A 57,671-nucleotide genomic window follows, 5' to 3' on the forward strand; every position below is an offset into this window, starting at 1 on the left:
TACAATGATGTTTTTGTTGAAACAATCAAAAATATGTACAAACATAAAAATATAAAAATACATTCCAAATTTCCGGTGTTAATTTTACTCAAAAGCCCATTTTTTGCTGCAAAACAGCACTATACCAACTAAATCAGATCTAATTTCTTTATAAAAGAACGGTATATACATATAAACATGTTATGTTCACTAAATAATCATTTAATTTGCAATACATATTGTTTATAAAACCTTTACAAATACCGGGATATGAAACTTTCCATTGATCATAAAAGCGCTGTGCCCCTTCACATACAGGCCGAAACCCTGCTGCGGGAAATGATAAAAGAACCCGAATACCAGGCGGGCAAATTACTCCCTAATGAGGTGGACCTAGCAAAAATACTCGCTATATCCCGTACTACTTTACGCCAGGCCATAAACAAACTGGTTTACGAGGAACTGCTGGTTAGAAAAAAGCGATTGGGCACCAAGGTGGCACAGTCAAAAATGAGCTCAAAATCAATGAATTGGCTCAGTTTTACACAGGAAATGCAGGCCCGGGGTATCCCTATTAAAAACTACGAACTACATGTAAGCTGGGTTTATCCGGATGATTATATAGCCAATTTTTTTGATATTAAAACCGAAAAAAAGATCATGAAACTGGAGCGCTTGCGCGGTAATGCTGATGAAGCTTTTGTTTATTTTGTATCGTACTTTCACCCCAGGATTGGCCTTACCGGCGATGAGGATTTCAAAAAACCATTGTACGAAATGCTTGAAAATGAACATTCCGTAGTTGCAAACCTATCAAAAGAAGAGATCAGCGCCAGAGCTGCCGATAAACTGATAGCCGGCAAGCTGGAGATAGACCCAGGCAGCCCTGTACTATTCAGAAAACGTTTTGTATTTGACCAGGGCGACCGACCCATGGAGTACAATTTGGGCTATTACAAGGCCGAAAGCTTTATTTATACTGTAGAGAGCAGGCGCAACAGTTAAATTTTTATTAAATGTGAAACTCATATTTGGAATTTAAGGAAAATACAATATGTTTGCACATTATGACATATACTGATTGTATGAGTAAGGATTCTGTTTTAAAAAGCGATTTCGAAGTTGATCCGCAGGAATTGAGGTCGACCAGGCAGTTTCTTATTCCCGCCCAAAAAGAAACACCCGCCATTGCCAAATACGATATCTACCCTACTTTTAAAACTGACGGGCCTATTTACGCGGGTTTTGAAAGCCTGGCAGCCTGGATAATGGCCCAGGAAAAAGACGTGGTGATTGACGGCTACTCTGCCGTTTATTGGGACATTTTTGTGAACGAGCTTAACGATGAGCTTCACAAAAAAGGAGTTGAGGCAAACTGGGTAAACAGCCATACAGCTTTCAAACCAGAAGACACTATCAATCAACTAATTGCCCCTTCTATGGGTGGCGATGATCCGTTGTTTGGCAAGATCTACGAGGGTGATCTTTCTGATCTTTTCGATTACCAAAAACTAAGTTCATTAAAACCAGTTGATGGGCGACTTAATATCATTTATGGCAGTGGTGCCGCATTGGCTAAATGGGATGCTGTTGTACTATATATTGATGTACCTAAAAACGAGATCCAGTTTCGCTCAAGGGCAAACAAGATCTGCAACCTGGGCGATCATCAGCCCGTAGACCCTAAAGTTCAATACAAACGTTTTTACTTTGTTGAATGGCCCCTGTTAAATAAACATAAAAAACAATTACTGCCGTTAGTTGATGTAATTATTGACGAGCAGCGGATTACCGATATCAGCTGGACAACCGGCGGAACGCTAAGGGATACGCTGAAAACCATGTCGCGCAATATGCTTAGACCAAGGCCATGGTTTGAGCCCGGCGTGTGGGGCGGTCAGTGGATAAAAGATCATATAAACGGCTTGAATAACGACGTGGTGAACTACGCATGGTCGTTTGAACTTATCGCTCCCGAAAACGGCATCATATTGCAATACCGGAATACTATGCTTGAGGTATCGTTGGATACCTTATTTTTATATAATAACATAGCTATTTTAGGAAAAGCGGCAGAAAGATTTGGCGATGCCTTCCCTATCCGTTTTGACTTTCTGGATACTTTTGATGGCGGTAACCTTTCCCTGCAATGCCACCCTACTGTACCCTACACCAAAAAGAATTTTGGCGAAAACTTTACCCAGGACGAGACCTACTACATCCTTGACGCCGAACCTGGCGCCGAAGTTTATTTAGGTTTCCAGGAAAATATTGATAAACAAGAATTTAGAACGGTTTTAGAGGATAGCTTTAAAAACAATGAGCCTGTGGAGATTGGCAATTATGTGCAGATTTTCCCAGCAAAAAAACATGATCTATTCCTGATTCCCAATGGTACGGTACACTGCTCGGGCAAAAACAATATGGTGCTGGAAATTAGCGCGACTCCCTATATTTTTACCTTTAAAATGTATGACTGGCTTCGCCCGGATTTGAACGGCAACCCGCGTACCTTAAACATTGACCGGGCATTTGAAAATTTAGATTTCAGTCGCAAAGGCAAAGTTGTTGCCGATACATTGATATCAAAACAAAGCATCGTAAAAAAAGGGAACGACTGGCAGGTAGTCAATCTAAGCACCCATCCCGATCACTTTTACGCCGTGGAGCGCTTTGAATTTGATACCCTTATTGAAGAATACACCAATAACCAATGCCATGTACTTAGCCTTGTTGAAGGCGAAAGTATTATGGTAACAACCAACGACCTGCAACAGGTAATTCATTACGCCGAAACGTTTATAATACCCGCCGACGCTGTTAAATATACTTTAACAAACACAGGCAAAAACAGTGCTAAGGTGATCAAAGCATTTGTTAAGGACGAATGCTGCTAACATCTATACCATACTAAACCAACCTATATACCTAATTTTATGAGCCAGGAGAATTTAAAGTCTGTAAATAGCAGGTCGACCTTGTTTTTGGTGGCCATTACTTTGGTGGCAACACTCGGGGGGCTCCTTTTTGGGTTTGATATGGCGGTGATCTCGGGCGTGTTGCCTTTTGTTAAAAGTCAGTTTACCCTGTCTGATGCCTCCGAGGGTTGGTTTGTATCATCGGCTTTAATAGGCTGTATCATCGGCGTAGCCTTTTCCGGTGACTTGAGCGACCGACTGGGCCGTAAAAAAATGCTGATGCTCTCGGCCATACTTTTCCTGTTGTCGGCTATCGGTTCGGCACTATCATCCGGCTTTACGCTGCTTATACTGGCCCGTATGCTTGGCGGTATGGGTGTTGGTGTTGCTTCAATTGTAGCACCACTATATATATCAGAAATTGCCCCTGCCAATATCAGGGGGCGTTTGGTTACCTTTTATCAGCTGGCCATTACAGCGGGCATATTGGTTGCTTATTTAACCAATTCGGGCTTACTGAGCTTTTCTCTTCATTATAAAGGTGATGGACTGGCCCATGTGTTAGATTTGATATTGGTTAAAGAGGTATGGCGTAGTATGCTTGGTTTAGGGGTTATCCCTGCCCTATTGTTTTTTGCCGGTCTTTGCTTTGTGCCCGAAAGCCCGCGCTGGCTCATCCAAAAAGGTAAAACCCAGGAAGGCATTGCCATTTTAGTTAAAATAAATGGCACCGAAGCGGCAGAAAAAGACACTTTGCAAATCAAAAATACCCAAAACCAGGAAAAGGGATCATATAAAGAAGTTTTTGCACCGGCTATGCGCAAGCCCCTGCTTATTGGTTTGCTATTGCCTTTATTCTCGCAATTCAGTGGCATCAACGCGGTAATCTACTACGGGCCACGCATTTTGAGCGATGCTGGCATCAACATTACCAACGCGCTATTAGGCCAAATCATTTTTGGATTAGCCAATTTCATCTTCACGCTCATCGCCATCTGGAAGGTTGATAAAATGGGGCGCAGGCCTTTGTATATCGTAGGTGCATTGGGAGCGACCGTTTGCTTGTTTTTTACAGGCGTTTGTTTTTATACCGGTGCAACCAACAATATCGCCTTGGTTGTGAGCATTATTTTGTTCCTGGCTTGTTTCGCATTTTCTATTGGACCGCTTAAGTTTGTGATAGCATCTGAAATTTTCCCCACCAAAATACGCGGCAGGGCTATGGCCTTAAGCATCATGACCATGTGGGTGGCCGATACCATTGTTGGTCAGCTTACGCCGATATTTTTAGGCTCGATAGGCCCGGCAGTTACTTTTTGGTTCTTCTCGGCTTGTTGCCTCCTCTCCTTTTTTGTGGTTTACAAATTGGTGCCGGAGACCAAAGGTAAATCGTTAGAGGAAGTGCAGGAGATTTGGGCCGGTCATTAATTTGCGACTTAATGTTGGCTTAACACATTCTCTTTATCTTCGGCGCTGTACAAAAACTACCGAATGAATAGCTATCTAAAAACACTAATTGTTGCCACACCCGCTTTCTTTTACAGCCTTTTTTCATATGCGCAGGTTGATAACATATTAAAGCAACTGCATAACCCCAACGATAAAAATATACTGGTAGCCGCCCATCGCGGTGATTGGCGTAACGAACCGGAGAATTCGCTTCGTGGCTATCAATTGGCAATTAACATGGGGGTTGATATCATCGAAGTAGATCTCAACAAAACCAGCGATGGCGTAATTGTAATTATGCACGATGGCACCATCGACAGAACAACCAACGGCAAAGGAAAACCATCCGACTATACCCTGGCCGAACTTAAAAAATTTCACCTCCGAAACGGACTGGGCATAGTAACCAATAACACCATCCCAACGCTTGAAGAAGTAATGCTGCTGGCCAAAGGCAAAGTATTGGTAAACCTTGATAAAAGCCTCCCTTATTATGAAGAGGCTTACCAGGTGTGTAAAAAAACCGGCACCCTTAGCCAGGCTCTTTTTAAAACTGAAGTAGCTTATCCCGAAGTAAGAAACCGTTACCCAAAACTATTAGATAGCCTAACGTTTATGCCGGTGGTTAGCCTGGATAAACCAGAAGCCGAACAAGTGATCAATCAATATCAAAAAGAGATCAAACCCGTAGCTTTCGAGCTGATCTTTAAAAGCGATACCTCGCACATCCTGGTGAAAAATGCATTCATCCCGGCGCATGGTTCCAAAATATGGATCAATTCATTATGGGCCAGTCTTAATGGCGGCCATTACGATGATATGGCTGTTGAAGATGGCAATATCAAAGATAGCTGGGATTGGATCATTAACCACGGTGCCCGCATCATGCAAACAGATCGCCCCAAAGAGCTTTTAGCTTACCTGCGTAAAAGAAAGCTACATAATTAAGTTTACTGTTTCAACAGTTTGTTTTCGCCCTCTATCTCCACATTAGCCTGCTCAGCAACAGCTTTGTATTCATAGTTGCCTTTTAATTGGATGCCCAGCTCAAAGCTACCGTCGGGTTTAATATTTACCCATTGGCTGGGCGTCCACTTACCGGCGTACAGGGTTTCAACCTGGCCCTGGTATGGGCGATAGTCGAACCGTGCTTTTTTAACGTCGGGGTTTTTATAATTAATGATCCGGCCTTTTAAAAGTACCTTTCCTTTAAGCGAAATAGCACTGCCCGTTTCAACTAATATGGCTTCTTTGAAAGCGGGGTCAACATGATCCAATTTGATAACTACCGGGTTGGGCCAGCGGTGATCGTCATAAATTCGCTGGGCTTTTACTACAGATACTTCCAGGCCCTTTTCTGTTTGTTTATGCCTGCAGCTTACATCGTCGCTTTTATATTCAATTACCTGGCTGTTTTGCCCTAAAACACTCACCTGCGTTTGGGCTGTACTTACTGCCGACCGGATGAGGAAAGTTTTTCGCGTACCCTCTTTCCAATCCTTTGCATCTGTAATAATAGCATAAAGTGTATGGCCTCCCTTTGAAGTAAACCAGGTATCTCCTTCTTTACTTACCACCCAGCTGCGCACATCATCAATACACTCCCGGTTGATAAAATACCATGCCGACATTTCGCGCAGGCGCTCTTCCTGCTCTATCGGTAGCTCGCCGTTTGGTTTAGGCCCAACGTTAAGCAATAACGATCCTCCTTTTGCCCTCGCTTCTATTAACAGGTTGATTAACTGACTGCCGGATTTATAACGTTCGTTAGTTGGCTGATACCCCCAGGCTGTACCCATGGTAATACAGGATAGCCACGGATCATTGATCATAGCGCCAGGCATGATCTGTTCCGGCGTTTTGATGGCCCCACGGGTAATGAGTAAATCAGGTTGTAGTTTCCAGCAGGTTTGTTTCACTATTTCTTTAGGGTCGCCATCAATAAAAAGCACGTCTATTTTGCCATAATTGGTCATCAGCTCTTCGCATTGGCGGCGGGTATAATTGTCATAGTCTTTGCGGGTATTGGCATCCATTTTAACATCCGTGCGGCTGATGGGAATATGGTGATCACGCAAAAAATTAAAATCCTCAGGCGAAAAATAAAAACCTACCTGTAGCCCTACCTCGCGGGTGGCATCCACAAATTCTTTTAGCAGGTCTTTTTTATAAGGCGTATGCATGATATTAAAATCGGTGGTTTTGGTATCCCACATACAAAAACCCGAATGGTGCTTGGTGGTAAATACAATATATTTCATGCCCGCCAGCCTGGCCAAAACCGCTATCTGGTGTGGGTCGAATTTAGATGGATCGAAAGTTTTGGGCAGCTCAGTAAAATACCTGTTTACATAATCGTCGCTCGCGCCAACCAGCGAATGGCTGATAACTACACCCAATTGGCCATCCATACTAAAATGGATAAACAAACCTAAGCCGGTATTTTTGAGCCATGCCTCGCGTTCGGGTTTATTGAGGTTGTAATTACTGGCATTATCGTCTTTAACCAAATCATTTTGTGCCGATACTTTGGCAGCACACACAAACAATAAAAGCACGCAGAGATATTTTTTGTACATATTAAAAGCCTGTTTAAAAATAGATAAAAGATAGTGTTTGCTTCGTCGTATCTCCTATCCATGACATATTTTTTGGATGGTTATTTTTTAAATCCCCTCTTGAGAGGGCACGTATTGGATGCGCCTAAATTTTTTAAAACACCAGTTTAATGTTAACCATGATAAAATACAAAACATTGATTATCAATACATTAATTGGTATTAAATTTGAAATATGTTAAGTTATGTTAACCCAATCAGATGTGTCTGCCCAGGTTAAAATGGTTATTAAATCACGGCAGGTCAATCCTTTCGCCACTTATATAATCAAGCAGATTTATATTTACTTTAGCATCAAAAGTTATGAAACAAGAAGCAAAACTGATTTTCAATAATATTAAAGAGCAATACGTTCATTTTGGGTTGCCTGTAGATGGTATTGATGAAAACACAGATTTTGCTATTCATAATCTTAAGGAGATCCATACTACGCTGCCTTATCAGTCGCTTATTTACAGACCCAATTTTTTCTCTTTTGTATTTGTAAAGGATGCAACAGGCAAATACACCACCGATGAGCTAACCTTTGATATTGTACCAGGTACCATTTACTTTACTAATCCGGGGCATTTTAAATCGCACAACTGGCTTCAAATGCAGGAAGTTTACCTGGTTACCCTTAGTGAGTCGTTTTTGAAAGAAAACGTTCATCCCGATATTTTTGAGGAATTTCAGTTTTTACTCGCCGAGACCGTGCAGCCACGGGTTTTAGCACCCACTGCGTTTGCTGAATTTGAACAGCTTTACCTGCAAATTGCAAAAGAATACCAAAACCACAGCCCTTATCGTAACCGCATCATTGGTAACCTGTTTGTGGTATTGTTATTAAAGATCAAGGAGTATTTTTGGAAGGATTATAATCCTATTTATGAAGGTAACCGCAGTTCGCAAATTGTAAAAGAATTTAAGCAGCTACTGGAAAAGCATTACCGCGATCTTAATAAAGGCTTGGTTGAAAAAGCTTACCGTGTACAGGATTATGCCGATGCCCAAAGCCTGCACCCCAATTACCTAAGCAACGTGATCAAAATAAAAACAGGCAAACCTATTGGCACCTGGATAGCCGAAAAAACAATATCAGAGGCTAAAGCCCTGTTACAAAACTCCAAAATATCTATCAAAGAAATCGCCTACCGCCTGGGCTTTGCCGAATCACCCCACTTTAGCAATTACTTTAAAAAACATACAGATGTTTCGCCGGTGTTATTCAGAAAACTGCATTCGATGGCCGCATCTTAGATATTTATATGTAATGCTTTAATATGTGTATCATTTGAGGTAGCCCCAAACCTCACCTTTGTTATGTCAAAACAAACGACATAAAAACAAAGAAATCATGAACACATTATCAGGAAAAGTAATTTTAGTAACCGGCGCTTCAAGAGGCATTGGTGCAGCAGTAGCTCATAAGTTAGCACAAGCCGGTGCAAAAGTAATTGTTAACTATGCAGGTGGCCACGAAGCAGCCGAGCAAACAGTTAACACGATTAAAGCAAATGGCGGCGAGGCAATAGCCTTACAAGCCGACGTAAGTAAAGCCACCGAAGTTGCAGCCATGTTTGATGCAGCCATTGCGCATTATGGCAAAATTGATGTACTGGTAAACAACGCCGGCATCATGATCACCAAACTGCTTAAAGATACTACAGACGACGATTTTACCCGCCAGTTTGATATAAACGTACGCGGCACTTTTAACACCATGCGTGAAGCCGCCACTAAGCTGGCTGATAATGGCAGTATCATCAACTTTTCATCAACTACTACCCGTGTAATGATGCCAACTTATGGCACTTACGTTGCCACCAAGGCAGCCGTTGAACAGCTTACCCGTGTATTTAGTAAAGAAGTTGGCGCAAGAGGCATCAATGTTAACTCCGTATCGCCAGGCCCAACCAATACCGAACTATTTACCAAAGGCAAACCACAGGAAGTGATTGATCGTTTAGCCTCCCTATCTGCCTTTAACCGCATCGGCGAACCGGAAGATATTGCTAAAGTGGTAGTATTTCTGGCCAGTGACGATGCCAAATGGATTAGCGCACAGAATATTGGGTTGAATGGCGCGATGGCTTAAGCCCCCTAACCCCCTGAAGGGGGAACAAAAAATCGGTGAAATCAAAACAAAAATCATTTTAATCATCATAAACAATCATGAACTCATTAAATAATAAAGTAGCAGTAATAACAGGATCGGCACGTGGATTGGGTAAAGCGATAGCAGAACGGTACGCGGCGTTGGGCGCCGATATAGTGATCAATTACTCAAGGGATAAAGCATCAGCCGATGAGGTAGTTAGTAATATAGAAGCTATGGGCGCGCGTGTCATAGCTGTACAAGCCGACGTAAGTAAGGTAACCGACATTGAAAGGCTATTTGCTGAAGCAAAAAAAGCATTTGGTAAAATAGATATTGTGGTAGCTAACGCCGGTATTGAACTGGTGGAAACCCCGGTGGTTGATTTTACCGAAGAACAATTTGATCGTGTGTTTGCGATCAACACCAAAGGCACCTATTTTACCATGCAGCAGGCCGCTAAAAACGTTGAGAACAACGGGCGCATTATTTATATAGCATCAAGCACAACCTCATTCCCGGTACCCGGAATGGCCATATATGGTGGCAGTAAAACCACTCCCCGTTACCTTGTGGATATTTTATCAAAAGAGATAGGTCATAAAGGCGTAACGGTTAACTCTATCATCCCCTTCGCAGTAGATCATTCTGGGATTTTTGCTGAGGCTGATAGTTACCCGGAGTTAAGGAAACAACTACTTGATAGCTGCCCGATGGGTAGGTTGGCAGAGGTTGAAGATGTGGCCAATGCTGCCGAATTTTTCGCAAGCGATCTTTCGTCCTTTGTGAATGGCCAACACTTATTAATCAACGGTGGCGCAACTAATTAACCACCAGCCAACACGCCATAAAAAAGCTCCGTTCGAGAATAACCGAACGGAGCTTTTTTATCACCGGTATATGGCTATTACTACGAAGCCTTTGCCAGTTTATAACCTGACTCAACAGTTAAGGTACGTTTTACAGTTGGCGCGACAGATTCTTCGTATTTGGCTTTTAGCTTTTTAAAGATCTCGAAGCTGAAAGCATCCTTCATAGGTAAATTATATTTGGCTATGGAAGCCGGATGTAACTGCAAACTTTCGGTAGGAACTCTCAGGTTCATATGATTGATGTGCGTTAAACCTGCCGCAATATCAGTATCAAATACAACAAAGGTATCAATCATCCTGCCATCGGCATCGGTATAGATCACTGATTCATGTTCGTTAAAAGTTTTCATAGTTAGTAAATATAAACCAATAACAGCTACAATCAGTAAAAGTTTTATATTAATAGTTAAACATTTAAATAAATTCAGCTAATATATTCATTGTAAATATGCTATCAAACTATGGCCAAAGTTATCGAGGAAGCAATAGCTAAGGCCCTTAAATAGCTTTTTTATAGTTATTTAATATTTAAAGAATATTTTCCGCCGGTTTTTTGTATATTGGGGAACCAGTGAATTACACTGCAATACAAAACGTTTACCTTAAAATTCACAATGATGCCTAACCACCTTTCCCCCCTTGGAATTTTTCACACTTCCATCAGTATTCTCGCGGTATTGGCCGCCCTTTTTGCGCTGGTCCGTTTTGGTAAAATAGATCCCAAAACCGGTGTAGGTAAAATCTACATCGCTTTAACAATACTATCTTGTCTTACAGCGTTCCCTATCATGAAAACCGGTCATTTTAGCGCGGGGCATGGTTTGGCGGTTATTGTTCTATTATTATTACCTATTGGGATCTTTGCCAAATCAATTGTTTTTTTTGGCAGAAAAGCAGAGTATATCCAAACGATTGTGATGTCGGCAACGCTGTTTTTCTCTATGATCCCAGCCACCATAGAAACCCTAACCAGGTTACCTATTTCCCATCCGTTGGCTACAGGTCCCAATGATCCTATTGCAAAAACGGGCCTGATGATTTTGGTACTTCTGTTTGTAGTTGGTGTGCTTTACCAGCTGATAAAACTCAAATCGAGGAAAAAGATAGTGACACAGTCAACGGTATCTTAATTATGTTGGGCTCATCGGGCGACTCATTCCTGGGTACACGGTAGCTTGGTACCCAGGGCGATATCTGGGACACACAATCAGATATGCTTTTTGCCATGATCGGTGCCACTTGCATGGTTATATTTTTCGCGGGATTGCAGGATAAGATGCTCAGGAAAGAGGGCTATTTAATCCCTGCACAACCATGAAGCACCAGCGTTCAATGCGTAAACATTTTTAGATTTATTTTTTATTGGGGGTAAGTTATTCCCGCGCTCAATTTTTTTATTGTTAAAACAACACTTATTAATTTATTTTTCTTTTCTTTACGGCATAAACCTGTTTCCTATATGAAAAGAAAATTGCTCTCCACACTTGGCGTTGCGGCGCTGTGTTTAATTTCGGCATCCGGCTATAGTCAAACCGGAACCTTAAGTATTAGCAACGATTCAAAAACTACCATCAGCAAGCACATTTACGGGCAATTTGCCGAGCATTTGGGCCATGGCATTTATGGTGGTTTTTGGGTTGATAAATCCCTGCCCGTGAAAAAGCAGGACCGCATACGTCTTGATGTGGTTGACGCGCTTAAAAAGATCAAAATTCCTAACCTGCGCTGGCCCGGCGGTTGCTTTGCCGATGAGTACCACTGGCGCGATGGTATTGGCGCCACGGCCTCCCGTCCGCGGATGGTGAACACCAATTGGGGTGGCGTAACCGAAGATAACAGCTTCGGCACCCACGAGTTCCTGGAGCTTTGCGACCTGCTGAAATGCGAACCTTATATTGCCGGTAACGTAGGCAGTGGCACAGTGGAAGAAATGTCGAAATGGATAGAGTACCTTAACTCAAACAGTACCAGCACGGTAGTGCAGGAACGTGCAAAAAATGGTCACCCCGCGCCTTACAAGGTAACTTTTTGGGGAGTAGGTAACGAAAGCTGGGGCTGCGGTGGCAACATGACACCCGAATATTATGCCGACCTGTTTAAACGTTATGCTTCCTTTGCCAAAGATTACCCTGGCGCGCACCTTAAAAAGATAGCCAGCGGACCAAATGCAGATGATTATCGCTGGACAGAAGTTTGCATGAAAAATATTCCTAACGGGATGATGTCGGGCCTGTCTCTGCATTATTATACCATCCCTACCGGTAACTGGGGTAAAAAAGGGTCTGCTACTGCTTTTGATGAAAAGGAGTACTTCAGCACCATGGTTAACTGCCTTAAAATGGAAGAACTGGTTACCAAACACTCGGCCATTATGGATAAATATGATCCCGAAAAAAAGGTTGCCCTGGTGGTTGACGAATGGGGTGTTTGGACAGACGCTGAACCAGGTACCAATCCAGGTTTCCTGTACCAGCAAAACAGCCTGCGCGACGCGTTAATTGCGGGAACAACACTTAATATTTTCAATAACCACAGCGACCGCGTACGCATGGCCGCCCTGGCCCAAACCGTTAACGTATTGCAATCGCTTATTTTAACTGATAAAGAAAAAATGGTGCTTACCCCTACCTATCATATTTTTGATATGTATAAAGTGCACCAGGATGCCAAATACCTGCCTATTAAGTTAGATGTACCAAACTATGAAGTTGATGGCAAAAAGATTGAAGCGGTAAACGCCTCGGCTTCACAGGATGCCGAAGGTAAAGTACATATCTCATTGGTTAACCTCGATCTGCATAATGCTATTACCATTACTACCGATATTAAAGACGTAAAATGGAACGCGGTTAGCGGCCAGGTATTAACATCGGCCAATATTACCGATATCAACACTTTTGCAAATCCAAACAAACTGCACCTGGTAAACTTTACCGGCGCCAAAAAAGATGGAGATAAACTGGTGGTGACATTGCCTGCGAAATCGGTGGTGACGCTGGAATTAAGGTAGCAGCCCCTCTAAATCTCCCCTGAAGGGGAGACTTCAAAAAATCATACTTAAACACCACGAAACCCACGAGCTAAAAGTTCGTGGGTTTCGTGGCTTTAGCTTTCAGCTGCCTTGTTTATAAAAGTCTCCCCTTCAGGGGAGATTTAGAGGGGCTTGACGGTTTGTTTCCAAATATCCTTCAACGCCCTTTTTGCCGCATGATATCCGCACATGCCATGTACCCCACCGCCTGGCGGTGTGGATGAAGAGCAGATGTACAGGCCCTTTGCTGATGTTTTGTAGGGCGATGCCCGCAGTACCGGGCGGGTAAGCAGCTGGCCCAAATCAATTACGCCACCATTGATATCGCCGCCTATGTAATTGGGGTTATATTCTTCTAATTGCTGGGTGTTAAAAGTGTGTTTGGCCAAAATAGTATCCCGGAAACCGGGGGCAAAACGCTCTACCTGCCGCTCAATGATGCTGGTCATATCCTTATCAGATCCGTTGGGCACATGGCAGTAGGCCCAGGCGGTGTGTTTGCCTTCGGGAGCGCGGGTATTATCCATAACACTTTGCTGGGCCAGCAACACGTAAGGTTTATCCGGGTGACCGCCATTCCAGATCAATTGCTCGCCATCGGCTATTTCATCAAATGTATTGCCTAAGTGCACGGTACCTGCTTTTTTAACCGCTTGGGCTTTAAAGGGAATCGGGGCATCCAATGCCCAATCTACTTTAAATACACCTGCTCCGTAGCGGTAACGTTCCAGTTGCCATTTATACAGGGATGAAAATTTGTGCCCGGCTATTTTTAAAAGCTGTTTGGGGGTTACATCAAACAAAACAGCATGAGCAGACGGTAGCTGATCTAACGATTGCACGTAAAAGCCAGTCTGAATTTTGCCCCCTATTGATGTAAAATATGATGCCAGCGCATTAGCAATTTGCTGCGATCCGCCTTTGGGCACCGGCCATCCCTTTAAATGCCCCTGCGCCATCAGCACCAACGCAATGGCCGATGTAGCCAGGTTACTTAAGGGCTGTATGGAATGTGCGGCCATACCGCCAAATAAACCCTTAGCTTCTTTGGTCTTAAATTTTTTCGCCAGCACAGTTGCTGCCGTTAAAGCAGGCAAGCCAAACTGCGCCATTAACAAGGGATGTTTTGGAAAATGCAGCGGACCGAGCACATCGGCAGCTATCAGGGGCCAGTTTTTAACCACTGGCTTCATGAGGTTTAAATAAGCCTGCTCATCTACACCAAGTAATTTGGCGGTTTCTTCAACAGATTGAAGCAAAACAGCAGCCGAGCCATCGTCAAAAGGATGGGCGGCTGCTATTTGGGGATAAATATATTCCAGGCCGTGCTCTGCAAGCGGCAAAGTTTCGAAAAAAGGTGAGGCCGCTGCAAGCGGGTGAACGGCCGAACAGATATCGTGCTTAAAACCAGGCAAAGTAAGTTCGGCAGTACGTAAGCCTCCCCCTATCTCGTTTTTCCCTTCAATGAGCAATACCGATAAACCTTGTCGTTGCATGAATATCGCGGCTGCCAGCCCATTAGGGCCCGATCCTATTATTATCGCATCGTAGTCGCGCTTTTCAAGCTTCATGTATGGGTTACCTTAAGGTTTTGCGCCACTAAGGTATCAAATTAACAGTTTTTGTAGTATATGGTTTAGTTTAAAACCTCGCCCGCATGCGTAGCCTCAGGTACCTCAATCAATTTACCAGTGCGTACATCATATACATAACCGTAAATAGGAATATTGCCGGCCACCAGCGGATGATGCCTGATGCGTTCCACATCCTCAACAACACTGGCTTCCAGGTTTTTGAAGGTGAGAAATGCGATGTGATTTGCTTCGTCAGATCCGCCGCTTTCTTCGGTATTGCGCCAGCCGTTTTCATCAACGGTGGCAGTGGCCAGGCTTGTAGATAACAGATCGCGGATAATGCCATCGGTAAATAAACCCATGCCACAATCGGTATGATGGATCACAAACCACTCCTTAGTACCTAATAATTTATGCGATATCACCAGCGAGCGGATGGCGTCATCACTCGCGCGGCCGCCCGCATTACGGATCACATGCGCGTCGCCTTCGGCAAGACCGGCGTACTTGGCCGGATCCAGCCGGGCATCCATACAGGTTAAAATAGCAAACTGGCGTGCCGGCGGTATGGTCAATTCGCCCTTATCGCCAAAATGCTTTACATATTCATTATTGGCCAAAAGTACTTGTTGGTGTACCCTGGTCTTTACTTTTTCCAATTCGTCAATAATGTTCGACATGGTTTCAATTTTTAGTAGATGTAGGCGAATTATCAGGCAGATTTTCTGCTGTTTGCAATCAATGACGACTCGTAAACTGATGAAATAATGTCTTCACCGTTAAAAGTTTCTAAAAAATCATAGTCGATATGGTTGTAGATTACCTGCTTATTGTCGTCAATAATATAGGTAGCCAGTAAAGGCACATTTACATCAATACCAGAAAAACGGTTCCAAACCGGATCACTATCAGAATAAACTCTGAATGTTTGGGCTATCGTTTTTTCCTCGTCATGATAAAAATTGAGCGTATAACTATTTTCCCATGCTTTTTTAGCCAGTTCGTCGGTACGTTCATCGCTAATGATGAGCAAATTGCCGCCGTTGGCTTTTATCTCCTGCTGGATATTATTAAGGTGTTTCAACTGATCTAAACCAAACTGTCCCCAGTGGCGCGAATAAAACGCGATTACCAGCGGCTTTTTCAAAAACTGCCTTAACGCGACCGGTCCGTGGGTTTGCGCCCCGTTAAAAAACGATTGCCAGCGGGTGTAATCGTTTAAAAATTTAAGATCGGGAATATAGTTACCGGCTTTAATAGGTTTTAAGGCCTGATATGGTTTAAAAGGGATATCGTTATCTGCAACAATTTCTGACAGATCAAAAAAGGGGTATTTATTATCGGTAGTTAACATGGTGTACTTTAGTAATGGTTATGGATTATTTTTATTTGGGGCGATGATTAATATAAAGCCTCAACAACGGGATAATCCATAAATTACCTGGCTGTAATGCAACATCCAAAGAGCCGTTGGCTTGCTGGTTTTATTTGACAGATAAAGGTTCATAAAATATATTAAATAACGAGGTCAGTAAACTTTTGGGTTGATTGCAGGTTGGAGTAAAGGATCACTCAACAACAGCAGCACATGCACATCATCGCTTTAAAATCATGACGATTTAAAGTGTATTTTGAGGTAGATTTTGCAGTGCTCATTAACATGTTTTGATTTAACGAAACAAATATACTATAATGTCTATATAATTAGTATACTTTATTTAAAATATTTTTATTCTTCTTTGTAGAGACGGATCACATCCGTCTAAAGCTTTACAGAGCGAATAGAAAATTGGAATTTGCACAAGGATTTGCATCGATAATTGTCCTGCGGGAGACGCATGTGATGCGCCTCTACAGAAAAACAGGATGGATTTGCATGCGGGAGACGCAAAATATTGCGCCTCTACAAAAAAACATCGCGGCTAATGCCGCCAAAATAGAACTATGAGAAAAACACAATATATCTTACTAATTGCCCTTACCCTTTTTACCGCGCTGGGCTGTAAGCAAAACGCTAAACAAAACAAGCAGTCAAAAGCTGATTCCCTGAAAAAGAAAGCGGCTAAAGATTGGAGTAAAACCATCCCCGGCAATTTCAGCGATCAAACCCAGGCTGTTTTTGATAGTACCGAGCTGGCATCTTTCCTGAAAAAATATCCCGACTTTAATCCTTACGCCAAAGATATCAACCTTTTTTACAGCAAGCGTAAGTTTGCATACGCCTGGTACGCAAAAGGAAAACTGATTGAACAGGCAGGCAACTTATCAGACAGGTTGAGCAACCTGCAAAACGAAGGCATTTTTAAAGCTATCCCCTACCCCAAATCTTTAGACTCCTTAACCTTTGAAGCCAATCCCAAAGCTGCAAACCCAAAGCCAAACATATCTACCGAATTAATGCTTACCGCACAATACTTTGTATTTTCAAAACTGGCTTTCCAGGGTATGAGCGATTCTACCAGTAAAGCGGTGAACTGGTTTTTGCCCAGGAAAAAGATAGCTTATGATGATTATCTTGATACGCTCTTAAAACAGAAAGGCAAGTTGGATAGCTCATTATCCGAACCTGTTTATCGTCAATATGACTTACTCAAAAACTTTTTGGCAAAGTATCGCGCCTTGGATGCCCAAGAGAAGTGGACGGCCATACCATCGGCAAAAGGTATTAAGCCGGGCGATTCATCGGCTGTAATTGCGAAACTCAAAACCCGGCTTTTTAAATTGGAGGATTTTAAAGGTGATACTACCAGTAATGTATTTGATGATGGCTTAAAAGATGCCTTAAAGGCATTTCAACAACGATATGGTTTGGCTGTGGATGGTTTGCCGGGACCAGGCACCATTGCCGAAATGAATGTTCCGCTTAAAACCCGTATCAGGCAAATCATCGTGAACATGGAGCGCTGCCGCTGGCTACCCGTTAGCCTGAATACCGATTACCTGGCGGTAAACGTTCCAGAATTTAAGCTGCATGTTTACCATGCCGATAGCCTGCTATGGAGCTGTAATGTGGTAGTGGGGCAAAAGGTACATCAAACCGTAATATTTTACGGGCAGATGCAGTACGTGGTATTTAGTCCGTACTGGAACCTGCCCGAAAGCATTGTACGCAACGAGGTATTGCCCGCCATGCGCCGCAACCGCAATTATGTGAATGAGCACAATATGATCATTACCGGCAAAGAGAATGGTCTGCCAGTCATCAAACAAAAACCCGGTCCCGCAAATTCTTTAGGGTTGGTTAAGTTTTTATTCCCCAACAGTTACAGCATTTATTTGCATGATACCCCATCAAGGTCATTATTTGGCGAATCGTCCCGGGCATTTAGCCATGGTTGCATCCGCGTTGGTGAACCGGCCAAGCTGGCTTCATTCCTGTTAAAGTACGACACCACCTGGACGGCGGCGAAAATCAACAAGGCTATGCACCTTGGTAAAGAGCAAACGGTTACTCTTAAACAAAAGGTGCCCGTATTTATAGCTTATTTCACCGCCTTTACTGATAGGGATAACAAACTCAATTTCCGTAAAGATATTTATGGCAGGGATGAGCAATTAGCATCGATGATATTATCGGGGAGTGGGAAGTATTAGTGACGTTAATAAAATAAAAAGAGGGTCATACTGAACCTGTCGAAGCACGCGGGTAAAGACCTTTACGCGCACCTTTCGACAGGCTCAGGGTGACCGGCCCGCTCACCTCAAAATACAACATGTCATTGCGAGTATCCATCAGGGGTAACCTGAAAAAAATAGTGATGACATCGTTAACGCGCTTGTGTAGAGACGCAACCTTTTGCGTCTCCCGCATGCAAATGCACCACGCAAATTTAAAATCTCACAAATCCGCTCTGTATAGCGGGAGACGCAAAATATTTCGTCTCTACAAAAGAAGCAATGCTGGAAATCAATAACTTACATGGACGTCATTATAAGCAAGGAAGCAATCTCATTCTCTACAGGGTGGATCTGCACAGTTCGCGATTGCTTCGTTGCTACCCATGACAAGTCCACCATGTCATTGCGAGGCACGAAGCAATCTCATGCTCTACAGGGCGGATCTGCACAGTTCGCGATTGCTTCGTTCCTCGCAATAACATAGCTTTTAATTACTCTTACTTCGCTACCGAGACCGCTTTATTGGTCTCGCCTACTCCCCAAACTTTACCTGGTTTATCGCCCATGGTAATTACCATTTCGCCGCCTTTCATCAGGTCTTTATGTGCGAAATAGGTTTTGGTGTGGTTAACGCCATTTAGGGACATGCTATTGATGTATATGTTTTTAGGGCCGTTATTTTTAACCACGATGTGGAAGGTTTTGTTGCCTTGCAATTTCAACGTAGCCTCGTTAATAACCGGGCTGCCAAATACGTACAATCCGTTTGCAGGGTTTACCGGGTAAAAGCCAAGTGCTGATAGTACATACCAGGCCGACATCTGACCAACATCCTCGTTACCTATGATACCATCGGTTTTATCAGTATAAAAATAATCAAGCACGTAGCGCACCTTTTCGGCAGTTTTCCACGGCTGGCCCGAGTAATCATAATAGTAGGTCATGGGGTGGCCCGGCTCATTGCCGTGCGCGTACTGCCCTATTAAACCCGATACATCCGGCGATTTGAATTTACCCATATCGCCCTCGGCAATAAACAACGAATCAAGTTTGATGTTGAATTTTTCTTCGCCACCCAGCATCTTGATCATGCCTTCAACATCCTGTGGTACCAGGAAGGTATATTCCCAGCCATTGCCTTCGGTAAAGTCGCCGGTTTCATGGATAGAGATAAACGGACTATAAGGTGTACGCCATTCGGTTTGTGATAAACGGCCGCGCATAAAACCTGCTTTAGGATCGTAATAATTTTTGTAATACTGTCCGCGTTTGCTAAAGTATTCGTAATCGGCTGTTTTGCCCATTTTTTTGGCTACCTGTGCCAGACACCAATCGTCAATAGCGTATTCTAACCCCATTGATACCGACTCGCGGCTACTATCGGCAGGAATAAAACCATATTTTTTCACGTACTTAATACCACGGGCATCTTCCATAGCCGTGGTTTTCATGGCCTCGTAAGCAAGGTTATGATCAAAACCGTCATAGCCTTTCAACAGCGCGTCTGCAACAACCGGCACAGCGCTGTAGCCCACCATACAATTGGTTTCGTTGGCCATTAAATGCCAAACGGGCAGGCTGCCTTGCTGCTGGTAAATTGCCAGCATGGAGTTGATCATATCGTTGGTATGCTCGGGGTGAATAATGGTGGATAGTGGATTATTTGACCGGTATGTATCCCAAAGCGAAAACGTGGTTACGTTGTTGAAACCTACATTTTTATGCACCTTTTTATCAGTTCCCCAATAATCGCCATTCACATCGTTAAATATGGACGGAGCTATCATAGAGTGATAAAACGCGGTATAGAATTTTTTAAGCTGAGAAAGAGAATCGGCTTTGATGCTTATCTTGCCCAACTGCGCATTCCAGGCCTGGTCGGCCTGGGCTACTACCTTATTAAAATCCCATCCCGGTATTTCGGCTTTAATGTTGAGCAAGGCATTTGCCGAGCTTACCGGCGAGATCCCTACCTTGGCATAAACAACCTCGCCTTTGGTGGTTTCAAAGCTGATAACACCCTTAACCTTGGTACCTTTAACTTGTGTACCAGCTTTAGCAGTGCTATCATATACGGCAAAGTTTTTTATCGGTTTTGAGAAAACAGCCGTAAAATAAATACGCTGATCATCGGCCCAGCCTTTTGAAAAACGATAGCCGGTAATGGTGTATTGATCCTCCTGTTTAATATAGGTTTCTTTAGCTTTATCCCAGCCAATACCTTCCTGCAGGTCGATGATGATATGCGCGTTTTTTGAAGCCGGGAAAGTATATTTATGCATCCCAACACGGGTACTTGCGGTTAACTCAACGCCAATATCATAGCGTTTTAATTTTACTTTGTAATAGCCGGGTTTTACAACCTCGTCTTTATGGCTAAACAGCGATACATAGCCGCTTTCCATACTTTTTAAACCACCTTTATAGGTTTTGATTGGGCCGGTTGTGGGCATAAAAGAGATATCACCTAAATCGCCGATGCCGGTACCACTCAGGTGGGTATGTTGAAATCCGACGATTGTCGAATCGGAAATGTGGTAGCCAGAACACCAGTCCCAACCTTCGCTTAGGTTGGTTGGGCCTAATTGCACCGCGCCAAAAGGTACGTTGGCCCCAACAAACACATGCCCATGGAAACCTGTACCAATGTACGGATCAACGTATTTGGTAAAACTGGCTGCTTTGGTAGTCACCTTTTTTTTAGGTGCCTGCCCAAAGGAATTGAATGCTAAAACTGCCAGTACCCCGGCCAAACAGATCTGTTTTTTCATTTGTTACGATAGAAATTTTACGGTGATGAATGTTTCGTCAAACATAAACCACGGTATATAATAGTTTATTAATAAACGCTTAATTCGGCTACAGTAATGCCATTACCTGCAATAACATGTGCTGATTCAAATTTAAAATACCTGGCGTTAACAGGCTTGCCTAAAACCACCGGCTGCTCAATAGGGTTCGATTTAATGTTTGAGAACTCGCCTGCTGCAACTTTTGTCCATTCCTTACCATCAATACTGGTATAAAAAACATACTGATCTACAATACCTTCAGCCTGCTTATCCTGCCTTGGTAAGTAACCAAATGCTCTTATGGGCAATTCCTTGCCCAGGTCTATTGTGATCTGTTGCGGATAGGTTGCGCTTTCCTTTGTCAAAGTGCTATACAAGGTGCCGGCACGTTCATCAATGGCGTTTTCTGCGCGGTTACCGCCATCATTGGCAGGGCTGGCATCTATAACTTTCCAATCAGCTTTGGCATAGCCTAAGGACGCGAATGATACATCGCTCATTTGCGTTTTACCTTCAAAGCTGCGGGCTTTAACGATGCCACCATCTGCAAGTGTAAACGCTTCTTTATAAACCGGCGAGTTTAACGTTGGTTCCTGCCCATTCATGGTATAATGGATAGAACTTACCGGCGCTTCGGTAGTGATGTTCACCTCACCTTTTTTGTTGCGAATTATTTTAGGAGCTGTTAAATGTACCGGCTCTTTAAACAATCCAAAATCGCTTAGTGCTATGCAAACCGGCGATTTGGTTACCCTCAACCTTAATTTAGAGGCTGTAATATTCTGTGTTAAACGGATCAGCCTGTTGCCACCAATGCTGGTTGCAGCACCAATTTGCTGCCATTTGCCATTCATCCAGGCATCTAACTCAACAGCTTCAATCCGCTGGCCTAATTTGATGTTTTCCCTCAGCCTGATCACGTTAAAAGTTTTTGGGGTGTGCAGATCGATAGTTACCTCGGGAGTGGTCACTTTATCATCAGTTGCCCAATAGCTGTACCTGTCATTATCCAACAACATCTGCGGACCAAACTGCGCTTTATTACCGCCGCGCACATTGCTTGCGGTAAGCGTTGCGCCTTTAGCCAGGTTAAGGGCAAAAGTTTGCTTCAACAAATTGCCAAATTCGGTAAGGGATTTTACGTCGATTTCGTTGACGATGCCCTTTGGATCGGGCGATAGACCTAAATCCAGCGCTGCCCCGCGGCCTACGCTTTTGTAGTACAGATCTAACAAAGTATAGGGTGATTTTACACCATCATCCTGCGTTTTGTGGTAAAACCATCCTGGTCTTAATGATACATCGCACTCGGCAGGCATCCAGTAATCACCGTTACGGGTCCCTTCGGTACCTTCATAATCTTTCACATAACCGTTGCCCGGCTTTTTACCCTCATCGGGCGCATGAGGCGTATAGGTAGCCCAACAGGTCTCGCCGGCGTGACCTTCCTCGTTACCTACCCAACGAACATCAGGCCCAACATCGCCAAAAATAACGGCATTAGGCTGTAGCTTACGGGTAATAGCCCAGGTAGTGTCCCAGCCGTAATAAGTTGAACGGTCTATCTTCCTTACTTCGCGCTTGCCACCGTAATAACCATCACCTCCGTTGGCTCCATCGTGCCATGAAATAAACAGCGGACCATAATTGGTATATAATTCTTTTAATTGCTCCCGGTAGATCTTTACATAATCCGCGGTACCATAGTTTGGATTGTTCCTATCCCATGGCGAGCAATATACACCCAACTGCATGCCTAATTTATCGCATGCCTCACGGTATTCTTTCATCATATCGCCTTTGCCATTTTTGTAAGGGCTTTTGGAAATATTATGCTCGGTTGTTTTGGTTGGCCAAATACAAAAGCCATCATGGTGTTTGGCAACCACTACCACGCCTTTAAAACCACCGGCTTTGGCGGCGGCCACAATTTGCATAGCACTAAAGTGCGACGGATTGATGAGCTTTGGATCTTCATCGCCGTAACCCCACTCCTTGTTGGTATACACATCAACTCCATAATGGATTATACAGTACATGCCCATTTCCTGCCAGTTAAGCTGCCCTTTAGTAGGTAACTTGCCGTAGGGTTTGGGAGCTGTCTGCCCAAAGCTTTGTAAAGCAATAATTAACAATAAGGCTACGCCCGTAAACTTTTTCATAAAGATCATTAATTTTTAAACCAGGCGGCTGGTACATCCTGCGGAGCTGAGCCGTTAACACTATATTTTAGTTTGAGGGTAAAGCCACCGCCGCCCTCAATAAAATCAAGTTTAAAAGGATGCGCACCCATTGCCAAGGCAATTTGCCCGCTGCGTTCCTGTGCCGAATGGTTGCCATCGTTATTAACAACTACACCCGGGCCAATCTTTAATACACCACCATCATCACAAGTTAAATAAAAGCTGTAAATACCATCGGCGGGTACATCAATATAACCTTTATAGGTAATACCAAACGATGGCGCTTTTACTGTTGATGGCACCTCAATTTTATCGGTAGTAAAGGTACTATCAACCTTAGCGTTTTGCATTAAAGCTGTTTCTTTAAAATAGGCTTTATAATAGGTACAGGCCAATCCGGGCTTGGGCGGGGCAATTTTTACCGGGCCAAGCATGTTTTGTTTGGTATAGTTTAAGTTGTAAACGTCGCCTCGTACGCCAGATGGGGTAAATTCAGCCACCCTGATCAATTCAGATTTTTTGATGACCAATGTTAATGGCAAAACCGGCGAACTAACATTTGGCAATGTGCCATCTGTGGTGTAACGGATGGTAAGGGTATTTAGCGGCGATGCAATGCTCAGCTTACCTTCGTCTGTAAAAACGTATTCGTTTAACAGGTTTGGCAAATCGGGCAGGCGGTAGTTAATTTTCATGGCATCCATCCTGCTGTATTGTTTTACAAGGCGCTGCAGGTATGAATTATATTTAGCATCGTCATTTGTCCATAAACATTCGGCAAGGGCTGTCATTCTTGGCATGCTCATGTAATCGGCCCTGCGTTCTGACGGGATATTTTCAGACCAGAGGTTGGCTTGCGCTCCAATGATCGATTTAGCTTCCTGCGCGTTTAAAACTTTAGGGATGGGATTAAAATGGTAAACCTTATCAATAGAATACTGATCGGGCTGATTATCAAAGTAAAGCGGTTCGCCAGGCGTCATGATCACGGTATTGCCGTTTTTAACAGCCTCAACCGGTGCTTTTGGCACCCAGGTGCGCCAATACATCACGATAGCCGTTGGGCTAATGCCGCCTTCAATGATCTCGTCCCAACCTATTAGCTTGCGGCCTTTGGAGTTAAAATATTTCTCCATGCGGTTAATGAAATAGCTTTGCAGGGCTGCCAGGTCTTTGATCCCTTCTTTTTCCATTAAAGCTTTGCAGGCGTCGGATTTACCCCAGTCGGTACGGTCCACCTCGTCCCCGCCAATATGAATATATTTAGATGGGAAAATCTCCATGATCTCGTCAAAAACATTCTGCGCAAACTCAAAAGTAGTTTCGTTACAAGGGCAAATTGGTTTGGTGAACAGTGTTCCCCATTTATTTTCGCCGTTACAGGTTAAAAACGGGTACGAGTTAATGGCAGCCATCATGTGACCGGGCATATCAATTTCGGGAATAATATCAATGTGCTTTGCCGCGGCATAGGCTACAACGCCCTTCATCTGTTGTTGGGTGTAAAAGCCGCCATACAGCGTTTTACCATTCTTTTGAATGATATGCTCTTTATCGATGGTAAAATCGGGATTATCTTTTGAACGTTTGGTGCAGGCGGTATCGTTTTTATCAAAGGTGCGCCATGCGCCTTCTTCGGTTAGTTTAGGATATTTTTTTATTTCGATGCGCCAGCCCTGATCGTCAGTTAAATGCAGGTGCAGCTTGTTCATCTTATAAAGCGCCATCCTGTCAATAAATTTTTTCAGGTAGCTAATCGAAAAAAAGTGACGCGATACATCCAAATGCATCCCGCGCCAGGCGTAAGCAGGCTGATCATCAATAGCCACGGCGGGCAAAACCAGTTTTTTACTTGTTATTCCTTTTTCAATGGCTACAGGTAATAGCTGCCTGATGGTTTCCACAGCATGAAATACACCGGCGGGGTCATTGGCTTTAATAGTTACAGCCTGCGGCGTTATGGTTAACCGGTAAGCTTCCGGTGCCGTAATACCTGCATCATAAACTAATTTTATCGTATGCTGACCAGCAGTTTTAGTCATTTTTAATGATGACCCTAAACCTTTTGCCAATAATTTATTCAGTTCGGCAGCTTCGCCGGTAAATTGTTTGGCAGTTACAATGGTTGTTTGCGAGGTGATCACGAATGAGCCCTCGCCCGCCGTTAAATTGGTTGGATACGGGATCAACGGATATTTGGTGGCATCCTGGGCGCCGGCTGTAAGGGAAACACTCAGACTCAGCAGGAATACGGCAGAACAATACCTGATTAAATTTTTGGCGGGTGCTATCATCAATAGTATGTAATTAATATTTAAAACCTCAATCAACAGGCCACCGTGATAAAAAACCAAGCGAGTTTTTGCCTTATGAATAATTTTATAAACATATTAAAACTTTTTAATTTTATTTCAAAAGCCGGCAAAATTAATAGCCGATTGTATACAGGTCAATACTTGCATATGGATCACTAATTACACCAATTATTCTAAATTACACGAATACTTTTGGAGTAATTAATTGGCAAAATGATGAGGGATGGTGGCATGGACATTTGAGAGAATAAATGCTTTACACTGCTCCTATCCCCATTAATATACTTAACCTAAAATCTGGATTTAATGTGACAAACAAATTCCCTCGCCTGTTGTCTAACTAATAAATATAAATACTATGATCACCAGCGGCGTAACATTCGGCATTAATAAGGCCGACGGAACACATATAGAGATTGCTGTAGACCCTGCAGATACCAATAAAGCTGAAGATAACAAAGGTGGAACTTACAAGCTATACCGGGATACCGACAGTGCAAAAACTTTTGATAAGGGCTACCTTGGCGCTATATTTTTAGATGACTCTGAACTTGGCTATCATTACGCCGGTGGTACCGAGCTTACAGATTTTGAATTGAAACAACTGGCAGCATTCATCAAAAACTACCACGCTACAGGCAAGGAGTTTGATGATCATCACCGTGATATTACCACTAAATAACTACCTCGCTAAAGGCCTTTACGTACTTATCAATATAATCCAGCTTTGTTTTGGATTTATATTGCATAATAAACCGGGGATGTTCAAGCGCTATTATCTTTTTAAAAAACTGCTGCTCATCATTAAGCTTCCTGAGGAAGGCCTCATTTTTACCTGTGCCGAAACAAAAGCAAACATCAGTTTCAAAGCCTATGGCAATTTGCTTTTGCAGGTTTTCTATAATAAAAGGATATACAGCTTTAGATAGCTCGGGCATATCGTAATAATTGTAGTTCACTTCTTTACCCTTTGGCCCGGTAATCGTAAATCCTAAGGGACAAACCGAATGGATATAAAATTGCTGATAAAATTCTGTGATACCGCCAAAGGCCTTGATCATATCATACACATATTCTGACGATGGCTCATGGGTTATCGGCCCGGTATAAGGGATCTGGCATTGAGCAATCATCCGCTTCGGATCTGTAAAAGAAACACCGGTCATACCCGAACCAAACCTACCGGGGTTAATTCCCAGCACCAGGTGCCTTGGATGTTCATCATTATAATACTTACGGTAAAATTGCGATGAAATATCGAATGCAAAATCATTATCCCTAAAGGGGTTCATGATGCTGATACCTGCAGGCAGGGTGCCATTATATTGCAGGTTTTTATTAAAATTGATGATCCTATCGGCAAATGTGCTCATGGGTTAAAAATAGCAAAAAGCTTTTTGAATTTGATTGGGATAGACACTTATCCGCACCTTGTATTGTTGAGTTTTGCACCTACGGAGCAAAAAATGACTTGTCTATACTCGCTACAAAGCTCGTGTTCCTCTGGAACACAAAACCGGACATCATACAACCCCATAGGGGTTAAAGCTTTGTAGAAACAAAATAAAAACAAATTTGCTCCATTGGTGCAAAACTTCAACAACTTTATTGTTACTTTATTTGAAACCTATCGCAATACACAACATAAATGCACTTCACTCGTATATTTAATACCTTTGCGCTATGGGCATTATAAATTTCACAACCTTTTTGGTTACCTCATTCCTGTTCATTATGTCACCGGGTATTGACACCATGTTTGTGTTAAACAAATCAATAGCGCAGGGTAAAAAAACGGGCATGTATGCTACTTTGGGTATTACAACCGGGGTGTTGGTGCATACTACTTTAGCGGCGTTTGGCTTATCGCTGATATTGTCGCAGTCGGCCATGGTATTTAGTTTTGTGAAATACGCCGGTGCTGCTTATCTGGTGTACCTGGGCGTTAACAAATTTTTTTCAAAGGATGAAGTAGTAAAATCAGATGCCGCGGTTATTGCCGAGCCTGCAAGAAAAACCTATCTATCGGCAGTGCTTACCAACACGCTTAATCCTAAGGTGGCCATCTTTTTCCTGGCCTTTTTTCCGCAGTTTATACAAACGTTGTATATTCATAATGCCTTACCTTTTATTTTATTAGGTGTTACTTACGCCACTATGACGGTAATTTGGTTTACTGTTATCACCCTTTTTGCTGGTTCGCTTTCGGCGCGATTAAAGCAAAAGTCTTCGTTTGGAGTATGGCTCAACAAATTTTCGGCGGTGGTTTTTGTGTTGATGGGCGTTAAAATAGCGTTTACCAAAAGGTAAAATAATTATTGGTTGTTTACACTCCAAATAGTTAATGAGCACAATGTATAAATACCCATAACTTAAAGTTATTTAAGATTGATTATTGTGATGAAAACTACGTAGTGTAAAAGCCCACCTTTGAGTATCAAAAAACAAAAGAATGAATACTCAAAATCAAGTGACCAATAATACCGGTGCACTGTTAATCAACCTTAATAAAAATGTACGTGTTGTAATTTTCGCCATTTGTGTTACACTTTGTTTAACGCCTTTTATCAGCCCCGCAATAGCGTTACTAATGGGTTTGGTAATAGCACAATTTACCGGGCACCCTTATTTACATTTAAACCATAAGGCTACGCATATTTTATTACAGATGTCAGTTGTGGGTTTAGGCTTCGGCATGAACGTACATAGTGCCTTACAAGCTGGTAAAGAGGGCATTCTATTCACTATCATATCAATCATCAGTACACTCACTTTTGGTTATTTAATTGGCAAATGGTTCAATATCGAAAAGAAAACATCATTCCTGATCTCGGCAGGCACTGCCATTTGCGGCGGAAGCGCCATAGCGGCCATATCACCGGTAATTAAAGCCGAAGAAAAGCAGATCTCCGTTGCCCTGGGCTGTGTATTTATACTTAACTCGGTAGCATTATTTATTTTCCCCATAATAGGTCATTACCTGGATTTATCGCAAACGCAATTTGGCTTATGGTGTGCTATAGCCATTCACGATACCAGCTCTGTAGTTGGCGCAGCCGGTAAATATGGTACACATGCCTTAGAGGTAGCCACCACGGTTAAACTGGCCAGGACTTTGTGGATCATCCCGGTAGCTTTTATATCATCGTTCCTGTTCAAAAACAAATCAAAAAAGATCAGTATACCCTATTTTATCGGTTTGTTTGTTTTGGCCATGATAGCTAATACCTATATACCTGTAGTTTCGTTTATCAGCCCCTATTTTATCATGATAGCCAAAGCAGGATTAACACTCACTTTATTTCTTATTGGTGCCGGCCTGTCGCGCACTGTACTAATGTCTGTTGGTTTTAAGCCGTTTATGCAAGGCGTGCTGCTTTGGGTGGGTATTTCAGGTACGGCTTTGTATGCGATAATTCATCTTGCATAATGTAAATAAATAGAAAATATTTGGCAGGACACAAAATAAGAACTCTCTTTCATTAACTTTATGTCCATATGATAAAGTTGCTAATCTTTTTATTCTCTGCCTTGATGGTTGTTTTCTTACATAGCGTGCACGCACAGTCGTCAGCTCTACTTATGGGTAAGGAAAGAAAGGTTTTAGTAATGGTTGAAAAGTTGCCCGAAGTAGTCAAAAGAGAACAATATGTAGAAAAGATGACTAAAGGAAAAAGGCATCTTATGTTTTACATATCGGAAAAACCGACAAAAAAGCAGGGGAACTTTTGGGTAAAAGTTGCCGAAGATAATGGTGCCAGCTACTTTACTCATTTTAATTTTGCCGTAAATCCAAACAGTTATGTCATAAAATATTATGATACAATCACCGGTAACCTGATCTCCCTAAAAGCCTGGCGAAATCAAAAATAGACTGCAAAATTGATGCCCCCTTGAACTAAGCTATTCGTTAGGATATCTGTTGATATTATTTTTCCTAAAACGCTACATATTTTCAAAAAACTATAATTGCATTATATTAGATTGATATGATTATAGTTTTTTGTTTACTTTAGCCCATACATGATTCAAGTTGTTTCAAAACTCCCCCAAACCGGCACAACTATTTTCACGGTTATGTCTGCCCTGGCCAATGAGGTTGGTGCTATAAATCTATCACAGGGGTTTCCGGATTATAATTGTTCGCCCGAGTTAATCGAGCTGGTTAACAAAGCAATGAAGGATGGGCACAACCAGTATGCGCAAATGGCCGGCGTAATGAGCCTGCGTGAACGCATAGCCGAAAAGACAGAAAAATTATACGGCGCGGTTTATAACCCCGACACTGAAATTACCATCACCGCAGGCGGCACACAAGCCATATTTACGGTTATAAGCGCAATGATCCACCCAAATGATGAGGTGATTATTTTTGAGCCCGCATTTGATTGTTATGCCCCTGCTATTAAGCTGATGGGCGGTGTGGTAAAATCATTAGCGTTGGAGCCACCTAATTACCGCATTGCCTGGGATATGGTGAAAAGGCTCATCAACCATAAAACCAAAATGATCATCCTCAACTCGCCGCATAACCCAACGGCAACTATTTTGCATAAGGAGGATATTGATGAGTTGAGCGCGCTGGTTAAAAATCAGGATATTTTGATTTTAAGCGATGAGGTATATGAGCACCTGATTTACGACGGCGAAACCCACCATAGTATAGCACGTTACCCCGAGTTGCAGCAACGCAGCTTTATAGTAGCCTCATTTGGCAAGCCTTTCCATGCTACCGGTTGGAAGGTGGGCTACTGCATGGCCCCTGCAAACCTGATGCTGGAGTTTAGAAAAATTCACCAGTTTTTGGTGTTCGCGGTAAACACGCCTATTCAATATGCCATTGCCGAGCATTTAAAAAATGAAGAAACTTATTTGAGCTTACCGGCATTTTTCCAGGAAAAAAGAGACTACTTCCGCAAGGGATTGGAGCAAACACGTTTTGAACTACTCCCCTGCTATGGATCATATTTTCAATCAGTAAGTTACAGCAATATTACCGACGAAAAAGACGCTGACTTCGCACTGCGTTTAATTCGGGAATTTGGGGTGGCTTCTATACCTGTTTCGGCCTTTTACAGCAAGGGTATAGACCATCATGTGTTAAGGTTTTGTTTCGCCAAAAGGCAAGAAACTTTAGATAATGCCGTTGATAGGTTATTGAAAGTATAAATTAGGTTTATGGTTCATAGTTGATGGATCATAGCCGCAATTTAAGGGTTGTTCCCTGCCAGCTTATCACTTTTCACAATAATTTGCAAACTTCATCTATGAACGATGAACTATTAACCATGAACTAAAAAATATGGATAATTTGAAGATAACCGTTTTTCAAGGATACCTTTTTTGGGAAAATACTGATAAAAATTTACAAAATATTTCACTTCGTTTATCGGGAGGTATTCGTGAAAAAACAGATCTGATCATTCTGCCCGAAATGTTTAGCACCGGTTTCACCATGGATGCCGAACGCCTTGCCGAACCAATGGACGGTAAAACCATGAAATGGATGCATGAAATAGCCCGGCAATATGATTGCGTTGTTACCGGCAGCATCATTATTAAAGAAAACGACAAATACTATAACCGCCTCATTTGGATGCGCACTGATGGCACTTATGATCACTACGATAAACGCCACCTATTCGCCTTAGGTAAGGAACATAACACCTATACAGCCGGTACCGAAAAGCTTTTTGTAGAACTGAACGGCTGGAGAATTTGCCCAATGATCTGTTATGATCTGCGTTTCCCGGTATGGTTGCGTAACCATGCCGATAATCCTTATGACCTGCTTATTTTGGTAGCCAACTGGCCCGAGCGTCGCGCTTTACACTGGCGTACGTTGTTACCAGCGCGCGCCGTTGAAAACCAGGCCTACGTAATTGGCGTTAACCGGGTTGGTCATGACGGTAACGAGGTTTACCATTCAGGCGACTCCACCTGCATCGACCCTAATGGCAACGTAGTTTACTACAAACGCGATGAAGATGATGTGTACACTTTCTCGATAATTGCTGATGAAGTTAAAAAAGCACGCCGTGCACTGCCTTTTTTGAAGGATGCCGACGAATTTACAATAGAAATTTAACGGTTGCGCTATTCTTTTTTACCTGCTGATATTTAGATATTTATAATAGTTTAAACATGCTTATTAAAACCTCAGGGACACAAAAAGTACTCCTTTTGGTTTTAAATTTGGTTTAATTAATCATCTCTTCATACAAAATTCATACCCGTTATGAAGCTTTGTAATGTTGAATTGAATTGAGAACATGTTTAAAATAAAAACCCTGCTGTTTTTATGCGTAGTATTTTTATGCTGCAATGAAAACCGGGCATCCGCCCAAACCGACACGCTCAAAATTAACTTCCAGGACGCCGAAAAACAGTTTTTGGAAAATAACCTGAGCCTATTAGCCCAAAAGTATAACGTTGAAGCTTCAAAAGCACTAATCCAACAGGCAAAGCTTTGGGATAACCCCGTACTAAGCACCGACCAAAATATTTGGGACGGCGGCAGCAAAAAATTCTTTTACCATGGTAACAACAGCGGACAAGTATTTGTACAGCTGAGCCAGGTATTTGCCACTGCCGGCAAACGCGGCAAACAGGTAAAAGTTGCCGAAGACGATGCCAAAGTACAGGAAGCCGCCTTTGCCGATCTGATGCGCAACCTGCGCTACAACCTGCAATTAGATTTTAGTCAGCTGGCTACGTTAAACGCGCAGGAAAAGGTTTATCAGAACGAAATCAGCTCGGCCACCAACCTGGTTGCCGCCATTCAAAAATCATTTGATGCCGGTAACACGTCGATGAAGGATCTCATTCGTCTTAAAGCTTTGCTTTTTGGCTTGCAAAATGACATGGTTGAGAACAACCGACAGGTTAATGATTTGCAAACCGAACTAAAAACTTTGCTGCAAACCAAGGAGACCGCTTTTGTTTACCCCCTCATTAATGATAAACCTGTAGAAAACGTTACGCTCGACGTCGCTGCGCTGATAGAACAGGCAAAAACCAACAGGCCCGATTATCTTTCAAACCAATACCAGCTAAGTTCGGCAACGCATAACCTGGCTTATCAAAAAGCTTTGGCTGTGCCCGATGTAACTATTGGTGCCGCATACGATCAAAACAGCAGCTATGCCCGTAACTATTACGGTTTGCAAATTGGCTTGCCCCTGCCCTTGTTTAACCGTAACCAGGGCAATATCAAATCGGCCAAATATAATATCCAAAGCCAGGAAACTACTTTAAAGCAAAACGAGCTTCAGCTTAAAAACGATGTGGTGGCCGCTGTAAATCAGTATAAACTGAACCAACAACTATTCTCAACCCAGCAACTGGAATTTAATGAGCAGTATGATAAACTGTTTAGCAGCATGCTTAAAAGCTTTCAGCAAAGGCAAATCAGTTTGATTGAGTTTGTTGACTTTTTTGATACCTATAAAGATACCAAGCTTAAAATACTGCAACAGCAATACAACCTGCAAAAGGCCATTGCCGATCTCAATTTTGCTACCGGTACCACCATAATTAAATCTTAAAACACCTTTATAACCCATATGATGAAAAGAGAAACGCTGATACCTGCTCTCTCGGCTTTACTGTTTTTGGCTGCCTGCAAAGGGAAACCCCAGCCTGTTGAAGAAAAGAAACCAGTTTGCGTAAGCGATTCGATGGCTAAAATTATCACCATTGATACCGCTAAAACTACCCCTATAAAAAATGAGCTTAGTCTATCGGGCGAAGTTTCAAATGATGAAAACAACGTGGTAAAGGTTTTCCCTTTTTCCAGCGGACAGGTCATCGAAGTAAAAGTATCCCTCGGCGATAAGGTTACTAAGGGCCAAACGCTTGCCATTATGCGCAGCGCCGATGTTGCAGGTAACTATACCGATCTATCGGCCACAAAATCCGACCTCGCCATTTCAAAACGGCAGTTGGAGCAGGCCGAATACTTGTACAAAAACGGCATTTCGAGCGAGCGCGATTATACCGAAGCTAAAGAGAACTATAACAAAGCCGAAGCGGCTAACCGCAAAATTCAGCAGCAAATATCTATTAATGGCGGTGGCAATACCAATGCAGGCGGTACACTGGTGATCAAAGCACCGCAAAGCGGCTACATTGTAGAAAAAAACGTAACGGCAGGTGGTTTCATTCGCCAGGATAATAATGCAACCATGTTTACCATTTCAAACATGAAAGATGTATGGATCTGGGCCAATGTGTTTGAATCTGATATTAGCAAGGTTAAAACAGGTTACACCGCCAAAGTAACCACCATTGCTTATCCGGGTAAAGTATTTGAAGGCAAAGTAGACGCGGTAAGCTCGGTACTTGATCCTGATAACAAGGTAATGAAGATAAAAGTGGTATTACCCAATACAGATATGCTGTTAAAACCAGAAATGTTCACCAACGTGATCATCACCAACAACGATGCGGCTACATCGGTTTCGGTACCCGCCAAAGCGGTGATCTTCGACAGCAGCAAAAACTTTGTGGTGGTTTACAACAGCGCCTGCGATTTAAAAGTACGCGAAGTAAGCGTGATCAAAACCGTCGACGACGTTACCTACATCGCCTCAGGCCTGCAAGCCGGCGACAAAGTAGTATCCAAAAATGGCTTGCTATTATACGATGCAATAACGGGGGATTAATCTTTTAGTATCAAGTAGTAAGTATCAAGTATCAAGACCGAATTTTTGGAATCAGATACCAATAACTAATACTTACTACATGATACTAACTATTTGACAACCAAAAAATCTTGCTACTTGATACTAACTACTTGATACTATAAAAATGAATAAATTCATTAAAAATATAATCTACTTTTCACTGAGGCACCGCTACTTTGTGTTTTTTATGACACTGGTTTTGGTTGTGCTTGGCGTGTGGAGCTACCTGAATACGCCCATCGAGACGTTTCCGGATGTAACCAATACTCAGATCATCATTATTGCCCAATGGCCCGGCCGCAGTGCCGAGGAAGTGGAGAAAATGATTACCATACCGATGGAAACCGTGTTAAACTCGGTACAAAAAAAGGCAAACCTGCGTACTACCTCTGCATTTGGTTTATCCTACGTGCGCATCATTTTTGACGATGATGTTGATGATGCTTTTGCGCGCCAGCAGGTATTAAGCCGCCTGGGTAATGCCGACCTACCCGATGGTGTTAAACCCGAAGTAGAGCCGCCCTACGGCCCTACAGGCGAGATCTATCGCTATACATTAAAAAGTCATACCAAATCAATCCATGAGCTAACGGCCATACAAGATTGGGTGCTTGACCGCCAATTTAAATCGGTACCAGGTGTTGCCGACGTAAACAGCTTTGGTGGTGAAGAAAAAACATACGAGGTTGCCGTTAACCCGGCCCTTCTTCAAAAATACGGATTGACATCTTTGGATGTTTACTCCGCCATAAACCGTAGCAACATTAACGTTGGTGGCGATGTGATTGAAAAGAACGACCAGGCCTACGTGGTGCGTGGTATCGGGGTGATCAATAATATTGATGAGATCCAAAACATCATCATTAAAAATGTAAACAACGTACCTATCCTGGCTAAGGATATTGCAGATGTAAAAGAAGCTGGTTTACCACGTTTAGGCCAGGTAAGCCGCGATAAGCAAAAGGATGTATTGGAAGGCATTATAGTAATGCGTAAAGGAGAGAACCCCGCCGAGGTGTTAGACAAGATCAGGGATAAGGTTAAAGACCTGAACGATAACATTTTGCCAAAGGATGTAAAGATAGATACCTTTTACGACCGTACCAATCTCATGGATTTTTGTACTGAAACGGTGATCCATAACTTATGCGAAGGTATAATCCTGGTAACGGTTATCGTGTTCCTGTTCATGGCCGACTGGCGTACTACTTTAACAGTAGCCATCATCATCCCATTATCCCTGTTATTCGCCTTTGTGTGTATGCGGATAAAGGGCATGAGTGCCAACCTGCTTTCTATGGGTGCGGTCGACTTCGGGATTATCATAGATGGCGCGGTAGTGATGGTTGAGGGTATTTTTGTGGCTCTTGATCACAGGGCCAAAGAAGTGGGTATGCAAAAGTTCAACGGCCTTGCCAAATTGGGCCTGTTTAAAAATGTAGGCGCCGAAATGGGTAAAGCCATCTTCTTCTCTAAATTGATCATCATCACCTGTTTGATTCCCATCTTTGCGTTTCAAAAGGTTGAGGGCAAAATGTTTAGTCCGCTGGCTTACACCTTAGGTTTTGCCTTGTTAGGTGCATTGATCTTCACACTCACGCTGGTGCCTGCCCTATCCAGCATCCTGCTGCAAAAAAATGTAAAAGAAAAGCACAACCCAATTGTTATCTTCTTTGAAAGCGGCATCCGCCGAATGTTCAACTTCACCTATAAAAATCAAAAGCTAAGCCTGTTGGTTGCCGTTGGCTTTATGGCGGTCACGTTTTTCTCGGCTAAGTTTTTAGGGTCGGAGTTTTTGCCCGATTTAAACGAGGGGGCACTTTGGGTTGAAGCCGAGCTGCCGATGAGCGTTTCGCTGTCAAATGCAGAAGCGATCAACCAAAAAATGATGCAGATTTTGGCTAAATTTCCTGAGGTTAAGCAAACACTGGCCCAGGTAGGCCGTACCAATGACGGTACCGACCCTAAAGGCTTCTTTGATGTACAGATCCAGGTGGATTTGAAAAAGAAAGACGAATGGCGTCCCGGTGTAAGCGAAGATCAGCTGATTGACCAGATGGACAAGCAACTGAGCAAGATTCCGGGTGCTGTATTCAACTACTCGCAACCCATCCGCGATAATGTGGAAGAAGCTGTAGCTGGCGTAAATGCAGCCTTAGCTGTAAAGGTATTCGGCCCCGATTTTGAAACGTTGGATAAAAAAGCCGATAGCATCTTGAGCGTGTTAAAAACAGTTCAGGGTATTGAGGATTTGGGTGTGCTGCGCAACTTAGGGCAGCCCGAATTCAGGATCGAACTTGATCAGCGTAAAATGGCGCTGTACGGTGTATCCACTGCGGATGCCAACTCGGTTATTGAAATGGCAATTGGTGGTAAGGCCGCTACTGAATTATACGAAGGTGAACGCAGATTTGATATCAGGATCCGTTATCAGAAAGACTACCGCGATACACAGGATAAGATAGAAAACCTGATGGTGCCTACCCTTAACGGTTCCAAAATTGCTATTAAGGAGATCGCAACTATCCGTACCATTACTGGTCCCGCGTTTATTTACAGGGACAATAATACCCGGTACATAGCGGTAAAATTCTCGGTTCGCGGTCGCGATTTAGGCAGTACCATTAAAGAAGCTCAGGAAAAAGTTCACTCCAAAGTTACTTTTGAGCATGGTTATACCGATGTATGGGCCGGCGAATTTGAAAACCAGATCCGTGCATCAAATACCCTGGCGCACGTAGTACCTATCTGTTTGCTGGTTATATTTTTGATCCTGTTTATAACGTTTGGTAACGCTAAAGATGCAACATTGGTAATCCTAAACGTACCGTTTGCGTTGATAGGCGGCATTTTGGCCTTGCATATTACGGGCACTAATTTTAGCATCTCGGCAGGTATTGGTTTCATCGCCTTGTTTGGTGTTTGCATCCAAAATGGGGTGATCCTGGTATCGGTATTTAAAAAGAACCTTGAAGAGCATATGCCACTTGATAAAGCCATATTAGATGGTGTGATCAGCAGGGTACGTCCTGTAGTGATGACGGCCCTGATGGCTGCTATTGGTTTAATGCCGGCAGCAGTATCTACAGGCATCGGTTCAGAAACACAAAAACCTTTGGCTATTGTAGTTATCGGCGGTTTGGTAACATCAACCATACTTACCTTGTTAATATTACCCATTATATACGCTATTGTTCACCGGCTGATTCATCGCCGGGAAAACCGGAAGCTATTGAAAAAAATGGGCGTTGTTCGCAACGCATAATACCCCGCTTCTGCAATCGCTCAACCGTTGGTTGAGCGATTTTTTTATTTATATATCATTTAAGTTTTAATTTGCGTAATTATACCATAGCGTTAATTATATGCCACCTAAGTGTACCATCTGCTGCAGTATTTTCACTGTAGCTTTTCTCTTTTCATCCTTTCATTCATCGGCACAAAAACGGAAAGACAGGGATTACGCCCTGCTGGTTGATCCCTTTATTGGCACCGGCGGCCATGGGCACACCTACCCCGGCGCGGTGATGCCTTTTGGGATGGTGCAGCTTAGCCCCGATACACGTTTGGAAGGATGGGATGGCTGTTCGGGCTATCACTATACCGATACGGTGGTTTACGGCTTTTCGCATACGCATTTAAGCGGCACAGGTATCCCCGATTATTGTGATGTATTATTTATGCCCACCACCGGCGAACCGCAATTTAAAAACACAGATTACCGTTCGGGATTCAAAAAGAAAAACGAGGTAGCATCACCGGGATACTATAAAACGCTATTAGATAAATATAACATTGGTGTTGAACTTACCGCCACCACCCGCGTTGGGGTACATCGGTATGAATACCCATCTGTCCAAAAGGCCAACATTATTATTGATCTGCAACACCGGGATGAGGTGTTAGATTCATGGATAGAAGTTGTGAATGATCATGAAGTCCGCGGCTACCGCAAATCAAAATCATGGGCAAACAACCAGCAGGTTTATTTCTATGCCAAGTTTTCAAAACCATTTAAAACCTACGGCATAGCCAGTAACGATGTTGTGGAGGATGGCAAAAACAAGTTGCAAGGCAAAAACATCAAAATGTACCTGCAGTTTGATAATCCCGGCGAAGTGATCTCCAAAGTTGGAATTTCGGCCGTGAGCACCGAAGGAGCTTTGAAAAACATGGATGCCGAAGTGTCCGATTTTGACTTTAAAAGAGTACAAAAGGCGGCCCGCGCCGGCTGGAACAACGAACTGAACAAGATCCAGGTTGATGGTGGAGGCCCGTCCGGCTCACAGGATGAGCCCGAAAATCAAAGTACTGTAAATAGTCCTTACGGCCCTATGCCGGCCACAGGCAAAAAGGCTAAGGCCGTCAATTACGCCAAAGTTAAACAAACCATATTTTACACAGCCCTGTACCACAGCATGCTTGCTCCTAATATCTACAATGATATTGACGGCCAATACAGGGGAATGGATCAGCAAGTGCATACCGCTCAGGGCTTTAATTATTACACCGTATTTTCCTTATGGGACACCTACCGCGCCGAAAACCCATTATTAAACATCATAGACCGGAAAAGAACGCTTGATTTTGTAAAATCGTTCCTGGCTATGTATGATCAGGGTGGCGTACTCCCCGTTTGGCCATTGGCCAGTACCGAAACCTATTGCATGATTGGCAATCACTCCATCCCGGTCATTGTAGATGCTTACGCCAAAGGCATCCGCGATTTTGACGCAGAAAAAGCCCTCGCCGCAATGAAAGCCAGTGTAAACCATAATCAGTTTGGATTGGATGTTTACCGTAAAAATGGTGCAGTTCTATCCGATGTAGAGGATGCATCAGTATCAAAAACGCTGGAATATGCTTATGATGATTGGTGCATTGCTCAAATGGCCAAAATGTTGAATAAGCCGCAGGATTATACCGAATACATTCAACGTGCACAATACTGGAAAAATGTTTACAATAATCAAAACGGCTTTATGCAGGCCCGTAGCAATGGCAGCTGGCTTACCCCATTTGATCCAACCGAGATTAACGGTAACTATACAGAAGGTAACGCATGGCAATACTCTTTTTTTGTACCCCAGGATATAGAGACGCTGATAGCAAAAATGGGCGGCAAGGAAACATTTGAGGCTAAGTTAGATGAACTATTCACCACCGAATCGAAACTAAAGGGCGCGGATATTCCGGACGTTGCCGGATTGATTGGTCAGTACGCGCATGGCAATGAGCCGAGCCATCATATGGCTTACCTGTACAACTTTACCGATTCGCCCGAGAAAACGCAGTTTTATATTGACAGGATCCTGCGCGAAGAGTACAGCAACAAACCCGATGGCTTGGCGGGCAATGAAGATTGCGGCCAAATGTCGGCCTGGTATGTAATGAGCTCGCTGGGCATCTACAACATCGCTCCCGGGCAGCAGCAGTTTCAAATAGGCGTGCCGCAGTTTGATAAGGCTTTAATTAGCCTGGAAAATGGCAAAAGCTTTACCATCATTAATTCGGGTGCAAGCATTGGTAAGGGTAACATTTATCTGCAAGGTATGAGCCTGGCAAAAAAAGCATACAACAAGCTATACCTTAACTTTGACGACCTGGCTAATGGCGGCGAATTTGAGGTTTTTGCCGGCAAGCTCGCCAACAAAATGTTTGTACAGGAAATTGAAAGGCCCAACTCAAAGATCAGTGACGATCTGATTGTTGCCAATCCTTATATCATTACCCCTTCGCGCTCATTTAAAGAGCCAATTAGTGTACAGATCAAAAGCGCGGATACTGATGCTAAATTTTATTATACATTAGATGGCAGTACGCCTACTGCCGCCTCTACGCTTTACACGCAACCTATCAATATATCTGCCAATACAACCGTTAAGGCTATAGCTATACTTAACGGCAAAAGCAGTTTTGTTGACGAAGCAAGCTTTGTAAAATTAAGGGGCGATCTTAAACTTAGCCTTACCAATAAGTATCTCCAGGCCTATGCCGATAAAGGCGATGAATCCCTTATTAACGGCATCCACGGAACAGCCAACTGGCGTACCGGCAACTGGCAGGGTTACCAGGGTAAGGATTTGGAAGCTGTAATAGATCTTGGAGCGGCTAAACCTGTAAAACAGGTAGCCATCGGCACGTTACAGGATACCAACTCATGGATCATTTTCCCACGGGAGGTTGAGTATTGGACATCAAACGACGGCAAAACCTATAAACTGGCAGCAACTGTGACTACCAAGGTAAATGTTAAAGACCTTAACCCGCAAACACAGGAGTTCGCGGCACCTTTAAATATCAGTACACGTTATATCAAACTGATAGCCAAACAATACGGCCCGTTGCCGGAATGGCACGAAAGCAAAGGCAGCCAGTCATATATTTTTGCTGATGAAATAACAGTGGAGTAAATGTGCAGATTTCAGATGTCAAATGTGCAGATGATAAAAAAACAAGATTAAACAATTGCCCTGTTTTTTGGTTAGCTTTAATAAACAATTCATCAACAATTTAACCTTATTAAAATGAACGACTTTTCAAAAGACGATGGCAAACTGGCCGGCATTGTTAGTTACTTTACGATAATTGGTTGGCTGATAGCCTATTTTGCATTTTATCAAAATAGCAAAAGCTATCTTTCCGGATATCAGCTCAGGCAAACTTTATTATTTCATATTGTGTCAACCATCATTTATTATGCTGTTGGCGCGTTTTTAGTTACGCCCGATGCATCATTTGGGATAACCATATTCTGGTTGATCAGAGTAGCGCTTTTTATCATTTGGATAATTGGTTTGCTTGGCGCATTACAAGGCGAAAGAAAACCGATGCCATTAATTGGCGAACGTGCGCAATCAATGTTTTCGGGCATATAAAAAACACAAGGCAGGTTATTGTTTCAAAATAATAACCTGCCTTGTGTGCCCCTATTCCTTTTCCAATTCCAGTTCCTTTTTTGATTCGTCTAACCTGTCCTTTTCTTCTTTTGGCAGTACCGGGTATTTAAGGTTTAAGCCCCTCAAGGTTTCTAATATAATGGTCGATATAGCTATGCGGGTAAACCATTTCTTATCCGCCGGAATCACATACCACGGGCTATCCTTAGTTGCCGTTTCAGTGATCGCCTTTTCATAAGCCAGCATGTAATCGTCCCATTTTTTCCTTTCTTCAATATCCGCGGCCGAAAATTTCCAATTCTTTTTCGCGTCATCAATCCGTTTTAAAAAGCGGTCTTTCTGCTCGTGTTTGGATACATTAAGAAAAAATTTGATGATAACCGTTCCATTTTCGGTTATATGGTTTTCAAAAGAACGGATGCTTTCATACCGTTTATCCCAAAATTTACCGGTAACATCTTTAACACTGCTTACATCGGGCAAATTTTCTTTAAGCAAAAGATCGGGGTGAACTTTAGTTATCAGCACGTTTTCGTAATGTGACCTATTGTGAATCCCTATCCTGCCCCGCTCTGGCAAAGCACGGTGGTGCCGCCATAAAAAATCGTGTGCATAATCCTCGGCACTTGGCTGTTTAAAGCTATAAACCTGACATCCCTGCGGATTGAGGCCCGACATCGTATGCGCAATCGCGCTATCCTTGCCTGCAGCATCCATCGCCTGGAAAATAATAAGAAGCGAATATTTGTTAGCAGCGTAAAGTTCTGTTTGCAAATCAAATGTTTCTGCTATCAGGTTCTCCAATATCCTTTTCGAATCCCCTTTTCTAAAACCATCCGCATAATCCGGGTCATGATCTTTAAGCGAAAAACTTTTTCCATTACTTACCTTAAACTTGTTTGTTATACTCGCCATGATAAAAAATTTGCTTTACGCATTGTTAACATAAAATTTAGATGTTAAACTTGCGTTGATTATAATGCTGTTTATTTTAGCCGATATACCCCATCAACGTTCAAACCTAAATATTACTATGGTTTAAGGTAGTAATTAATTTGTAACGGAGAATGGTTTTGTGTCTCTAATTTAGCGAAAGTGCTACTGAAGAGTGTATCTCAAACTTTTATGTAAACCGCACGTATTAATATTTGTTTGGAGCTATGATTTAGCGCCATAATTTTACATCTTTACCCAATGTTCAGACGAATACGAAACCGTTTTTTAAGGTTTATTGCCATATTTATTTACTTTGTAATTATCTTCTTTTGCTGCATCGAGCTTAATTTCCTATGGCTATCCGGTTACTCACCTGATATGCAGGATATTAAAAATCCGGTGATGTCGGTAGGGTCCGAAGTATATACAGCCGATGGTAAATTGATAGGCCAGTACTACAAAGAGAACCGTTCGCCGGTTGATTTAAAACATATTTCGCCCAACCTGGTTCACGCGCTGGTATCTACAGAGGATGCGCGTTTTTATAGCCACAACGGGGTCGATTTTTACTCTTTTTTTACCAGTATCCTTTCAACCGCTAAAGGCGACCGCCGTGGTGGCAGTACCATTACGCAACAGCTGGCAAAAAACCTGTTTGAAACCCGCAAGCGTAAATCGCAGGGGATCATCAGGCATGTACCGCTGATCCGTACCGTGGTTTATAAATGTAAAGAGTGGCTTACCGCTTTTAAAATTGAGCACGTTTACACTAAGGATCAAATCCTAACGATGTATTTTAATACTGTGCCTTTCGGCAACAATTCCTATGGTATAAAAACAGCGTCATTAAAGTATTTCAATAAACAACCAGATCAGGTTACCCCTGCCGAAGCCGCTTTATTGATAGGCATGTTAAAGGCAACATCAAGCTATAATCCTATTCGTAACCCCGAGCGCGCTACAGATCGCCGTAATGTGGTTTTGGGACAGATGGAAAAATATGGCTATCTCAAAAAAGATGAGTACGACGCCAACGTAAAATCGCCCATAAAATTAGATTTAAGCTATGTAGAAGAAGATTCGCATGGCGACTCCTACCTACGCCGTGCCGTTGAAAAATGGCTTGATAAATGGTGTAAAGATAATGGCTATGATCTTTATGAAGACGGATTAAAGATCTATACCACCATAGATTCGCACCTGCAGCAATATGCAGAGGAAGCCGTTGCCGAGAAGATGAAAATGCTGCAAAAGCGTTTTTATAACCTTTGGGGTAATAAAAACCCATGGCGCGATTCAAAGGGTGTAGAGATCAAAGATTTCATCCTTAAAAACGAGCAAAAGCTACCAATTTATAAGCTATTGGATAAAAAGTTTGGTGGTGATACCGTAAAGATCAGCGAATACTTTAAAACCAAAAAACGCATGACCGTTTTCACCTGGAATGGCGAACGGGACACCACTTTCTCTACCATCGATTCGATAAAATACTATGCCAAAATTTTAAATACCGGTATGATGACCATTGAGCCATCAACAGGTAAAATAAAAGTTTGGATTGGAGGTATTGATCACCGCTTTTTTAATTATGACCATGTAAATCAATCACGCCGTCAGGCTGGTTCAACATTTAAGCCTTTTGCTTATTTAACCGCTTTAGATAATGGCTATACCCCTTGCGATAAGTTTACCGATCAGCCGGTGACCATTAAATACAAAGACAACGGTAAAGACGAAGTTTGGCAGCCAAACAATGCCGATTTCCATTTCTCGTACCAGGAAATGTCATTACGCTGGGCTATGGGTAAATCTGTGAACTCTATAACAGCGCAGCTTACCGAAAAGGTTGGCTGGGATAAAATTGTGCAATACGCGCATAAAGTAGGTATCGAAAGTCCGCTAAAATCGGTACCGTCGGTATCCCTTGGTTCCAATGATGTTTCGGTATATGAAATGGTGAGGGCTTACAGTACTTTCCTTAATAAAGGCGAAAAGATAGATCCTTTATTGGTTACTAAGATCACCGATCAGGATGGCAACGTATTGGATGAGTTTAAACTAAAATCAGAAAAGGTGATTAGTGAGGAAACGGCCTGGTTGATGCTTTATATGTTCCGAGGCGGTATGGAAGAACCGGGAGGTACTTCACAGGCTTTATGGGAATATCCTGGTCTTTGGAAAAAGGATAACCAGATAGGTGGCAAAACAGGCACCTCATCTGATTATGTTGATGGCTGGTATATGGGTATTACTAAAGACCTGGTTACTGGCATCTGGGTAGGCTGCGATGACCGTAGCGTGCACTTCACCTCGTCAGAAACCGGCGAAGGTTCACACACCGCGCTTCCAATTTTTGGCCGCTTTATGGAAAAGGTTTATGCCGATCCAAAATCGGGCTATACTTATGGTAATTTCCCAAAACCCTGGGTTAAGATCACCAAAAGCTACCAATGCCCATCGCCGCATATCGCGGCTGATACTACAGCAACCGATAGCACAAGCAACCCTATTGATACAACTAACGTAATACCTACGCCGGCACCTGCAACAGAAAACCCGGAAAGTACCCCGCCAAATCAAAAATAGCAGGTCATGGTATCAGCGGTGTATGTTTAAGTTTTAAAAATATTGATCGGCAGGCTCCTGTAGCCTGCCGATTTATTTGATTAAATTAGCAGTATCTATTTAGTTCCCTATGAATAATAACTACTCATTTTTTAATAAAGCTAAAAAATTCACCCTTATAATGGCCTGCCTCATTGGTTCATTATTGATCACCCAAAGCGCGCAGGCACAATATTTTGGTCAAAATAAGGTACGTTATAAAAACCTAAAGTTTAAAGTTTATAAAACACCGCATTTCGAGATATACTATTATCTAAAAAACGATAGTATGATCAAACGCTTTGCCCAGGAAAGCGAGCTTTGGTACACCCTGCACCAACAGGTTTTCAAGGATACGTTTAAAACACCTAATCCGATCATTCTATATGCCAACCACCCCGATTTTCAGCAAACAACCGCTATTGATGGCGAAATTGGCGTTGGTACAGGCGGTATTACCGAAGGTTTAAAAAACCGTGTGGTAATGCCCGTGATGGAAACCAACCAAATGACCAGGCATGTTATCGGTCACGAGTTGGTTCACGCTTTTCAATATCATGCTTTATTGGGTAGCGGGAACGAAAGCTTCGAGAACATCAACAACATTCCCCTTTGGATGATTGAGGGTATGGCCGAGTACCTTTCCTTAGGTAAAAAGGACTCCTACACAGCAATGTGGATGCGCGATGCCTACCTCAATCATGATATACCTACCGTACGCGACCTTACCGAAAGCAACAAATATTTCCCCTACCGTTACGGCGAGGCTTTTTGGTCGTTCTTAGGATCAACGTATGGTGATACCGTAATAGTGCCTTTCTTTAAAAACACCGCCCGTTACGGCCTGGCATACGGTATACGGCGAACGTTTGGATATGATGATAAAACACTCTCCCGTCTTTGGAAAAACTCGATAGAAAACACTTACAAACCGTTTTTAAAAGATACCGTTCAAAAACCTGTTGGCTTAAAGCTGGTAGATAAAGATAATGGCGGCGACCTGGTTGTAGCTCCATCTGTTAGTCCCGATGGTAATTACCTGGCCTTCTTATCTGCAAAGAGTTTGTTTAGTATCGACCTTTACCTGGCCGACGCGCATACGGGTAAAATTCTCCGAAAGCTCACGAGTAAGGTATCTAACACACATATTGATGAATTTAACTTTATCGAATCGGCGGGCGCATGGTCGCCGGATGGCAAGCGGTTTGCCTTTAGTGTATTCAGCAAAGGACGTAACCGCATGGAGGTTGTTGATGTAGCAAGCGGGCGCATGCTTAATGATATTTCGATGGAAAAGGCCGAGCAGTTTAGCAACCTATCGTGGTCGCCAAATGGAAAGGATATCGTTTTCACCGGCTTGTCAGAAGGGCAAAGTGATTTGTATTCTTATAATTTTGACACCAAACAAATTACACAGCTTACCAACGATAAGTATACCGATTACCAGCCCACCTACGCAAGGGATGGTAAAAAGATCCTTTTTTCGAGCGACAGATCAACCTACGATCAATCTTTAGAGCAGGCCATCACCTTTAACCTTGCCGAGCTTGACCTGCAAACCGGTAAGATCAAAGACATTAAGATATTTAATGGTGCCAACAATTTAAACCCACAATACTCTGCCGATGGTTCGCAAATCTATTTCTTATCAAACAGGGATGGTTTCCGCAATATGTACCGATATACCATTGGTACCGGCCAGGTTGATCAAATGACAGATCTGTTTACCGGCATTTGCGGTATTACCGAGTATTCGCCGGCATTAAGTATTTCCAATAATGACGACATCGTATACTCCTATTACCGTGCGCAAAAATACGCGCTCTATAATGCTAAGGCATCACAATTTAAACCTGTAGGCGTACAAGACCAGGATGTTAATTTTAACGCGGCCATGCTGCCGCCACCACGTGCCGTCGGTGTCGATCTGATCAATTCAAACCTGAACAATTTCCTGGCCTACCGTAAAATACCAACAGATTCTGTAAAGGAAATCGCTTATCACCCTAAGTTTAAGTTGGATTACCTGGCAGGCAGCGGTATTGGCGTTGGCGTGAGCAGTTTTTATGGCACGAGCCTCTCAAGCGGCATCCAGGGCGTGTTTAGTGATATTTTGGGCCGCAACCAGATCTTTGCAGCCGCATCAGTTAACGGGCAAATTTATGACTCCGGCGCGGCCGTTACCTACGTAAATCAAACCGGCAGGTGGAATTTGGGAACCGGAATTTCGCACATCCCCTACCTATTCGGTTTACAAACAGAAACTTTCCCTAAGCAAAACATTGGCGGTAAAAATGTGACCATACTATCTCAAAATACCGATATCATCCGCAACTTTGAGGATGCGGCAAGGGTATTTACTTCCTATCCTATTGATAAAACCAATAGATTTGAAATAAGTGCCGGCGCATCATATAACTCATACCGCGTTGACCGTTATAGCGATACCTATAAAATTGATACAGTGGTAGATGCTAATAACAACACTTCTTTAAAATATACCTATCTGAACTCTGATAAAAAGAAGATCGCGAACTCGGAAGAAAGCACGTTGTTAGATTATAATCTCAAGTCATATTCACTGGTTCAGATTTCAACCGCGTTGGTGGGCGATAATTCATTTTTTGGGGTAACAGCACCGTTGAATGGTTTCAGATACCGGTTAGAGGCCGGTTATAACTTTGGCACTTACAAGTTTTTCTCGCCAACTATTGATCTGCGCAAATACGTGCGGGTTGAACCGGTAACTTTTGCAGCAAGGTTTTTTGGCTACGGTCGTTTTGGCGATTCAAACGGGATCTATCCTTTATTTATCGGTTATCCCTTTTACATCAGGGGCTACGAAGGACAAACTTTTTATAACAACAATAAAAAAGCAACCAACGGATTCAATATCGACCAATTATCGGGCAGCAGGATGGCCGTGTTTAACTTTGAAACACGCCTGCCCTTTACCGGCCCGGAGAAACTGGCACAGATTAAATCAAAATTCCTGTTTACCGATCTTAACCTTTTCTTTGATGCAGGCTTAGCATGGAATGCTGGCGAACACATTTATTTTCAGAAAAATCCGCCGGTGTTGAGCAAAACCCCGGTAGTTGATGAAAACGGCAATCAAACCGTTGATGCCAGTGGCAATCCGGTATTTAATACCACCTACGGAAGGGTGCCTGCATTAAGCGCGGGTATTTCATTAAGGATAAATGTTTTTGGCGCGTTTATTTTGGAGCCCTACCTGGCCATTCCGTTTAATCGCACCGATGTAACAAAACCCGTATTTGGCCTGGGCTTTACCCCTGGATGGTAAACACATTAAAAATCAATATATTTAAGCGGCCTAAAAGCCGCTTTTTTTTATTTAAACCTTAAATTATAGCAAACAGTTGTCTCTTTAATTGTTATAAGCCTGTAACCATATTGCTATGAAGAAAATAATGATGCTTTCCGTTGCGCTTTTATGCAATTCGATGTTGTTTGCACAAGGCAAAGCAGTTAACCCCAAGGCTATAGGCCAACTTAAAATTACTGCCGGCGACGGCATGTTAGCAGGTAATGATATCGTTAAAAACATTGCTTTATCAAAGGAGCTATCTACCTTTTATAATCTGATTAATGAAAGCAACCTGGCTGTTACCTTACAAAGCCGCGGACCAATAACCATATTTGTACCAGCTAACCCATCTTTTCAAAACCTGCCAAAGGGTAAGCTCGACTCTTTAGGGAAACCAACCCACCTTTGGGAACTTACAAGTATTGTTTCCTACCATGCTATTCCGGGTAGTTTAAAAGCGAAGGATATTGAAAAAGAGATCAACAAAGGCAAGGGCCTGGCAACGTTCACCACCCTATCTGGCAATAAACTTATGGCCAGAATAGATGCTAACCGAAACATTGTTTTAGTGGATGAAAATGGTGGTGAGAGTATTATAAGCCGTTTTGACGTAGAGCAAAGCAACGGCATGCTTCATGTAGTGAATAAAGTATTGATACCAAAGGCTAAGGTTATTTAATTGTACTCCGGGATGACAATCTGCCTGAAATAAGATTACGTATTTTAAGTATATATAATTGTAAGGATAACTTAAGTTTTACGACTAATCCAATATGATCGTAATTCATAAGAAACAAACACTTAAAAACGAACAAGTAATGAAAAAAGCAATTTTAGCAATAACGATACTAACCATTATTACCGCGTTTGGATGCCAAAACAGCAGCGGGCAGGCAAAACGCAAACTAAGCAAACCTGCAGCGGAATGGAAAAAGGCACTCACACCCAATCAATATTACATTATGGTTGAAAGCGGTACCGAACCTCCTTATAAAAACGATTACTGGAACAACCATGAAAAGGGTGTTTACGTAAGCGCGGCTACAGGTGATGTATTGTTTAGTTCGGAAGATAAATTTGACAGCGGCACCGGCTGGCCCAGTTTTGTAAAAGCTGTTGATTCAAAAAAAGTAGCAATTGTTACCGATAACAGCTCCGGCATGAGCCGCGATGAGGTTATCGAAAAAAGTACAGGCTTACACCTTGGTCATGTTTTTGGCGATGGCCCTGCCGACCGTGGCGGCAAGCGTTTTTGCATGAACTCCGGTGCTTTAAAATTCATTAAAAAGTAAGTGCCCTGCGATTAGCATTTACAGACGGACGTAATTGCGGCCTTGTGCGGATTCCGTTCTCATATTTTAAACCAATGGTCAGATCTACCCAATCAGGGTTAACCGGTCTGATCATTTTTTCTTTTTGGGGCCTTGTAAAAGTACTTACCACTTTAAAGCGTTCCATAGCCTGCTCTTCAGTATTGATCTCTTCAAAATAAACCAAACGATTGAGCTGCTGCGCGCTATCAAAAAACAAAGTTGGCATATCACTATAAAATTGCAGTGTTTTTACCAGGTCAGAGCATAAGCCTACGTGAAGATTTTTCCTGTTTCTGTCGGTGATGATATATACAAAACGTTTCATTTTTTGATAAAAAATTTGGTGAACGAATAAATATTACTAACTTTATGAGCATAAAATTACTAATAAATTTAGCAAATGCAAATTTTATGTCAATAATTTCACAAAATATTAAGTTCCTTCGCAAAAAGAAGGGAATTACCCAACAGCAATTTGCCGACGATATGGGTATAAAACGCTCATTAGTAGGTGCATACGAAGAAGAACGTGCCGAACCCAAATACGAACTACTAAAAGCATTAGCAATTTACTTTGACATTAGTATTGATGATTTTATCAACGAAACCATCAATGAAAAGTGGGCGCCAAAACCCAAAGGCAACCCTGCTAACCTGCGCATACTCAGTATTTCTGTTGATAAAGAGGATAATGAAAATATTGAAATGGTACCACTTAAAGCCAGCGCCGGTTATTTAAATGGTTATGCCGATCCTGAATTTGTAGCGCAGTTACCCAAGTTTTATTTACCTATGTTTAAACAGGGCACTTACCGTGCTTTTGAAATAAAAGGTGATTCTATGCTGCCTATAGTATCGGGCGATATTATTATAGCAGAGTACCTGGAGAACTGGGCCGATGTTAAACCAGGCGAAACATACATTGTTATATCAAAAGACGATGGTGTGGTTTATAAACGCATCGGTAACAAATTCAAAGACAATAAGAAGCTAAAACTGGTATCAGACAACCCTGTTTACGAACCATACGAAATAAACGGCGAGGATGTATTGGAAATATGGAAAGCTAAAGGATTTATATCCACCCAGTTACCAAAACCAACACCAGAACCAACTATGGAAAGTTTAACTGCCATGATGGCCCAAATGCAGCGCTCAATATCTAATTTACATCAAAGCAACAATTAAGTTACATCGGCTTTTTTAAACCATTAGGCTATATCTTTATCATACGATTAAAAACGTAAATAAATTAAAAGCTATGAAAAAAATGTTGTTGATGTGCTGCTTCCTGATGGGAATGGCAGCAGTAAGCCATGCACAAGGTGGTGGTATGAGAAAAAGCCCTGAAGACAGGGCTAAAGATCTGCAAACACAGTTGAAGCTAACTGACGACCAGACCGCTAAAGTTACTGCTGTGTACAAAGAGCAGGCAACTAAAATGGATAGCGTTAGAACTGCTGCCAACGGCGACAGAGATGCGATGAGAAGCGCGATGATGCCAATGAGAAAAGCGACTAACGATAAGATTAAAGCTATTTTAACTCCAGACCAGGCTACTACTTTTGATAAAATTCAAAAGGATGCGATGGACAGGATGAGACAAGGTGGAGGCGGCGGTGGCGGCGGCTCACAAAATTAATTTGAATAAAAAGCGGCAATGAGCCGCTTTTTTTATTTTTGCACAACTTTGAGCCTAAAGCGGAAGGCCTAAAGCTAAAAGCCAGCAAAACATAAACGCTACTTTAATACGCAATTTGAAATCGGCAAATAATCACCTTCAAAATAAACTCGATGAGCGCAGAGCCTCGGGTAATTATCGTACGCTAAAGGCCGAAAACGAGCTAATTGACTTTTGCTCAAATGATTACCTGGGCTTTGCACGGTCGCAGGTTTTAAGACAACGCATTCAGGCCGAAGTAGATAATCATCCTTTGAGCTTAAATGGCTCAACCGGCTCCCGCTTACTATCCGGCAACCTGCAATACGCGGTAGATTTGGAACAGCAACTTGCCGCTTATCATGGTTTTGAAGCCGGTTTGCTGTTTAACTCGGGTTATGATGCAAACCTTGGATTGCTCTCTTCCCTGGCGCAACGCGGAGACACCATTATATTAGATGAGCTGATCCATGCCTCTGCCATTGACGGAGCGCGTTTAAGCAATGCAAACCGATACAGCTTCAAGCATAACAACCTGAATAGCCTGGAAGCCAAATTAAAGGCATCTAAAGGCAATTGCTACGTGATTGTTGAAAGTGTGTATTCAATGGATGGAGATTCGGCACCATTAACGGAGATTTTAAATCTCACCGAAAAATACGGTGCCCATTTAATTGTAGACGAAGCCCACGCCATAGGGCTTTACAAAAGAGGCCTTGTAAGTGAATCGGGCTTACAAAACAGGATATTTGCCGCGGTTGTTACCTTTGGCAAAGCTTTAGGTTGCCATGGCGCTACAGTATTGAGCGGCAAGTTATTGCGGGAATACCTCATCAATTTTGCCAGGCCCTTTATTTACAGTACCGCTCCATCCTTTCATCACCTGGCATCTATAAAGATGGCTTATGAGTTGTTAAACACTGCCGATGATGAGATCACCGCACTTAAAAACAATATAAGTATATTTAAGGAAAACATAACGCAAAGTGCAGAAACGCCGCTTATACCCAGCGACAGCGCTATTCAATGCGTTGTTTTTAAAAATAATGACCAGGCACGCCATGCGGCAAATACTTTACAATCAGCAGGCTTGGATGTGCGGCCCATATTAAGCCCAACTGTTGCAGCGGGAACAGAAAGAATAAGGATCTGCCTGCATAGTTTTAATACTTTAAATGAATTAAATTTGCTTACCAACATTATAAACACGCTAATTAATGCCAGCTAAACAACCCATCTTTATTACCGGTATTGGCACCGGTGTAGGCAAAACCATTGTATCAGCAATTATAACCGAAAAACTGAAGGCAGACTACTGGAAACCCATTCAATCGGGAGATCTGGACGATAGCGATACCCTTAAGGTAAAAAGCCTGGTATCTAATGACGTTACCGTATTTCATCCCGAGGCCTATCGCTTAACTCAGCCATTCTCTCCCCATAAATCGGCCGCTATTGATAAGGTGACTATCGATATGCAAAGCTTCATTATACCCAAAACAGAAAACCAACTGGTTATTGAAGGTGCCGGGGGCTTGATGGTGCCGCTCAATGATAATTTTTTAATGATCGATCTTATTAAGCAGCTTAATGCCAAAGTAATATTGGTATCAAAAAACTATCTCGGCAGTATTAACCACACCCTATTATCAATTCAAGCCCTTAAAAATTACAATATTGAAGTAATGGGTATAGTATTTAATGGCCCGAAGGATATCTACTCAAAAACTTATATCCTCAATTACTCGGGCCTTACCGAGCTTGGGCAGATCCCGATGTATCCAAAGCCGGGAAAAAAATCGATTCTTGAGGCAACAGCGCTTATAAGCCTGTAACACTTTGCAAAACAAATAATTTGCCCCAACTTAGCACTAATATATCGTGGTAAAATGATAAAGAACGTTACAGTAATTGGCTCCGGAACTATGGGCAATGGCATTGCCCATACCTTTGCCCAGCATGGTTTTGAAGTTTCATTGGTTGATATTAACGCTGATGCTTTGGCTAAAGCAGTACAAACCATTATCAATAACCTCGACAGGCAGCTAAAAAAAGGCAACATTGATGAGCAAGGTAAAACCGATACGTTAGCCAGGATAAAAACTTACACCGATTTACAACAAGGCGCAGCTAACGCGAACCTGGTAATTGAAGCTGCCACAGAAAACCGCGAGACTAAACTAAAGCTATTTAAGCAGTTAAGTGAAATTTGTGCAGATGAAGTTATCCTGGCTTCCAATACCTCGTCTATATCCATAACCGAGATAGCCGCTGTAACCCAAAATCCGGGCAACGTGATAGGCATGCACTTTATGAACCCCGTACCTGTTATGAAGCTGGTTGAGGTGATCAGGGGGTATTCAACCACCAACGAGGTAACACAAACCATTATGCAACTGGCCAAAACGTTGGAGAAAGACCCGGTTGAAGTAAATGATTATCCCGGTTTTGTAGCCAACCGTATTTTAATGCCGATGATAAACGAGGCCATTTATACCTTGTTTGAGGGCGTGGCCGGCGTACAGGAAATTGATACCGTGATGAAATTAGGCATGGCCCACCCTATGGGTCCGTTGCAATTAGCCGATTTTATCGGGCTTGATGTTTGCCTGGCTATTTTAAAAGTGTTGCACGACGGCTTTGGCAATCCTAAATACGCGCCATGCCCCCTGCTGGTAAACATGGTTACCGCCGGGCACCGCGGTGTTAAAACCGGCAGCGGCTTTTATAAATACACCGCCGGAAGCAAGGATCTGGTGGTGGCCGATAAGTTCAGATAGCAGTAAGCAGTAAGCAGTTCTCAGTAGGCGGTTTTATAGCTGTCTGAACCCAGATTCATCAGATTTCCAGGATTTTGATTAACTTATCTGCCATTTTAACTCGCTACTGGCAACTGAAAACTCACCAAAAATTCATTAAACTTTAGCGTTTTGCCATTGTCAAACATCTGTAAGCTTTTTATTTATTAAACATTTTACAGATGAAAACAATTGCAAAAATAGGATTAGTATTAGCCTTATCAACTTCGCTATTTACCTCTTGCGCAGCCGATTACTACGTGGCCGAACGCCCTGCCGAGCCGGTTTATGTACGTCCTGCAGCACCTTATTCCGGTGCCTACTGGGTTCCTGGTGAATGGGCCTGGCGTGGTAGCAGATATGTTTACATAAATGGTTACTATGCAAGGCCCCGTGCCGGTCGTGTTTACGTACAAGGTTACTGGCACCCGGTACGCCGTGGTTATGCATGGCATAGAGGATATTGGAGGTAAAGCCCCCCGGCCCCCTAAAGGGGGAGTTTATAAAAAAACGCTTAGTCAAATCAAATGACTAAGCGTTTCGCTTTATACACCATAGTTCCCCCTTTAGGGGGTTAGGGGGCTATCTCTACATGCGCTCCGGTACATCAATCCCCAGCAACGCCATTCCCTGGCTAATCACTTTGGCTGATGACGCGGATAGCTGCAGGCGGAATTGTTTTAAGGTCTCGTCCTCGGCCTGTAGTATTGATTTTTCGTGGTAAAACTTATTGTAAGTTTTGGCCAGTTCATAAACATAGTTGGCCACAATAGCCGGACTATAGCCATTGGCAGCATCCTGAATTACGGTTGGGAATTGGGTTAACAGTACAATCAAATCACGTTCGACGCCGTCAAGCGCCGCAATATCGGTTTTGATACCGGCATTATAATCAGCCCTGCTCAATACCGATTTGATACGGGCATGGGTATACTGAATAAAAGGCCCGGTGTGTCCCTGAAAATCAACCGACTCGTTAGGATCAAACAATAAACGTTTTTTTGGATCAACCTTAAGCAGGAAATATTTAAGTGCTCCCATACCAATAGTATGGTATAATTGCAGCTTATATTCTTCGCTAAAGCCATCTACCTTGCCCATGGCTTCGGTTTGTTCTTTGGCAGTGGTTTCCATTTCGGCCATCAGGTCATCGGCATCAACTACCGTTCCCTCACGCGATTTCATTTTGCCCGATGGCAGATCAACCATACCGTACGACAGATGAAATAAACCATCGGCACCCGCCTTGCCCAATTTATTCAGGATCAGGAACAGCACTTTAAAGTGATAGTCCTGCTCGTTGCCCACCACATAGATGGATTTATCCATGTGGTAGTCGTTATATTTTAACTGTGCAGTACCCATATCCTGGGTAATGTAAACCGATGTACCGTCAGATCGCAACACCAGCTTTTCATCCAGTCCATCGGCGGTCAGATCAATCCAAACAGAACCATCTTCTTTTTTAAAGAACACACCCTTTTCAAGCCCTTCTTCAATAATATCTTTGCCTAACAGGTATGTGTTCGATTCGTAATAGTACTTATCAAAATCAACCCCCATTTGTTTATAGGTTTCTGCAAAGCCTGCGTATACCCAACCATTCATGGTTCTCCACAAGTCCATAACCACGGCATCTCCCGCTTCCCATTGCTGCAGCATTTGCTGAGTTTCAATCATCAGTTGAGTAGCACCTTTAGCAATCTCCTTGATCTTATCCTGATCGGCACCAATTTTATCGTTCAGCTCGTCGATAGCCTTGGTATTGGCCTCAGGAGTAGTTTGCTTTTTTACCTTCAGTTTATCAATTGAATTAAGCAAAGCCTCAATCTTTACCTTTTGGCCTTCTTTAAATAACGACAGGTCGTTTTTTTCGTATATCCGGTCTAATATCGGCGCCAACTGAACCCTTAACTCTTTTTCAAAAAGCACGTAGTATTTACCTACCAGGTGATCGCCCTTCATACCTGTCGACTCCGGCGTTTCGCCATTGCCAAACTTTTGCCAGGCCAGCATGGATTTACAGATGTGTATACCACGATCATTAACCAGGTTGGTTTTTATTACCTCATAACCGGCAGCAGCTAAAATCTGCGCGACCGAAAACCCTAACAGGTTGTTACGTACGTGGCCAAGGTGCAGGGGTTTATTGGTATTGGGTGATGAATACTCCACCATTACTTTTTGTCCGTTTGGTTTTGCTACCGCGAAACTATCTGGCAGGATCTCGTTATAAAGCTGTCCTATCCAATATTCATCATTTAATGAAATATTCAAAAAGCCTTTAACCACGTTAAACGCGGCAACTTCTTTAAGCTCGCTTAAAAGATATTCGCCAATTTCGGTACCGGTTTGTTCGGGGCCTTTGCGCGAAAATTTGGTAAAAGGGAAGGTAACTATCGTGATCTGCCCGTCAAACTCTTTACGGGTTTCCTGTAAGCCTATAGCTGCCGGTGCCACATCTATTTGGTACAAATGTTTTATAGCTTTAACGGCAGCATCAATAATAAAATCCATGCGGCAAAATTAATTAAATTGCTAATACTGGCTGTATAAAATTTGAGAGGAGATTTTTGAGATACTTAGCTTATTAAACGCAGTTTTTCAATTCGTTCAAAATGCTTTTTGTTCAAAGTGGCACATTCCAAATCATTGCTGATAGCTGTGGTAGCTATAAACAAATCAGCTAAAGCTATTTGCTTATTTATCTTTTTTAATTCGGCGTCAATATTTGCAGCAAGTAATGCTATGTCTGATGTAAAAGGTATGATCGTTATATCTTTAAAGAGATTATGCCAAAATTGCAAACTCTCGGTTCGCACACCTTTATAAATTTCAAACTGAGTAACAACCGAAACAGCAAACTTGTGGTGCGTTTTTTCTAATTGAAAAAGAAGAGTTTTACTTTTGTCTTTCTTTCTGTAAAAATCAATTAAAACAGAGGTATCTAATAAAATCACTTCGTTGTCCAATTATTCAAACGCGTTCTAACCTCTTTAAAGTTTTCGTACTCTTCAGCAGTCATAACAGGAGCATTGAGAAGCATCTTCTGAAAATCTGTTAGATTATCATCATCTGTTTTCTTTTTTTTTGACGATGCAACAGCCGTTTTAGTAAGCTCTTCCTTCAAAATTGCGCGCTGATTTTCGGGCAAGTGTTGCACAGCATGCAAGATATCCTCAAAAGCCAATTCTGTTTTTAATTCCATAATCAAATATAATCAATATTTTAATTGATATAATTACTATTTCCAATTCAGCGCATACGCATCTAATTGGGTTAACATAACTTAACATATTTCAGATATATTTCTTTTCAAATACCTAATAATCAATACATTGTATTTTTACAAGGTTAACACTAAACTGATGTATCGAGCAATTTAGGTGCCCCCCAATATTTGTGCCTGTTGTTGCCCAATACAGGTGCCGAATGGACCCGGATCTTTTACCAGAATCTGGCGATAAAAATAAGGCATCGTTTGATGCTTATATATTCCAACGGCATAAGCTTATTTCCTTAGCGTGTTTACCCCGATTTCCAATTTCCTTTACTCACCCTGTTTTCTTAGTTAAATTCTAATAGATTTGTGTTTCGATCATTCCTTTTATGACACTTACAAATTCTGATTTTAAAATAGATGTAACTTCCGAAATTGGTACGCTTCGTACTTTACTCATCCACAGCCCCGATAGTGGCCTGGGCAAAGTTGTACCCTCAAAAGCACAGGATTGGCTGTTTGAGGATATTGTGCACCTGGATACCATGCGCAGAAATGAGTATGATTACTACATAAAGCTTTTACTCTATTTTTTAGATCCAGATAAAATAAAAGGCAAGCTACAAAGCGTTGACAATGATGATGACCGGCTATTTTTCAAACCTGATAACGCCAAATTTCACGCTTCTAATAACGTCATTGAGATTCAAAGCTTACTGGCCGATATTTTACAACAGGCCGATATCCGTAAAAAGTTGGTAGCCTCGGTTTGCGCTATTGAAAGCTGCAATTATCGC

Annotated in this window: 46 protein-coding genes and 1 pseudogene (1 of these 47 cut by a window edge); 33 read left to right on the plus strand and 14 right to left on the minus strand. The window is 42.5% G+C overall.

Going from position 1 to position 57,671, the window contains the following annotated elements:
* The first annotated feature begins 249 nt into the window (after positions 1–249).
* The 4 genes from FHS10_RS09195 to FHS10_RS09210 all read left to right on the plus strand — a co-directional run bounded on the left by FHS10_RS09195 (position 250) and on the right by FHS10_RS09210 (position 5,294).
* On the plus strand, positions 250–984 hold the full coding sequence (locus tag FHS10_RS09195; protein WP_259089604.1) for a GntR family transcriptional regulator: 735 nt from the start codon (positions 250–252) through the stop codon (positions 982–984).
* Between the two features lie 62 nt (positions 985–1,046).
* Entirely contained in the window at positions 1,047–2,876 is a 1,830-nt protein-coding gene (locus FHS10_RS09200) for a class I mannose-6-phosphate isomerase (protein WP_259089605.1), read from the plus strand.
* Positions 2,877–2,915: 39 nt separating this feature from the next.
* Positions 2,916–4,325: a sugar porter family MFS transporter gene (locus FHS10_RS09205; protein ID WP_259089606.1), complete on the plus strand. Its 1,410-nt coding sequence runs from the start codon at positions 2,916–2,918 to the stop codon at positions 4,323–4,325.
* Positions 4,326–4,388: 63 nt separating this feature from the next.
* Positions 4,389–5,294: a glycerophosphodiester phosphodiesterase family protein gene (locus tag FHS10_RS09210; protein WP_259089607.1), complete on the plus strand. Its 906-nt coding sequence runs from the start codon at positions 4,389–4,391 to the stop codon at positions 5,292–5,294.
* 2 nt (positions 5,295–5,296) lie between these two features.
* On the opposite strand, the gene FHS10_RS09215 is transcribed toward FHS10_RS09210, so the two are convergent.
* Positions 5,297–6,925 carry an alpha-L-fucosidase gene (locus FHS10_RS09215; RefSeq protein ID WP_259089608.1) on the minus strand — a complete coding sequence of 543 codons (1,629 nt, stop codon included), beginning with the start codon at positions 6,923–6,925 and terminating at the stop codon, positions 5,297–5,299.
* A 342-nt stretch (positions 6,926–7,267) separates the two neighbouring features.
* Between FHS10_RS09215 and FHS10_RS09220 the strand changes: the two genes are divergently transcribed.
* The 3 genes from FHS10_RS09220 (at position 7,268) to FHS10_RS09230 (ending at position 9,871) form a co-directional block, all read left to right on the plus strand.
* Entirely contained in the window at positions 7,268–8,203 is a 936-nt protein-coding gene (locus FHS10_RS09220) for a helix-turn-helix domain-containing protein (protein ID WP_259089609.1), read from the plus strand.
* 97 nt (positions 8,204–8,300) lie between these two features.
* Entirely contained in the window at positions 8,301–9,041 is a 741-nt protein-coding gene (locus tag FHS10_RS09225; RefSeq protein ID WP_259089610.1) for an SDR family oxidoreductase, read from the plus strand.
* 77 nt (positions 9,042–9,118) lie between these two features.
* Positions 9,119–9,871 (plus strand): SDR family oxidoreductase, encoded by a 753-nt coding sequence (locus FHS10_RS09230; protein WP_259089611.1) that lies wholly within the window; start codon positions 9,119–9,121, stop codon positions 9,869–9,871.
* A gap of 80 nt (positions 9,872–9,951) precedes the next feature.
* Here the strand turns inward: FHS10_RS09230 and FHS10_RS09235 are convergent, their stop codons facing one another.
* On the minus strand, positions 9,952–10,263 hold the full coding sequence (locus FHS10_RS09235; protein ID WP_259089612.1) for a hypothetical protein: 312 nt from the start codon (positions 10,261–10,263) through the stop codon (positions 9,952–9,954).
* Between the two features lie 264 nt (positions 10,264–10,527).
* Here FHS10_RS09235 and FHS10_RS09240 point away from each other — a divergent pair, with 264 nt between their 5' ends.
* The 3 genes and pseudogenes from FHS10_RS09240 (at position 10,528) to FHS10_RS09245 (ending at position 12,923) form a co-directional block, all read left to right on the plus strand.
* On the plus strand, positions 10,528–11,043 hold the full coding sequence (locus FHS10_RS09240) for a hypothetical protein (protein ID WP_259089613.1): 516 nt from the start codon (positions 10,528–10,530) through the stop codon (positions 11,041–11,043).
* 56 nt (positions 11,044–11,099) lie between these two features.
* Positions 11,100–11,231: pseudogene (locus FHS10_RS29370) on the plus strand (DUF2238 domain-containing protein); the annotation flags it as partial.
* A gap of 141 nt (positions 11,232–11,372) precedes the next feature.
* Positions 11,373–12,923 (plus strand): alpha-N-arabinofuranosidase, encoded by a 1,551-nt coding sequence (locus FHS10_RS09245; RefSeq protein WP_259089616.1) that lies wholly within the window; start codon positions 11,373–11,375, stop codon positions 12,921–12,923.
* A gap of 143 nt (positions 12,924–13,066) precedes the next feature.
* Here FHS10_RS09245 and FHS10_RS09250 read toward each other — a convergent pair whose 3' ends face one another.
* From FHS10_RS09250 to FHS10_RS09260, 3 genes are all read right to left on the minus strand, one after another.
* Positions 13,067–14,515 carry a phytoene desaturase family protein gene (locus FHS10_RS09250; protein ID WP_259089618.1) on the minus strand — a complete coding sequence of 483 codons (1,449 nt, stop codon included), beginning with the start codon at positions 14,513–14,515 and terminating at the stop codon, positions 13,067–13,069.
* A 65-nt stretch (positions 14,516–14,580) separates the two neighbouring features.
* Positions 14,581–15,198 carry a beta-class carbonic anhydrase gene (locus FHS10_RS09255; RefSeq protein ID WP_259089619.1) on the minus strand — a complete coding sequence of 206 codons (618 nt, stop codon included), beginning with the start codon at positions 15,196–15,198 and terminating at the stop codon, positions 14,581–14,583.
* Positions 15,199–15,230: 32 nt separating this feature from the next.
* On the minus strand, positions 15,231–15,872 hold the full coding sequence (locus FHS10_RS09260) for a redoxin domain-containing protein (protein ID WP_259089620.1): 642 nt from the start codon (positions 15,870–15,872) through the stop codon (positions 15,231–15,233).
* Between the two features lie 590 nt (positions 15,873–16,462).
* Between FHS10_RS09260 and FHS10_RS09265 the strand changes: the two genes are divergently transcribed.
* Positions 16,463–18,112, plus strand: a complete 1,650-nt coding sequence (locus tag FHS10_RS09265) for a L,D-transpeptidase family protein (RefSeq protein ID WP_259089624.1) — start codon at positions 16,463–16,465, stop codon at positions 18,110–18,112.
* A 521-nt stretch (positions 18,113–18,633) separates the two neighbouring features.
* Here FHS10_RS09265 and FHS10_RS09270 read toward each other — a convergent pair.
* The 3 genes from FHS10_RS09270 to FHS10_RS09280 all read right to left on the minus strand — a co-directional run bounded on the left by FHS10_RS09270 (position 18,634) and on the right by FHS10_RS09280 (position 25,405).
* The gene (locus tag FHS10_RS09270) at positions 18,634–20,907 is read right to left on the minus strand and encodes a GH92 family glycosyl hydrolase (RefSeq protein ID WP_259089626.1); all 2,274 of its coding nucleotides are present in this window, start codon (positions 20,905–20,907) and stop codon (positions 18,634–18,636) included.
* Between the two features lie 68 nt (positions 20,908–20,975).
* Positions 20,976–23,090, minus strand: a complete 2,115-nt coding sequence (locus tag FHS10_RS09275) for an alpha-L-fucosidase (RefSeq protein ID WP_259089627.1) — start codon at positions 23,088–23,090, stop codon at positions 20,976–20,978.
* Between the two features lie 8 nt (positions 23,091–23,098).
* On the minus strand, positions 23,099–25,405 hold the full coding sequence (locus FHS10_RS09280; RefSeq protein ID WP_259089630.1) for a family 20 glycosylhydrolase: 2,307 nt from the start codon (positions 25,403–25,405) through the stop codon (positions 23,099–23,101).
* A 379-nt stretch (positions 25,406–25,784) separates the two neighbouring features.
* Between FHS10_RS09280 and FHS10_RS09285 the strand changes: the two genes are divergently transcribed.
* Positions 25,785–26,108: a hypothetical protein gene (locus FHS10_RS09285; RefSeq protein WP_259089631.1), complete on the plus strand. Its 324-nt coding sequence runs from the start codon at positions 25,785–25,787 to the stop codon at positions 26,106–26,108.
* Here FHS10_RS09285 and FHS10_RS09290 read toward each other — a convergent pair.
* The gene (locus FHS10_RS09290; RefSeq protein WP_259089632.1) at positions 26,101–26,799 is read right to left on the minus strand and encodes an SMUG2 DNA glycosylase family protein; all 699 of its coding nucleotides are present in this window, start codon (positions 26,797–26,799) and stop codon (positions 26,101–26,103) included. The two genes, FHS10_RS09285 and FHS10_RS09290, sit on opposite strands and share 8 nt — an antisense overlap.
* A gap of 310 nt (positions 26,800–27,109) precedes the next feature.
* Here FHS10_RS09290 and FHS10_RS09295 point away from each other — a divergent pair, with 310 nt between their 5' ends.
* From FHS10_RS09295 to FHS10_RS09340, 10 genes are all read left to right on the plus strand, one after another.
* Positions 27,110–27,736: a LysE family translocator gene (locus FHS10_RS09295; RefSeq protein ID WP_259089633.1), complete on the plus strand. Its 627-nt coding sequence runs from the start codon at positions 27,110–27,112 to the stop codon at positions 27,734–27,736.
* 142 nt (positions 27,737–27,878) lie between these two features.
* Positions 27,879–28,856, plus strand: a complete 978-nt coding sequence (locus FHS10_RS09300; RefSeq protein ID WP_259089635.1) for a YeiH family protein — start codon at positions 27,879–27,881, stop codon at positions 28,854–28,856.
* Between the two features lie 68 nt (positions 28,857–28,924).
* Positions 28,925–29,299: a hypothetical protein gene (locus FHS10_RS09305; protein ID WP_259089636.1), complete on the plus strand. Its 375-nt coding sequence runs from the start codon at positions 28,925–28,927 to the stop codon at positions 29,297–29,299.
* A 150-nt stretch (positions 29,300–29,449) separates the two neighbouring features.
* Complete coding sequence (locus FHS10_RS09310; RefSeq protein ID WP_259089637.1) at positions 29,450–30,595, plus strand: methionine aminotransferase; 1,146 nt, start codon at positions 29,450–29,452, stop codon at positions 30,593–30,595.
* Between the two features lie 133 nt (positions 30,596–30,728).
* Positions 30,729–31,514 (plus strand): amidohydrolase, encoded by a 786-nt coding sequence (locus FHS10_RS09315; protein ID WP_259089638.1) that lies wholly within the window; start codon positions 30,729–30,731, stop codon positions 31,512–31,514.
* Positions 31,515–31,698: 184 nt separating this feature from the next.
* The gene (locus FHS10_RS09320; protein WP_259089639.1) at positions 31,699–32,973 is read left to right on the plus strand and encodes a TolC family protein; all 1,275 of its coding nucleotides are present in this window, start codon (positions 31,699–31,701) and stop codon (positions 32,971–32,973) included.
* Positions 32,974–32,991: 18 nt separating this feature from the next.
* Positions 32,992–34,092, plus strand: a complete 1,101-nt coding sequence (locus FHS10_RS09325) for an efflux RND transporter periplasmic adaptor subunit (protein WP_259089640.1) — start codon at positions 32,992–32,994, stop codon at positions 34,090–34,092.
* 145 nt (positions 34,093–34,237) lie between these two features.
* Entirely contained in the window at positions 34,238–37,378 is a 3,141-nt protein-coding gene (locus tag FHS10_RS09330; protein ID WP_259089641.1) for an efflux RND transporter permease subunit, read from the plus strand.
* A gap of 100 nt (positions 37,379–37,478) precedes the next feature.
* The gene (locus FHS10_RS09335) at positions 37,479–40,526 is read left to right on the plus strand and encodes a GH92 family glycosyl hydrolase (RefSeq protein ID WP_259089645.1); all 3,048 of its coding nucleotides are present in this window, start codon (positions 37,479–37,481) and stop codon (positions 40,524–40,526) included.
* A gap of 114 nt (positions 40,527–40,640) precedes the next feature.
* The gene (locus FHS10_RS09340; protein ID WP_259089647.1) at positions 40,641–40,991 is read left to right on the plus strand and encodes a magnetosome magnetite crystal formation protein family; all 351 of its coding nucleotides are present in this window, start codon (positions 40,641–40,643) and stop codon (positions 40,989–40,991) included.
* A gap of 51 nt (positions 40,992–41,042) precedes the next feature.
* Here FHS10_RS09340 and FHS10_RS09345 read toward each other — a convergent pair whose 3' ends face one another.
* A complete protein-coding gene (locus FHS10_RS09345; protein ID WP_259089648.1) occupies positions 41,043–41,927 on the minus strand; it encodes a polyphosphate kinase 2 family protein in 885 nt (294 codons plus the stop codon).
* 279 nt (positions 41,928–42,206) lie between these two features.
* Between FHS10_RS09345 and FHS10_RS09350 the strand changes: the two genes are divergently transcribed.
* The 4 genes from FHS10_RS09350 (at position 42,207) to msrB (ending at position 49,175) form a co-directional block, all read left to right on the plus strand.
* Positions 42,207–44,534: a penicillin-binding protein 1A gene (locus FHS10_RS09350; RefSeq protein WP_259089649.1), complete on the plus strand. Its 2,328-nt coding sequence runs from the start codon at positions 42,207–42,209 to the stop codon at positions 44,532–44,534.
* A gap of 109 nt (positions 44,535–44,643) precedes the next feature.
* Positions 44,644–47,859, plus strand: coding sequence for a tolB protein precursor (locus FHS10_RS09355; protein WP_259089650.1), 3,216 nt, complete (start codon positions 44,644–44,646; stop codon positions 47,857–47,859).
* A gap of 115 nt (positions 47,860–47,974) precedes the next feature.
* Complete coding sequence (locus FHS10_RS09360; protein WP_259089655.1) at positions 47,975–48,562, plus strand: fasciclin domain-containing protein; 588 nt, start codon at positions 47,975–47,977, stop codon at positions 48,560–48,562.
* A gap of 139 nt (positions 48,563–48,701) precedes the next feature.
* Positions 48,702–49,175 (plus strand): peptide-methionine (R)-S-oxide reductase MsrB, encoded by a 474-nt coding sequence (gene msrB, locus FHS10_RS09365; RefSeq protein WP_259089661.1) that lies wholly within the window; start codon positions 48,702–48,704, stop codon positions 49,173–49,175.
* Here the strand turns inward: msrB and FHS10_RS09370 are convergent.
* On the minus strand, positions 49,165–49,521 hold the full coding sequence (locus tag FHS10_RS09370; RefSeq protein WP_259089663.1) for a GIY-YIG nuclease family protein: 357 nt from the start codon (positions 49,519–49,521) through the stop codon (positions 49,165–49,167). The genes msrB and FHS10_RS09370 overlap by 11 nt on opposite strands.
* Positions 49,522–49,607: 86 nt before the next feature.
* Between FHS10_RS09370 and FHS10_RS09375 the strand changes: the two genes are divergently transcribed.
* The 6 genes from FHS10_RS09375 to FHS10_RS09400 all read left to right on the plus strand — a co-directional run bounded on the left by FHS10_RS09375 (position 49,608) and on the right by FHS10_RS09400 (position 54,127).
* On the plus strand, positions 49,608–50,384 hold the full coding sequence (locus tag FHS10_RS09375; protein ID WP_259089669.1) for an XRE family transcriptional regulator: 777 nt from the start codon (positions 49,608–49,610) through the stop codon (positions 50,382–50,384).
* Between the two features lie 112 nt (positions 50,385–50,496).
* The gene (locus FHS10_RS09380; RefSeq protein ID WP_259089670.1) at positions 50,497–50,838 is read left to right on the plus strand and encodes a DUF4890 domain-containing protein; all 342 of its coding nucleotides are present in this window, start codon (positions 50,497–50,499) and stop codon (positions 50,836–50,838) included.
* A 115-nt stretch (positions 50,839–50,953) separates the two neighbouring features.
* Positions 50,954–52,084 (plus strand): aminotransferase class I/II-fold pyridoxal phosphate-dependent enzyme, encoded by a 1,131-nt coding sequence (locus FHS10_RS09385; RefSeq protein WP_259089671.1) that lies wholly within the window; start codon positions 50,954–50,956, stop codon positions 52,082–52,084.
* Entirely contained in the window at positions 52,074–52,691 is a 618-nt protein-coding gene (gene bioD, locus FHS10_RS09390; RefSeq protein ID WP_259089674.1) for a dethiobiotin synthase, read from the plus strand. Before FHS10_RS09385 ends, bioD begins: the two co-directional genes overlap by 11 nt.
* A 54-nt stretch (positions 52,692–52,745) precedes the next feature.
* Positions 52,746–53,636, plus strand: coding sequence for a 3-hydroxyacyl-CoA dehydrogenase family protein (locus FHS10_RS09395; protein WP_374759822.1), 891 nt, complete (start codon positions 52,746–52,748; stop codon positions 53,634–53,636).
* Positions 53,637–53,836: 200 nt separating this feature from the next.
* Positions 53,837–54,127 carry a hypothetical protein gene (locus FHS10_RS09400; protein WP_259089675.1) on the plus strand — a complete coding sequence of 97 codons (291 nt, stop codon included), beginning with the start codon at positions 53,837–53,839 and terminating at the stop codon, positions 54,125–54,127.
* A gap of 115 nt (positions 54,128–54,242) precedes the next feature.
* Here FHS10_RS09400 and argS read toward each other — a convergent pair whose 3' ends face one another.
* The 3 genes from argS to FHS10_RS09415 all read right to left on the minus strand — a co-directional run bounded on the left by argS (position 54,243) and on the right by FHS10_RS09415 (position 56,862).
* A complete protein-coding gene (gene argS / locus FHS10_RS09405; protein ID WP_259089676.1) occupies positions 54,243–56,171 on the minus strand; it encodes an arginine--tRNA ligase in 1,929 nt (642 codons plus the stop codon).
* Between the two features lie 65 nt (positions 56,172–56,236).
* Positions 56,237–56,626 (minus strand): type II toxin-antitoxin system VapC family toxin, encoded by a 390-nt coding sequence (locus FHS10_RS09410; protein ID WP_259089678.1) that lies wholly within the window; start codon positions 56,624–56,626, stop codon positions 56,237–56,239.
* Positions 56,611–56,862 (minus strand): hypothetical protein, encoded by a 252-nt coding sequence (locus FHS10_RS09415; RefSeq protein ID WP_259089680.1) that lies wholly within the window; start codon positions 56,860–56,862, stop codon positions 56,611–56,613. Before FHS10_RS09415 ends, FHS10_RS09410 begins: the two co-directional genes overlap by 16 nt.
* Before the next feature lie 401 nt (positions 56,863–57,263).
* Here FHS10_RS09415 and FHS10_RS09420 point away from each other — a divergent pair, with 401 nt between their 5' ends.
* Positions 57,264–57,671, plus strand: partial view of an arginine deiminase family protein gene (locus FHS10_RS09420; protein ID WP_259089683.1) — the beginning only. 1,035 nt of this gene lie beyond the right edge of the window; 408 of the gene's 1,443 nt are visible here — the first part of the coding sequence; its start codon is at positions 57,264–57,266; its stop codon lies off the right edge, out of view.

It is taken from the genome of Mucilaginibacter dorajii (assembly GCF_024808255.1).
GTDB lineage: Bacteria > Bacteroidota > Bacteroidia > Sphingobacteriales > Sphingobacteriaceae > Mucilaginibacter > Mucilaginibacter dorajii.

Coding starts and splice junctions, on each gene's coding strand:
- FHS10_RS09215 (WP_259089608.1), bottom strand. CDS start 6,925: ATGTACAAAAAATATCTCTGCGTGCTTTTATTGTTTGTGTGTGCTGCC.
- FHS10_RS09240 (WP_259089613.1), top strand. CDS start 10,528: ATGATGCCTAACCACCTTTCCCCCCTTGGAATTTTTCACACTTCCATC.
- FHS10_RS09315 (WP_259089638.1), top strand. CDS start 30,729: ATGGATAATTTGAAGATAACCGTTTTTCAAGGATACCTTTTTTGGGAA.
- FHS10_RS09415 (WP_259089680.1), bottom strand. CDS start 56,862: ATGGAATTAAAAACAGAATTGGCTTTTGAGGATATCTTGCATGCTGTG.
- FHS10_RS09400 (WP_259089675.1), top strand. CDS start 53,837: ATGAAAACAATTGCAAAAATAGGATTAGTATTAGCCTTATCAACTTCG.
- FHS10_RS09235 (WP_259089612.1), bottom strand. CDS start 10,263: ATGAAAACTTTTAACGAACATGAATCAGTGATCTATACCGATGCCGAT.
- FHS10_RS09250 (WP_259089618.1), bottom strand. CDS start 14,515: ATGAAGCTTGAAAAGCGCGACTACGATGCGATAATAATAGGATCGGGC.
- FHS10_RS09370 (WP_259089663.1), bottom strand. CDS start 49,521: ATGAAACGTTTTGTATATATCATCACCGACAGAAACAGGAAAAATCTT.
- FHS10_RS09270 (WP_259089626.1), bottom strand. CDS start 20,907: ATGAAAAAACAGATCTGTTTGGCCGGGGTACTGGCAGTTTTAGCATTC.
- FHS10_RS09290 (WP_259089632.1), bottom strand. CDS start 26,799: ATGAGCACATTTGCCGATAGGATCATCAATTTTAATAAAAACCTGCAA.
- FHS10_RS09275 (WP_259089627.1), bottom strand. CDS start 23,090: ATGAAAAAGTTTACGGGCGTAGCCTTATTGTTAATTATTGCTTTACAA.
- FHS10_RS09395 (WP_374759822.1), top strand. CDS start 52,746: ATGATAAAGAACGTTACAGTAATTGGCTCCGGAACTATGGGCAATGGC.
- FHS10_RS09320 (WP_259089639.1), top strand. CDS start 31,699: ATGTTTAAAATAAAAACCCTGCTGTTTTTATGCGTAGTATTTTTATGC.
- FHS10_RS09300 (WP_259089635.1), top strand. CDS start 27,879: ATGAATACTCAAAATCAAGTGACCAATAATACCGGTGCACTGTTAATC.
- FHS10_RS09380 (WP_259089670.1), top strand. CDS start 50,497: ATGGCAGCAGTAAGCCATGCACAAGGTGGTGGTATGAGAAAAAGCCCT.
- FHS10_RS09255 (WP_259089619.1), bottom strand. CDS start 15,198: ATGTCGAACATTATTGACGAATTGGAAAAAGTAAAGACCAGGGTACAC.
- bioD (WP_259089674.1), top strand. CDS start 52,074: ATGCCAGCTAAACAACCCATCTTTATTACCGGTATTGGCACCGGTGTA.
- FHS10_RS09360 (WP_259089655.1), top strand. CDS start 47,975: ATGAAGAAAATAATGATGCTTTCCGTTGCGCTTTTATGCAATTCGATG.
- FHS10_RS09375 (WP_259089669.1), top strand. CDS start 49,608: ATGTCAATAATTTCACAAAATATTAAGTTCCTTCGCAAAAAGAAGGGA.
- FHS10_RS09295 (WP_259089633.1), top strand. CDS start 27,110: ATGGGCATTATAAATTTCACAACCTTTTTGGTTACCTCATTCCTGTTC.
- FHS10_RS09345 (WP_259089648.1), bottom strand. CDS start 41,927: ATGGCGAGTATAACAAACAAGTTTAAGGTAAGTAATGGAAAAAGTTTT.
- FHS10_RS09325 (WP_259089640.1), top strand. CDS start 32,992: ATGATGAAAAGAGAAACGCTGATACCTGCTCTCTCGGCTTTACTGTTT.
- FHS10_RS09330 (WP_259089641.1), top strand. CDS start 34,238: ATGAATAAATTCATTAAAAATATAATCTACTTTTCACTGAGGCACCGC.
- FHS10_RS09280 (WP_259089630.1), bottom strand. CDS start 25,405: ATGATAGCACCCGCCAAAAATTTAATCAGGTATTGTTCTGCCGTATTC.
- FHS10_RS09265 (WP_259089624.1), top strand. CDS start 16,463: ATGAGAAAAACACAATATATCTTACTAATTGCCCTTACCCTTTTTACC.
- FHS10_RS09355 (WP_259089650.1), top strand. CDS start 44,644: ATGAATAATAACTACTCATTTTTTAATAAAGCTAAAAAATTCACCCTT.
- msrB (WP_259089661.1), top strand. CDS start 48,702: ATGAAAAAAGCAATTTTAGCAATAACGATACTAACCATTATTACCGCG.
- FHS10_RS09310 (WP_259089637.1), top strand. CDS start 29,450: ATGATTCAAGTTGTTTCAAAACTCCCCCAAACCGGCACAACTATTTTC.
- FHS10_RS09350 (WP_259089649.1), top strand. CDS start 42,207: ATGTTCAGACGAATACGAAACCGTTTTTTAAGGTTTATTGCCATATTT.
- FHS10_RS09195 (WP_259089604.1), top strand. CDS start 250: ATGAAACTTTCCATTGATCATAAAAGCGCTGTGCCCCTTCACATACAG.
- FHS10_RS09245 (WP_259089616.1), top strand. CDS start 11,373: ATGAAAAGAAAATTGCTCTCCACACTTGGCGTTGCGGCGCTGTGTTTA.
- FHS10_RS09285 (WP_259089631.1), top strand. CDS start 25,785: ATGATCACCAGCGGCGTAACATTCGGCATTAATAAGGCCGACGGAACA.
- FHS10_RS09205 (WP_259089606.1), top strand. CDS start 2,916: ATGAGCCAGGAGAATTTAAAGTCTGTAAATAGCAGGTCGACCTTGTTT.
- FHS10_RS09230 (WP_259089611.1), top strand. CDS start 9,119: ATGAACTCATTAAATAATAAAGTAGCAGTAATAACAGGATCGGCACGT.
- FHS10_RS09340 (WP_259089647.1), top strand. CDS start 40,641: ATGAACGACTTTTCAAAAGACGATGGCAAACTGGCCGGCATTGTTAGT.
- FHS10_RS09210 (WP_259089607.1), top strand. CDS start 4,389: ATGAATAGCTATCTAAAAACACTAATTGTTGCCACACCCGCTTTCTTT.
- FHS10_RS09260 (WP_259089620.1), bottom strand. CDS start 15,872: ATGTTAACTACCGATAATAAATACCCCTTTTTTGATCTGTCAGAAATT.
- FHS10_RS09335 (WP_259089645.1), top strand. CDS start 37,479: ATGCCACCTAAGTGTACCATCTGCTGCAGTATTTTCACTGTAGCTTTT.
- FHS10_RS09225 (WP_259089610.1), top strand. CDS start 8,301: ATGAACACATTATCAGGAAAAGTAATTTTAGTAACCGGCGCTTCAAGA.
- FHS10_RS09200 (WP_259089605.1), top strand. CDS start 1,047: ATGACATATACTGATTGTATGAGTAAGGATTCTGTTTTAAAAAGCGAT.
- FHS10_RS09305 (WP_259089636.1), top strand. CDS start 28,925: ATGATAAAGTTGCTAATCTTTTTATTCTCTGCCTTGATGGTTGTTTTC.
- argS (WP_259089676.1), bottom strand. CDS start 56,171: ATGGATTTTATTATTGATGCTGCCGTTAAAGCTATAAAACATTTGTAC.
- FHS10_RS09220 (WP_259089609.1), top strand. CDS start 7,268: ATGAAACAAGAAGCAAAACTGATTTTCAATAATATTAAAGAGCAATAC.